Genomic DNA, 57,671 nt, shown 5'->3' with positions numbered 1-57,671 from the left:
CGACGGAGGTCTGCGGGTCGAGGTTGCCGGTCGGCTCGTCGGCGATCAGCAGCTTGGGCCGGTTCACGAAGGCCCGCGCGATGGCGACACGCTGCTGCTCACCACCCGACAGCTCGCCGGGCATCCGGTCCTCCTTGCCGCCGAGGCCGACGAGGTCGAGCACCTGGGGCACGGACTTGCGGATCTCGCCCTTCGACTTGCCGATGACCTCCTGGGCGAAGGCGACGTTCTCGGCGACCGTCTTGTTCGGCAGCAGCCGGAAGTCCTGGAACACCGTCCCCAGCTGGCGCCGCATCTGCGGCACCTTCCAGTTGGAGAGGCGCGCGAGGTCCTTGCCGAGGACGTGCACCTGCCCGTGGCTGGCGCGCTCCTCGCGGAGGATCAGTCGCAGGAAGGTGGACTTTCCGGAGCCGGAGGACCCGACGAGGAAGATGAACTCACCCTTCTCGACCTCCAGGGTGACATCCCGGAGAGCGGGGTGGTTCTGCTTGGGGTAGACCTTGGAGACGCTGTCGAATCGGATCACGGATACACCACGGACCATCGGGGGCAGATGGCGTGACCATACGCGACCCGGGCGTCCGGGCGCAGGCTCCGGTCACGGTTGCGCAAGGGTTGTGGCCTTTTGTACGGGGCCGGCCGTCGGCCCCGTAGTCGGCGGCAGAGCCCCCGAGGACACGGGGAATCGCGCAACCTCCACCGGAACCTGTCACAGTGGAGCGTGAAGCCGGGAACGGAAGCGGTCCCGAAAGCGTTGGATACGTGGAAGCGGCGCAAGGAGGGCGAGGCGCATGACGTACGACCGATTGGTGTGCGCGAACTGCGCGGCGCCCGTGAACGAGGGGCGCTGTCACGTCTGCCGGGCGAACCGCGAGCGCCTGCAGCAGGAGAGCCCGTTCGCCGGCCTCAACCCGATGACGCTGATAGCGCTGCTGGCGGTACTGATAGCGGCACTGGCCCTGGTGGCACACCAGACGGCATAAGCAGCGAAGGGCCCGGAGCGAGGATACTCCGGGCCCTTGCGCGTTCTACGTGCCACCGGCTTCCGCCAGGGCGGGCGGGCTACAGATGCCGTCAGGCAGCTGCGCCGCCGCGGCCGCCCACGAGACGGGGGAGCACGCGGAAGGCGACACCGCCGGCGATCATCGTGGCCGCACCGATGATCAGGAGGCTCGTCTCCATGGCACCGGTCTCGGCGAGCTCGGCGCCGCCGGAGCCCTGGGCCGAGGTCTCCGAGCCCGTGTCGGTGAGGGCCGAGGTGCCCTCTTCCTGGGCGGAGGTGTTCGAGCCACCGTCGGGGCTGGTGTTGTCGCCGCCGTCGGTGTCCGTACCGGAACCGTTGCCGTTCCCGTTGCTGCCGGAGCCGGCGTTGTCCGTGGGCTCGTCGTCGGTGGGCTCACTCGGCTCGGCGGAGGGCTCCGACGGTTCCGGGTCGGCCGTGGTGGGACCCGGGTCGGGCAGCGGCGGCTCCGGGTCGGGCAGCGGCGGCTCGGGGTCCGGCAGCGGAGGCTCCGGGTCCGGCACCGGCGGCTCGGGGTCCGGCAGCGGAGGCTCCGGGTCCGGCACCGGAGGCTCCGGGTCCGGCACCGGCGGCTCCGGGTCCGGGCTCGGCGTACCGGCGCAGATACCGAGCAGCTCGCAATCGTCGGCCGAGGCAATGCCCGCGGTCGTCAGCGAGGCACCGGCGGCGATCACCACGCCCGCCGCTATCCGCGCGACACGAACCCGCGTCTTCTTCGTCATATAGGTGCTACCCCCAGTAGCTGTTCGTCAGGTGGGGCGGCGTCGGGGCGGTGATCGACGGGGCAGCGGTCGAAGCTCCCCGGTTCACATGCGCCCCAGAGATACGCATGCCGCGCTTTACCTTTCCGATTTCCCAAGAGCACGTCAAGGTCGTTGCGCGCGCAATGTCCCCTTGTTCCTTCCTTGCCGCACATCGGAACCGTGAGTGTGATGTAAAACCCAGACATCTCTCCTACGCAAAGCAACCGCCGCCCGGTGGGCGGCGGTTGCTTTGTCGATAAGGAGCTCTGAAGGAGTCCTGCAGGAGTTCTACTTCTCCTGCTGCTTGCGCCAGCGAATTCCGGCTTCGAGGAATCCGTCGATCTCACCGTTGAACACGGACTCGGGGTTGCCGACCTCGAACTCCGTCCGCAGGTCCTTGACCATCTGGTACGGGTGCAGGACGTACGAACGCATCTGGTTGCCCCAGGAGTTGCCGCCGTCCCCCTTGAGGGCGTTCATCTTGGCCTGCTCCTCCTGCCGGCGCCGGTCGAGGAGCTTGGCCTGGAGCACGTTCATCGCGGAGGCCTTGTTCTGGATCTGCGACCGCTCGTTCTGGCAGGAGACGACGATGCCGGTGGGGAGGTGGGTCAACCGCACCGCGGAGTCGGTGGTGTTGACGCCCTGGCCGCCGGGCCCGGAGGACCGGTAGACGTCGACCCGCAGCTCGGACTCGTCGATCTCGATGTGATCGGTGGTCTCGACGACGGGCAGGATCTCGACCCCGGCGAAGGAGGTCTGACGCCGCCCCTGGTTGTCGAAGGGCGAGATGCGGACGAGGCGATGCGTGCCCTGCTCCACGGACAGCGTCCCGTAGGCGTACGGCACCTGGACGGCGAAGGTGGTCGACTTGATGCCGGCCTCCTCGGCGTACGACGTCTCGTAGACCTCGGTCTTGTAGCCCTTCTGCTCGGCCCACCGCAGGTACATCCGCTGCAGCTTCTCGGCGAAGTCGGCGGCGTCCACGCCACCGGCCTCGGCGCGGATGTTGACGAGGGCCTCGCGGGCGTCGTACTCACCAGAGAGGAGGGTACGGACCTCCATCTCGTCGAGGGCCTTGCGGACGGAGGCGAGCTCGGCCTCGGCCTCGGCGCGGGTGTCCGGGTCGTCCTCCTCCTCGGCCATCTCGAAGAGCACGCCCAGATCGTCGATCCGCCCGCGCAACGCCTCGGCCTTCCTCACCTCCGCCTGGAGGTGGGAGAGCTTACTGGTGATCTTCTGCGCTTCCTCCGGGTCGTCCCACAGGGACGGCGCTGCCGCCTGCTCCTCGAGCACGGCGACATCTGCCCTCAGCTTGTCGAGGTCCAGGACGGCCTCGATCGACTCCATGGTCGAGGAGAGGGACTTGAGCTCTTCGGATACATCGACGACTGCCACGACACCAGCGTAACGGCTCCGCCGGGCGGCAGGTTTTCGACGCCGTCACTTGGGCGGGGCCCGGGGTTTTCGGGCGTTTCCCACCCGCCCACCCGTTCACCGCATGCGCCCAGCACAGGCCTGGTTTCCCGCCCGCCCACCCGTTTACCGCATGTGATCAGCGCGGGCCCGGCCCCTCTCAGCCCGTCCGGCGTTTGAGGACGAGGCCGTTCAGGCCGAAGCGGGGGTCTGGGGGCGGCAGCCCCCAGGGACAGGATGGGACGGGTAGGGGCGGCGGGGGCGAGAAACCCTCACGGTGCCCCGGGCGCCGAGTTCCCCGTGTCCTGCGGCGTGGCCCCCGCATCGTCCCCCGACGTGGCCACCCACGTCCCGACCCCCAGCACCGCCACCAACACCACCCCCGCCACCCCCAACGTCACCCTCCGCCGCCGCGCCGAAGCCCGATGCCGAGCCGACCCGGGCCGCGGCGCCCCCACCGGCCGCGGCACCCGCGCCGTCCCCAGCGCCCCACCCGCCAGCTCATCGGGCCCCGGCACCCGCATCGACGTATGCGTGTCCCGGTTGGAGTCCGGCTTCGCCCCCCGCACCAGCGGCACCGCCCCCCGCCGCACCCGCTCCCCCACCGGCACGGCCACCTCGTCGTAACCCTCGTCCCGGGCCACCCCTGGCCCCGCCCCATGCCCAGGCCCGCCCCCCTGCCCGGACCCCTCCCCGTCCTCCGACTCGGGCTCGTCCACGTCCAGCGGCGGCATCCCCACCAGCAGCGGCAACTGCTCCCGCAGCCGCACCCCCAGCTCCGACGCCCGCAGCCGCGACGCCGGCGCCTTCGCGAGGCACTGCACGATCAGCTGCCACAGCTCCTCGGGGATCCCGGGGAGGGGGACCACCGTCTCGGTCACGTGCCTGCGCAGCACCGCGCCCGGGTGACCGCCGCCGAAGGGCGTGAAGCCGGCCAGCAGCTCGTACAGGACGGTCGCCAGGGCGTAGATGTCGACGGCCGCGCGCGGGGGCAGGCCCTCGACGAGTTCCGGCGCCAGATAGTCGGGCGTACCGATGATCTTCGTGGCCCGGGTCCGCCGAGGTGAGTCGATCAGTTTCGCGACGCCGAAGTCCGTCAGCAGGGCGGGGTGCGAGCCGCCGGGGCCCAGGGGGCCCTGCATGTCCAGCAGGACGTTCTCCGGCTTCACGTCCCGGTGCACGACCCCGGCGGAGTGCGCGGCGGCCAGCCCGTCCGCGATGTCGGCCACTATCGCGACGGCGGCCTCGGGGGCGAGCCTGCGTTCGCGGTCGAGCCGGGTGCGCAGGTCGGTGCCCCGCACCAGGTCCATGACGAGCGCGAGGTCGTTGCCGTCGACCACCAGGTCCCGTACGGACACGATGTTGGGGTGTTCGAGCCCGAGCAGCGCGGTCCGCTCCTGTACGAAGCGTCCGACGAGCTCCTGGTCCGACGCCAGGTCCTCGCGCAACAGCTTGACGGCGACGGGCCCGTCGGGACCCTCGCCCAGCCACACCGTGCCGGCGCTGCCCCGCCCCAGGATCTGGTTGGCGGTGTACCGGCTGCCGATCTTCCGTGCCAAGACTGCTCCTACAGACGCGTGTTGCCGACTCGGCGCCGATCCGGGGCGGGACACCAGCGGCAGCGCCGCGGGTCCCCGGACCGCCGGCCGACAAGACCTCGACCTCAGCCGATAAAACTACGCGTCCGGAGCCCCAACCTTCACCGCCGGGACGTAAATCACCCGCCAGGTGTCGACAAATCCCCAGAGTCGCACCGGAATCACAGTCGGAACACCGCCCGACTGATCCTCAAATGCCCGGCAAGCACCCTGATTGCCCCGCCGACCGGAGCAGCGGGTCGGTTCGGGTCAGCCCGTCCCCGCGGAGCCCCCGGAACCGCCAGACCCGCCGGAGCCGCCACCGAGATCCCCCACCCACCCGCTGACCGTGTCGATCCAGTCACCGAGCTGCGCGAAGAACCCCTTCGTCGAGCCGATCCACCCCTGCAGCGGGCTCAGTTCCCAGATCAGCCACGCGGCGACGAACAGGATGACGATCGTGAACAGGCATCCCTTGAGGCAGCCGAGCCCGGGGATCTTCATCGGGTTGGCGCTGCGCTGGCGGGGTTCCCTCGGCTCGTGCGGCGGCCGGGCCTCGGGCTGCTGCGGGCGCTGGGGAGCGGGGGCGGGCGCCGGCGGCGCGTACCGCTGCTGCGGCTGCTGTTGCTGAGGCTGAGGCTGGTGCCGGGGTTGCTGCTGATGCTGGGGCGGCGCGTACTGCTGGTGCTGCGGGGGCTGCCCCGGCCCCTGCGGATAGCCGTATCCGGGCTGGGGCTGCGGGCCGCGCTGCTGCTGACGCGACGGCGGCTGCTGCTGGTACGGCGGCTGCTGGGGCTGTTGCTGCGGCGGCCGGCCCGGCTGCCGCTGGGGACGGCGGCGCAGCGGGTCGTCGCCGGGGTCCAGGTACTGGACCTGGGTCTGCTCGTTGCGGTCCCGGGCTGCACGCAGCTGGTTCTGCCAGGGGTGCGGCTCCTCGGGCCCCGCGCCCTGGCCTCCGCCCTGACCACCGGGCTGGTTCTGCGGCACGGGCGGCATGACGGCCGTGGGATCCGCTGCGCCCAGGCCGCCCACGGCACCCATCCCCACGGGACCAGGGCCGCCGGTGTGCGGCAGCACGCTGGTGGCGGCGTTCGGGTCGTACGCCCCCGGCATGCCCGCGCTGTGCGGCAGCACCTGGGTCGGGTCGCCCGCCCCGGGCACCGCGGTCGGTGCCGGATCCGGTGCGAGCAGGTGGACGACCCCTTCGGCCGCCGCGATCTGCATCGAGTTGGAGTGGACGCCGATGCCCTCGGCGACGACACGCAGCCCGCGCGCGAGGTTCTCGGCGCTGGGCCTTTCGTCGGGGTTCTTGCGCAGGCAGCGCTCGATGACCGTCCACAGGGGTTCGGGCACGGTGGACGGGCGGCGCGGCTCGGAGGCGAGGTGGTGGTGCAGTACCTCAAGCGCCGACTCGCCGCTGAACGGGGGACGACCGGTGACCAGCTCGTACATGAGGATGCCGGCGCCGTAGATGTCGACGGCGGAGGTCTGCGGACGGCCTTCGGCGGACTCCGGGGCGACGTACGCGGGCGTGCCGACGAACTCATGGGTACGGGTGAGGCCCGGGGAGTCGGCGAGGCGGGCGATGCCGAAGTCGGTGAGCATCGGGTGCATCCGGCCGTTGTCCTGCATGAGCAGGACGTTGGCGGGCTTCAGGTCCCGGTGCACGACCCCGTCGGCGTGGCTGACGGCGAGCGCGTCGGCGATCTGCGCGGTCAGGAGCGCGGCGGCGACGGGTGTGAAGGGGCCGTTCTCCCGCAGGTACTTGTGCAGGTCGGGCCCGTCGATGAGGTCCATGACCAGCGCCAGCAGATCGCCCTCGACCACCAGGTCCCGTACGCGGACGATGTTCGGGTGGGTCAGCCGCAGCAGCACGGACCGCTCGCGCAGGAAGCGCATCACGATGTCCGCGTCGTTGGCGAGTTCCTCCTTGAGGACCTTGATCGCCACCGTCTCGCCGGGCTGGCCGGGCACGGCCGCCTCGGCTCCCGCGGTCTCCCTCTGGCGGGCGCGCCAGACGGTGCCTGTGGCGCCGCGTCCCAGCGGCTCCTCAAGGAGGTACTTGCTCCCTACCGGCCGCACGTCATGGCTCCCTTACATACGTACATCCCGTACACGGTCCTCCGACCCACTGTAGTGCCGCACCTGCCGGACACCCCGGGCGACGGCCGCCGCCCACAGGCGGCGTATACGGAAAGTCGAGAAGAAAGACGTCTCGACCGTCCTCCCGGTTGCCGAATCCCGAACGTGACCGATCTCAAACCGATTGCCAAACCGATCCGAATCGGACAGTCGCTCGTCACTGGTCAGGCACTTTTGCGGGCAGAGGTGACCATTCAAGATCACTTATGGGTGGGGGGCGGGCGCGTTGTCAGTGGCAGGTGCGAGGATGCCTCCAGTACTGGCCTACGTGCTCGTGTGCGGTGGGGGAAGTCCGCGGTGGTGGGACCCGTGGCGTGGCTTCGTCCTCCTTTCCGGGTGTCCGTGCAGAAGGGACCGCTGACGGCGATGCAGATCCGGTTGACCGTCGTAGACCCGCTGGGGCCGCCCTCGGAGCCGTGGGCGCGTGCCGCGAGCTGCGATGTGCTGGTCACCGCTCCCGCCGGCACGGCGCTCGCCTCGGTGGCCTCGGCCCTGGCGTCGGTGGTCGCGGGCGACGGGGGTTCGGCCCCGCCCGAGCGCGGCCCGGGCCGCGAGAGCGGCGGCGCGGTGGTGCTGTACGCGGGCGACCAGCGCCTCGACGCCCGGCGCTGCACCCTCGGTGAGCCCCCTTTGGTCGACGGCGCGGTGCTCGCCCTCGGTACGCCCGCGGAGCCCGAGCCGCACCCCGAGGCCGACGAGGTGGCGGCCCAGCTGCACGTGGTCGCGGGACCGGACGCGGGCGGGGTCCATCTGCTGCACGGCGGCCAGATCACCATCGGCCGCTCCGCCGACGCCGACGTCCCGCTCGACGACCCGGACGTCTCCCGGCTGCACTGCGCGGTCACGGTCGAGGATGACGGCCGGATAGCGGTCGCGGACCTCAACTCCACGAACGGCACGACGCTGTCCGGCACCCGCCTCGGCACCCGCCCGGTCCGTCTCGCGCCGGGCGCGCTGCTGCGCATCGGGGAGTCGGCCCTGCGGCTGACCCCGCCCGGGGACGCGGGCGCCCGCGTGGGCACGACCCCCGACGGCGAGGGCCACGTGCGCGTGAGCGTCGCCGAAGGCCACCCGGCCGGCCCGGGACACCCGGCTGATAAGCCGGACGACACCGAGGACACCGAGGACACCCACGGCAGGCGCCTCACGTCGTTCACCTCGTCGCCGCCCTCCGGGGAGACCCATCACGCCTACGGTTCGGCGAGTTGGGGAACCGCCGGGGGCGAGTCCGAGTCACGGAGTACCCGGAATCCGGCGCAGGCCGCGGCGGAGCCGCTCGTCCCGGGTCAGGGACGGGCCCCGCACATCGAGAGCCGCAAGACCCCGGGTACGGCCGGTACGAGCAGGGTCTCGGACAGGGCATCGCGCAGGGCATCGGACAGCGCAGGCGACACCCACGGCGCCGGGTTCTCCGTACCGGGACAGGTGTCCCGGACCCCCGCCGTGCCGCACGCGCGCTCGCACGACGAGGGCGGGCGACAGGCGGAGGCGGAGGCTTCCACAGGCGGCGGCCGGAAGGGAACTCCCCTCAGGGGTACGGATGTTCCGCAGGGTGCGCGCAAGCGCGGCGGGCTCTCCAAGTGGGCGCGGCGACTGACCGGCGGGCGCGCCGAGCCGGAGACGACCGAGGGCGAGGCGTACGACGACGAGGGCGCGGTGTACGAGCAGACCGCCCCGGAGTTCGCCGACGTCCCCGCGCAGGTCCCGGAGAGCTGGCCCGACCCGGCGACGCTGCTGCTCACGGCCCTGGGTCCGGGCCCCCGGCTGTGGGAGCGCGGCCCGGGTCACCCCGAAGCACTCACGGTCCGGCTGGGTACGGCGGACCGCGCGGCCCCCGACGGCTCGGGGCTGCTGCCCGCCGTACCGGTGACCGCGGGGCTGCGTGAGGTCGGGGCGCTGGGGCTGGCGGGCCCGCGCGCGCGGCTCGCGGGGCTGGCCCGTGCGGTGGTGGCCCAGCTGACGGCGCTGCACTCCCCCGAGGCGCTGGAAATCGTCCTGATCAGCACGGACCGCGCGCGTACCGCCGAGGAACGCACCGCCGAGTGGTCGTGGCTCGGCTGGCTCCCCCATCTCCGCCCCGGGCACGGCCAGGACTGCCGGCTCCTCCTCGCCTACGACCGCGAGCAGGCCACGGCCCGCACCGACGAGCTCCTGCGCCGCCTGGAGGACCACGACACGGAGACGACGGCGAGGAGGCTCGCCTCCGGCGGTGTTGCTCCGGACCTCGAGGACCGGGGTACCCCCCAGGGCGCGGCCCGACGGCCTTCCTGGGCCCGGCCCGACGACCCAGCCGCCGAAGGGGCGGACCGTTTCGCTGGGCCCTACACCGTGGTCGTCGTGGACGGCGACCCGGGCGGTGCGGCGATCCGGGAGGCCGTCGCACGGCTGGCGCAGGAGGGCCCCCGGGCGGGGATCCATGTCGTGTGCCTGGCGGAGACGGAGGCGGCGTCACCCGCGTCACCGGTGACGGAGACGTACGAGGCGGCGTGCGCGGTCTCACCGCCGTTCCGCGAGTGCGGCGCGGTGGCCCTGCTCAGCGGCGACGTGGCCACGGCTGTGCATGTGATGCGGGTGGCCAGGGCGGGGGACCACGTATCCGGCCGGGGCTCCGCCGACGTGGGGTCCGACGACTCCGGGGGTGGGCTGGAGGGCGGGGCGCGGGGCGGTTCCGGTGGTGGTGGTGATGCGCGGGGCGGTTCCGGTGCTGACTTCCGTGGCGACTCCGGCGGGTTCCGGGGTGACTCCGGCGGGTTCCGGGGTGACTCCGGTGGTGATGCGCGGGGCGGCTTCCGGGGTGACTCCGGGGACGGGTCCCGTGCCGGTTCCGGTGGTGATGCCCGGGGCAGCTTCCGGGGTGACTCCGGCGGTGGGTCCCGTGCCGGTGCCGGTGATGACTTCCGTGGCGGGTCCGGCGGCGGGTCCCGCGCCGGTGCCGGTGACGACTTCCGTGGCGGGTCCGGCGGCGGGTCCCGCGCCGGTGCCGGTGACGACTTCCGTGGCGGGTCCGGCGGCGGGTCCCGTGCTGGTTCCGGGGACGACTTCCGTGGCGACTCCGGCAACGGGTCCCGAGTCGGTTCCGGGGACGACTTCCGTGGCGACTCCGGCGGGTTCCGGGGTGACTCCGGCAGCGGCGTTCGTGCCGGTTCCGGCGGTGACTTCCGCGGCAACTCGGGCGGCAGCGCCCGTGCCGGTTCCGGCGGTGACTTCCATGGCAGCTCGGGCGGCGGCTCACGCAGCGACTCCGGCAGCGGGGCCCGCGGCGGGTCCGGCGGCGGCTACCGCAGCGACTCCGGCGGCGGCTCCCGCGCCGGTGCCGGTGACGACTTCCGTGGTGGGTCCGGCGGCGCCCATGGCGACTCCGGCAGCGGCGTTCGTGCCGGGTCCGGCGGCGGTTTCCGCGATGGCTCCGGGAGCAGTGCCCGTGGCGGGTCCGGCGGCGACCATGGCGACTCCGGTGGCGATTCCCGGGCCGGCTCCGGCGGCGGCGCCCGTGCCGCCGGGTCCGGCAGGGGTGGTCGTGGTGAGTTCGGTGGTTCGGCAGGTCGGGGGTCCAGCGGGCTGGTGGGGCAGGGGTCCGTCGCCGCTGTGGATGCCGTGTCCCTTGCCTGGGCCGAGCGGTTCGCGCGGGCGCTGGCTCCGTTGCGCACCGACGGTGCCGCCGGTGGGCGCCCGCAGCGCGTCTCCGCGCCCTTGCCGCAAGCAGCACGCCTGCTCGACGAGTTGGGGCTCGCCCGAGCCACCCCGGCGTCCCTGATGGCCCGTTGGGCCGACGCGGCCGACGACGCCGAGACGCTCGGCGGCCGGGCCTGGGCCGTACTCGGCGCCGGCCCGCGCGGCCCCGTCGGTGTGGACCTCGCGGCCGAGGGACCGCACCTGCTGATCGAGGGGCCGCCCGGCAGCGGGCGTACGGAGTTGCTGCGGGCCGTGGTCGCGTCGCTGGCCGCCGCCGAGCGGCCCGACCGGCTGGGCATCGTGCTGATGGACGGCCGGGACGGTACCGGCGGCAGCGCCGGGGGCGCCCCGCACGGGGAGGGGCTGCGCGTCTGTACCGACCTTCCTCACGTCACCACCCACCTCACCGCCAACGACCCCGTCCGGATGCGCGAGTTCGCCCAGTCGCTCAGCGCCGAACTCAAACGGCGGGCCGAGCTTCTCGGGCGCGTGGGCTTCGGCGAATGGCACAACGGGCGCGAACTGTCCGGCCGGATCGGGCCGCAGCGGTCGAAGTCCGGGTCGGGCGCCCACGCACACGGTTCGGTTGGCACGGGCACGGGCACGGCCTCGGGAGAAGGCGCCGGGGATCTCGATTCGCCGCCCAGTTCGACGATGAGGCTGCGGCCGACGGCGAGTCGGCGGCGTACGGAGACGCCTCCCCTGGCCCGTCTCGTCGTGGTCGTGGACGACCTGGACGCGTTGGTGTCACCGCCGCTGGGGTCCCCGGGGCGGCCGTCGGCGGGGTCCGTGGTGCGGGCGCTGGAGGCGGTGGCCCGGGAGGGCGAGCGGCTCGGGGTGCATCTGGTGGCCGCGGCGGGCGTCGGTGGGCGCACCGCGGAGACGGAACTCGCCCGGGGGGCCGCGCTGCGGGTCGTCCTCGACGCACCGGCGCCGGGGCCGGACGAACCCGCCGCCGGGCGGGGGCGGTTGAGCGGGGCGGACGGGAGAGGTGTGCCGTTCCAAGGGGGGCGGGTGACGGGGCGTATCCCGCGTACGGCGACGTTGCGGCCGACTGTCGCCGCGCTGGACTGGCAGCGGATGGGGGATCCGCCGGCGCGGCGGCCGGTGCGTGAGCTGGGGAACGGGCCGACTGATCTGGCGTTGCTGGCGAGTGCGTTGGAGCGGGCGGCGCGGTCGGTTTCGGCGGCGGAGGTGCCGTCACTGCTGTGACCCGGGGCGGGTTTCTCTCGCCCCCGCCGCCCCTACCCGTCCCATCCCTTCCTGGGGGCTGCCGCCCCCAGACCCCCGCTTTCGGCCCTGAAGGGGCCTCGTCCTCAAACGCCGGACGGGCTGGAGTGGCTGAGCTGGACACGAACGGTGAACGGGTGGGCGGGTGGGAAAACCAGGCCTGCGCTGCAGCAGAGCCCGCTGCAAACTGGCCGAGTCAGGCAGGCGCACTTGCCGACCCCCACGACCCGGCGTAGACCAGAGCCCACGGGACAGCGCCGAACGACGAACGGGGCCCACATGCGCAGCACGCTACGTACACGCACCCTGACCGCCCTCTCCGCCACCGCCCTCGCCCTAGCCCTCACCTCCTGCGGCTCCGACGACGACAGCCCGGGCGGCAAAGGCACCGACGCCACCACCGGCAGCGGCGGTGACACCTCCGCCTCCGTCAAGCTCCCCAAGCTGGACGGCCAGACCTTAGAGGTCGCCGCCGTCTGGACGGGCCCCGAGCAGGAAAACTTCACCAAGGTCCTCCAGGAGTTCGAGAAGCGCACCGGCGCGAAGGTCAACTTCGTGCCGACCGGCAACAACACCTCCACGTTCCTCGGTACGAAGATCCAGGGCGGCCAGCCCCCGGACGTCGCGTTCCTCCCCCAGGTGGGCGTACTGCACCAGTTCGCCGAGAAGGGCTGGCTCAAGCCGCTCGGCGCGGATGCCCAGGCGCAGCTCGACAAGAACTTCTCCGCCGGGTGGAAGGACCTCGGGGCCTTCGAGGGCAAGCAGTACGGCATCTACGTAAAGGCCGCCAACAAGTCCCTGGTCTGGTACAACACCGCCGCGTTCGAGTCCGCGGGCCTCACCGACACGCCCAAGACCTGGAAGGACTTCATCGCGGCGGCCCAGACCCTCTCCGACGCGGGCTCCCCCGCCGTCTCCGTGGGCGGCGCCGACGGCTGGACCCTCACCGACTGGTTCGAGAACGTCTATCTGTCCCAGGCCGGTCCGGAGAAGTACGACCAGCTGGCCCAGCACAAGATCAAGTGGACCGATCCCTCGGTGAAGGACGCCCTGACCACTCTCGCCGAGCTCTGGGGCAACGACGAGCTCCTGGCGGGCGGGCGTTCCGGCGCGCTGGCGACCGAGTTCCCGAAGTCGGTCATCCAGACCTTCACGGGTGACAACCCGGCGGCGATGGTCTTCGAGGGCGACTTCGTGGCCGCCAACATCAACGCGGACACCAAGGCGAAGATCGGCACGGACGCGAAGGTCTTCCCGTTCCCGGCGGTCGGCGACCAGGCACCCGTGGTCAGCGGTGGCGACGTCGCCGTGGCGCTGAAGGGCGGCGCGGGTGCCCAGGCACTCCTGACGTTCCTCGGCTCGACGGACGCGGCGGAGATCTGGGCGGCGCAGGGCGGCTTCCTCTCGCCCAACAAGTCGATGGACCAGTCGGCGTACAAGGACGATGTCACCCGGGACATCGCCAAGGCCCTCATCACGGCCGGCGACGACTTCCGCTTCGACATGTCCGACCAGGCCCCGGCCGCGTTCGGCGGTACCCAGGGCGTCGGTGAGTGGAAGGACCTCCAGGACTTCCTGAAGAACCCGAAGGACGTCGCGGGCACGCAACAGAAACTCGAGGCCGACGCCGCCAAGGCGTACAAGAACGGCTGACGGCACCGACATGGAGTCGAGGAGAGACAACAACAACACACCAGGCACACCAGGGGACGACGCGCCTAGGGGCAGCACGACACCGGTCGGTTCGACGACCACGATGCCGGTCGGTTCGACGCCGGGCAGGCCCAGGAAGGTCACGGGCACCCGTTGGTGGGTGGCAGGCCTGTTCCTGCTGCCCGCCCTGGTCCTGCTGGGCTCGCTCGTCGTCTACCCGATCGGTTACTCCGTCTGGCGCAGCCTCTACGACGCCGACGGTTCGGGTTTCGTCGGCCTGGAGAACTACGGCGACATCTTCACCAACGACGCCACGCTGACCGCCGTACGCAACACGGCGATCTGGGTGGCCGTGGCCCCCGCGCTCGTCACCGCGCTCGGACTGATCTTCGCGGTGCTGACCGAACGGGTGCGCTGGGGTACGGCGTTCAAGCTGATCGTCTTCATGCCGATGGCGATCTCGATGCTCGCGGCGGGCATCATCTTCCGCCTCGTCTACGAGCAGGACCCGGACCAGGGCGTAGCCAACGCGATTGTCACGTCGGTGCACGACGCCTTCGTGGACTCCTCGGTCTATCCGAAGGCCCGTCCGAACGCGCAGGCCAGTGACCTGAAGCCGTCCGGCGGGGGCTCCTTCACCTCCACCGGGACCGTCAGCCCGGGCACCCCGGCGCTCCTGCCACTGGTGGGCATCGCCCCGAACAAGCTCCCGGGCACGCCCGAGGACGCGAAGGCCCCCCGCGCCTCCGACGGCTCGGGGATCACCGGCACCGTCTGGCTGGACTTCAAACTCGGCGGTGGCGGTACGAAGGGGCAGGTCGACCCGGGTGAGAAGGCGCTGGAGGGGGTGAAGGTCGAGGCCGTGAAGGACGGGAAGGTCGTCGCGTCGGCGAAGAGCGGCGCCGACGGGACGTTCAGCCTGCCCGCCGATGCCGACGGGGCCCAACTGCGCCTGCCGGGCTCGAACTTCGCCGCCGCCTACAACGGCATCGACTGGCTCGGGCCCACCCTTGTCACCCCGGCCATCATCGGCAGCTACACCTGGATGTGGGCCGGGTTCGCGATGGTACTCATCGCGGCGGGGCTCGCGGGCGTGGACCGCAACCTGCTGGAGGCGGCGCGCGTGGACGGCGCCAACGAGTGGCAGGTGTTCCGGCGGATCACCGTCCCGCTGCTCGCGCCTGTGCTGGTCGTCGTCCTCGTCACGCTGATGATCAATGTGATGAAGGTGTTCGACCTCGTCTACATCATCGCCCCGCAGCCGAGTCAGGACGACGCGAACGTCCTCGCGCTCCAGTTGTTCCTGTCGTCGTTCGGCGGTGGCGGCAACTACGGCGTCGGCAGTGCGATCGGCGTGCTTCTGCTGCTGCTCGTCATGCCGGTGATGTTCGTCAATCTGCGTCGGCTCAGGAAGGAGCGTCAGCGGTGACGACTGTCGACCCGCCCGCCGAACGGACCATCGAACAACCGCCCGTGCGTGCCAGACGTTCCTTCGCCGCCCGCGTCGCCAGTGGCGCCGCCGGCGGGGTGCTGCGGCTCTTCCTCATCCTCGTCGCGCTGATCTGGATGGTGCCGACGTTAGGGCTGCTCGTGTCGTCGTTCCGCGACCCGACGGACATCTCCACCTCCGGGTGGTGGAAGGTGTTCACGGCTCCCGGGCAACTGACCGCCAAGAGTTACAGAACTCTGCTGGAGAACGACGCGATCACCAGTTCTCTCGTGAACACGGTGTGGATCACGGTCCCGGCGACGCTTCTCGTCGTCGTGATCGGCGCGATGGCCGGATACGCCTTCGCGTGGATGGACTTCAAGGGGCGCGACTGGTGGTTCCTGGTCGTGGTCGCGCTGCTTGTCGTACCCGTGCAGGTGGCGCTGATCCCGCTCTCGGATCTCTTCGGGAAGATCGGGATCTTCGGCGACATCATCGGGGTGGTGCTGTTCCATGTGGGGTTCGGGCTGCCGTTCGCGATCTTCCTGCTGCGCAACTTCTTCGCGGAGATCCCGCGTGAACTGCTGGAGGCGGCCCGGCTGGACGGCGCGGGCGAGATCAGGCTGTTCGCGACCGTCGTCCTGCCGCTCGCCGCGCCGGCGATCGCGTCCCTCGGGATCTTCCAGTTCCTGTGGGTGTGGAACGACATGCTGGTCGCGCTGGTGTTCTCCGACTCGCAGTCGCAGCCGCTGACTGTCGCTCTCCAGCAGCAGGTACGGCAGTTCGGCAGCAACATCGAGGTGCTGGCGCCGGGCGCGTTCATCTCGATGGTGATCCCGCTGGCCGTGTTCTTCGCGTTCCAGCGGCAGTTCGTGTCGGGGGTGATGGCAGGGGCGGTCAAGTAACCACATAAGAAGCTCAGTGCAACGGTCCCCCACATGCCGCAATCGTCGTAACCAAGTCACTCCATCGGCCGTTCCCGGGCAGTAGGCCCCGCGTCGACCCACCGACCCATGGATGTGCCTTGCCCAGGTTCAGTGTCATCGTCCCCGCGTACAAGGTTCAGGCGTATCTGCAGGAATGCCTGGAATCGGTTCTCGGCCAGTCGTATCCGGATCTCGAAGTGATCGCGGTCGACGACTGCTCGCCCGATGCCTGCGGTGCGCTCGTCGACGAGTTCGCGGCCCGCGACGCCCGGGTGCGCCCCGTCCACCTGCCGGAGAACGGCGGGGTGGGCGCGGCGCGCAACGCGGGGATCGAGCAGGCGACCGGGGACTACCTCGTCTTCGTCGACGGCGACGACACCCTCGCCCCGGACGCGCTGCGGGCGGTCGCCGACCGGATCAAGGAGGCGGGCGAGCCGGACGTGCTGGTCTACGACCACGCGCACGCCCTGTGGAGCGGTGAGACCGTCCGCAGCCCGTTCCTCGGGCAGCTCACCGAGCAGGGCCCCGTCCCCTTCACCCTGGACGACCGCCCGTTGCTGCTCAAGCTGCCGCCGGTGGCCTGGAACAAGGCGTACCGGCGGGAGTTCGTCGAGCGCGAGAACCTCACCTTCCCGCTGGGCACCGACGCGGACCTCGCCTGGACGGTGCCCGCGCTGCTGGCCGCCGAGTCGGTCGCGACCCTGGACCGGGTCTGCCTCCACCACCGCCGGCCGCGACAGCACGCCAACTCCCCTGTCGACCATGGACACTTCGACATCCACGAGCAGTACGACCGGGTCTTCGAGTTCGTCGAGGCGCGCCCCGAACTCACGCACTGGCGGCCGGTGTTGTTCCGGCGGATGGTCGACCAGCTGATGTCGGCGCTGGCCCTGACCGAGCGGTTGCCGAACGGTGTCCGGGCCGAGTTCCTGCGCAAGTCGCGGGCCCACTACCGCCGTTACCGCGTTCCGGGCGCCGCCGTACCGCTGTACGCCCGCCTGCGGCATCTGCTCGTACGGACGGGCAGCTACCGCACGTATCGGGCGGTGCGGCTCGCGTCCGCTCTGCGCAGGCACATCACCCGGTTCGTCAAGTCCCTTGCGCGGAGCGTCCGTTCGTCCGCCCTGCGGCTGCACTACCGGGTCCAGCGGCGGCTTCCATTGCGTGCCGACCGGGCTGTCTTCAGCAGTCACTCGGGGCGCGGCTACGGCTGCAACCCGGGCGCCCTGGAGGCCGCGTTCCGCTCGTTCGTACCGGGCATGCGCACAGCGTGGGTCGCACGCCCCGAGCACCATCACACGCTCCCGACGGCGACCGCCCGGGTACGGCCCGGCACCGCCGCCTACTGGACCGCCCTGGCTCGCGCCAAGTACCTGGTGAGCAACGGGAGTTGGGACGAGCGGTATGTGAAGCGGGCCGGGCAGGTGGTGATCCGGACCCAGGACGGGACGCCGCTGAAGCGGATGGGCCTCGACCTGCGGGACCGTCCGGCCGCCGCCCGTGAGACCGACTTCGCGGCACTTCTCGCGGACGTCGACACCTGGGACCACTGTCTGTCGGCCAACCGCCACTCCACCCTCGTATGGGAGCGCGTGTTCCCCGGCGGCTACGGCACCCTCGAGACCGGGCAGCCCCGCAACGACGTGTTCCAGCAGGCGACTTCGGCGGACGTGGCCCGGCTGCGCGAGTCGCTCGGCATCCCGGAGGGCTCGGTCGCGATCCTGTACGCGCCCACCCACCGCGACTACCGGCGCGGCCCCCGCCTCACCCTCGACCTGGAACGCGTCCTGCGCCAACTCGGGCCGCGCTACGTGCTGTTGACCCGCGCGCACCATGTCTACGACGCCCCGCTGACGCATGCCTCCGGCGGCCGGCTCATCGATGTGACCGACCATCCGAGCGTCGAGTCGCTGTGCCTGGCCTCGGACGCGCTGGTCACCGACTACTCGTCGCTGATGTTCGACTACGCCAACCTCGACCGGCCGATCGTGATCCACGCGGACGACTGGGAGGCGTACGAGGCGGCCCGTGGCACCTACTTCGACCTGCGCGCGTTCCCGCCGGGCGCGGTGTCGCGCAGCGAGGACGAGCTGATCGACATCTTCGCGACCGGCCACTGGCGCGGGTCGCGCTCGACGCAGCTGCGGACCGCGTTCCGCGAGCGGTTCTGCCCGTACGACGACGGGCGAGCCGCCGAACGGGTCGTTCGGCGGCTGGTGCTGGGCGAGACGGCCGGTCAGGTGCCGGTCATTCCGCTCGCCGAGCGTCACCCGGTGCCGTCGGCGGCGACCGCGTTCGCCGGCGCTCCGCTCACCAGCGTGCCACGTCCGCAGGCCGCCCCCGACGGCGTACGTACTACTCGACCTCGAGGTTGACCTCGATGTTGCCGCGCGTGGCGTTGGAGTACGGGCAGACCTGGTGGGCCTGCTCGACCAGCTTGCGGCCGGTCTCCGCGTCGACGGAGTCGGGCAGCTCGACGCGGAGGGTGACCTTGAGGCCGAAGCCCTCGCCCTGCTTGCCTATGCCGACCTCGGCGGTCACGGCGGCGTCGCTGACGTCGACCTTGGCGCCACGGCCGACCAGGCCCAGGGCGCTGCCGAAACAGGCGGCGTAACCGGCGGCGAAGAGCTGCTCGGGGTTGGTGCCCTCACCGTTGCCGCCCAGCTCCACCGGCATGGCGAGCGCGAGGTCCACCTTGCCGTCGGAGCTGACGGCGCGACCCTCACGGCCGTGCGTGGCGGTGGCGACTGCGGTGTAGATGGCGTCCATGGAACCCGTCCCTCTCGTCAAAGCTTCGTTGGAGCCCCTTGCGGGGTTCCTCGTGGACATCACTTAATCACACAATTCAATTGTGCACAACTGAGTGGCGGGCAAAGAGGTACTCTGGAGTCATGTCAGCAACGTCCGCCGAGGACTACCTCCGTCTCGACCACCAGATCTGCTTCTCCCTGAACGCGGCGTCCCGCGCCTTCAACGGCGTCTACCGCACGGCCCTCAAGGACCTCGGGCTCACCTACCCGCAGTACCTGGTGATGCTCGTCCTGTGGGAGCACGGACAGCTGCCCGTGAAGAAGGTCGGCGAACACCTCCGCCTCGACTCCGGGACGCTGTCACCGCTGCTCAAACGGCTGGAGACGGCCGGCCTCGTCCGGCGCGAGCGCAGCACGCGGGACGAGCGGTCGGTGGAGGTGCGGCCGACCGACAAGGGCCTCGCACTGCGCGAGCGGGCGCTCCAGGTACCGCCCAGGATTCTCTCGGCGACCAGCTTGAACGTGGACGAGATCCGGGCACTGCGGGCCCGCCTGGACGAGCTCACGGTCGCCCTGGACGCGGCAGCCCTGGAGGACTGACGCTCCGCTGTAGGCGCGGCGCGGGGTTGTCGGTTCGCGGCGGGCCGTCGCGCCCGCTCGCCACGCGGCACGGGATTGTCGGTTCGCTGCGGCCCGTCGCGCCCGGTCGCCACGCGGCACGGGATTGTCGGTTCGCTGCGGCGCCATCGGGGCCGGTCGCCGAGCCGCGCGGGGATTGTCGGTTCGCCGCGGCGCCATCGGGGCCGGTCGCCACGCGGCAGGGGGTCGTCGGTTCGGGGCGGCGCCATCAGGGCCGGTCGCCACGCGGCACGGGATTGTCGGTTCGCGGCGGGCCGTCGCGCCCGCTCGCCGCGCCGCACGGCGTTGTCGGTTCGCTGCGGGCCGTCGCGCCCGGTCGCCGTGCGGCGGAGGTGCACGCCGGTAGATCCCCGCGCTCCTAGCGTGGCACTGCTCCCGCCCTGCGTTCGTAGAGGCGCAGGGTCACCCCGCTGCCCCTGAACTCCCATCTCGGCTCGAACTCCTCCGCCACCACCGTTCGCTTGACCCGGTCCGTCGCGCTGCCCGGGGACCAGGACGGGCGCAGGGCGTACGGCTCCGCGACCAGCCACACGTGGTCGAGCCCGGCCAGTTGCCGCCGCAGCGCCGCCGGGCCCACCTCGACGCCGTACAGCGTCCCGGAGGTGCGCGCCGACTCGGCGAGCGCGATGTCGCGGGTGTCGCGGAACCCCTTCGGGTACGCCAGCGCCGAGCGCCGTCCGATGGCCGGGAGGAACAGCACCGGGTCACCGGGGCGCAGTTCGCGGGCCGCGATCGCGGAGGCGGCGGCGAGGTTGTCGCCGCCGCGCCGCACAACGGAACGGTCCTGCCGGAGCAGCGGCAGCTGGTACGCGCAGACGACGGCCACGGCGAGCAGCCCGGCCACGGTCACGGCCGCCCGGGGCAGGCGCGGCACGGCCCGCGCGAGCCGGTCGGCGCCGGCGGCGGCGAGGAGGGGTGCGCCGGCGAGCGCGTACAGGACGTACCGGTCGTCGTAGAGCGGCGACCACTGGGAGACGGTCATGAGGACCGCGGGCGGTACGAGGAGCAGCGGGAGGGCGACGGCGGCGAGGGGCGGTTCATGGCCGTCGCGGCTGGGCCAGGGGCGCCGCAGGGCCACGTACATGAGGAGGAGGCAGGGCACGAGGACCTCGTCGGTGGAGCCGGCGAACCGGTGCAGCAGCCGGTTCACGCTGCCCGGCCCGGGTGGCCGCAGCCAGCCCACCTGCGCCGACTGGGCGTGCGAGACCAGCACCAGCGGGAGCAGCACCAGCGCCACGGCGCCGGCCGCGCACAGCCACGCCGCCCACACCCGCCGGGGGACGCGGGCGAGCACGAGGGTCAGGGCGTGCGCGAGGAGCAGCAGTACGGCGAACTCGTGGAGGAGGCAGGTGACGGCGACGACCACCGCGTACGGCGTCCAGGAGCGGCCCCCGAGCGCGCGTACGAGCAGCAGGGTCGCGCCCGCCGCACCGGCCGCGACCAGGGCGTACGACCGTCCCTCCTGGGCGTAGTGGCCGGCCATCGGGTTGATGGCGTACAGGAGACCGGCCCAGAGGCCGACGCGTGGGCGGGCCAGGCGGGCGCCGAGGAGCGCGACCAGGCCGGCGGTCACGGCCGCCGCGAGGACCGACGGGAACCGGAGGAGGACCTCGCCGGGGTGGAGGGCGAGGACGGGCCGCATCAGCAGGTAGTACAGGCCGTGCACGGCGTCGACCTCGTGCAGCAGCCGCCAGATCTGCGGCACCGTGCGCCGCGCGACCTGGAAGGTGGCCGCCTCGTCGCGCCACATGCCACCCCGGTCGAGGCCCCAGCAGCCGATCACCAGCATGACGACCACCGGGATCAGGGGGACCGCGACGGCGGCCGTCTTCTTGTTCATCCCCTGATTCATCGGCCTGTTGATCACAGGCCTGATTTTGTGCGATGAGACAACATTTGATGGTTATTGACGGCGTTTGACAACTGATTGACGTGGATATGGCATTCGCTCGGCTTACGATCCGGCGGTGACGAGACCCCCCGCCCTCCTCGCCCTCGCTGTCGGCTGGGCCGCCTCCCGTGCCCTGATGCTGTGGCTGCTGATCCACGACGACCTCCCGCTGCTCGGCGGCGGCTCGGTGGCTCGTGAGGTCCAGCGGCTGTACTTCCGCTGGTACGGCGTCCTCACGCAGGGCACGTTCCCCGCCCACGACACGCTGTGGCAGTACCCGCCGGGCGCCGGTCCGGTACTGCTGTCGCCCGCGCTGCTGCCGACGTTCACCTACTTCGAGGCGTTCGTGGCGCTCACGCTCGCCGCCGACGTCCTGGTCCTGCTGGCCCTCACGCGCGCGGGACGCCGTCCCGGCCGTTCCCTGCGCGGCGCCGGGTACTGGACGGCGGGCCTGCCCCTGCTCCTCCATGTGCCGCTCGCCCGCTACGACCTGCAGGTCACGGCGTTCGCCGTCATCTCCCTGTTGACGTTGTCGCGCTCCCCGCGCGCGTGCGGCGCGTTCGCGGCGCTGGGCGCCCTGGTGAAGGTCTGGCCGGCCCTGGTGCTGCTGGGTACGCCGAAGGGCCCCGCGACCCGGTCGGCGTGGACGTCCGCGACGGCCACGGCGACGGCCGCGCTGGCACTCCTCGCGGCCGTTTTCAGCAACCCGTTCGCGTTCCTGCGCCAGCAGGGCGGGCGGGGCGTGCAGATCGAGTCGTTCGGCGGCACCGCGCTCTCCCTCGCCACGCGCGCGGGGTGGGACGGACGGGTGCGCTACCAGTACGGCGCGATGGAGTTCGTGGGCCCGTACGTCACCTCGGTGGCGGCGCTGTCCCTCGCGCTGACGGCCGGCGCGTTCGGGCTCCTGCTGCTGTGGCGGGTGCGGGCCCGGCACTGGACGGAGGCGACTCCGTTCGACGCGGCCATGAGCGCCGTACTCCTCTTCACGGTCACCAGCAGGGTGATCAGCCCGCAGTACCTGGTCTGGCTGCTGGGGCTGGCCGCCGTGTGCCTGACCTCACGGCACACCAGCCAGCGCCCGGTGGCATGGTTGCTCATCGCGGCCGCGGCGGTCAGCGGCCTCGACTATCCGGTCCTGTACGCCGAGGTCATCCACTGCACCTGGACGGGTGTGACGGTGATGGTCGTACGCAACGGTCTGCTGGCCGCGGCGGCGATCCTGTCCTTCGTACGACTGTGGCGCTCGACCCGGCCCACTGCGGTCCCGCTCCCGGTTCCTGCTTCCGCTCGTTCACTCCCCGAGCGGGAACTTAGTGCGTCTTAACGGGAGTTAACTGACAAAGTACGACCGAAACACCAGACCACACGAGGGGACGGCCGCAATGACCTGGCTGATCACCGGCGGCGCAGGCTACATCGGGGCGCACGTCGTGCGCGCGATGACCGAGGCGGGCGAACGCACCGTGGTGTACGACGACCTGTCCACCGGTGTCGCCGAGCGCGTGCCGGACGGCGTGGCACTGGTGGTCGGCTCGACCCTGGACGGGGAGCGGGTGGCGCGTGCCCTGCGGGACCACGAGGTGACGGGCGTGATCCATCTGGCGGCGAAGAAGCAGGTGGGCGAGTCGATGGACCGCCCGCTGCACTACTACCGGGAGAACGTGGAGGGGCTGCGCGTCCTGCTGGAGGCGGTCACCGCGGCCGGGGTGCCGTCCTTCGTGTTCTCGTCCTCGGCGGCGGTGTACGGCACCCCGCCCGCCGCGTGGGAGGGGGCCCTGGTGACGGAGGACACGCCGTGCGTCCCGATGAGCCCGTACGGCCAGTCGAAGCTGGCGGGCGAGTGGCTGGTCCGCGCGACGGGCCGGGCCATGGGCCTGTCGACGGCGACCCTGCGCTACTTCAACGTGGCGGGCGCGGCGACCCCGGAGCTGGCCGACGTGGGTGCCTTCAACATCATCCCGATGATCTTCGAACGTCTGACGGCCCATGAACCGCCGCGCATCTTCGGCGACGACTACCCGACCCCGGACGGCACCTGCGTACGGGACTACATCCATGTGGTGGACCTGGCCGAGGCCCATGTGGCGGCGGCCCGGGCGCTGGAGGCCACCCCGGGCTGTGAGCTCACCCTCAACATCGGCCGGGGGGAGGGCGTCTCGGTCCGCGACATGATCGACCTGGTGAACGGCGTGACGGGCCACGCCCTGCCCCCGGTCGTGGCCCCGCGCCGCCCGGGCGACCCGGCGAGGGTCGTGGCCTCGGCCGACCGCATCGCCACCGAGCTGGGCTGGAAGGCGAAGCACGACGTCCACGACATGATCACCTCGGCGTGGGCGGGCTGGGTCCGGCTGCACCCGGAGGCAGAGACAGGAACAAAGGGACCGGCAGGTTCAGGCGGCTACTGATTGTTCAGGTAGGCCAGTACCGCCAGCACCCGGCGGTGTCCGCTGTCGCTCGGGGGCAGGCCCAGCTTCAGGAACACGTTGCCGATGTGTTTGCTGACCGAGCGTTCCGTGACCACCAGGGTCCTGGCGATCGTCGTGTTGTCGTGGCCCTCCGCCATCAGCTCCAGCACCTCCCGCTCGCGCGGGGTGAGGGAGTCGAGAGGGGAGTCGCGGCGCCGGGTGAGGAGTTCGGCGACGACCTCGGGGTCCAGGGCCGTACCCCCGGCGGCGACCCGCTCCAGGGCGTCGAGGAACTCGTCGACCCTGCCCACGCGGTCCTTCAGGAGATAGCCCACGCCGCTCGCTCCGCCGCCCAGCAGCTCGGCCGCGTACGACTCCTCCACGTACTGGGACAGGACGAGCACCGGAAGGCCGGGGATCCGCTCCCGCGCCTCGAGGGCCGCGCGCAGACCCTCGTCGCGGAAGCCGGGAGGCATCCGGACGTCCAGTACGGCGGCGTCCGGACGGTGTTCGAGCAGGGCCGGCAGCACCTCGGGGCCGGTTCCCGCGACGGCCACGACATCGTGTCCGGCCGACGTCAGCAGCAGGACGAGCCCTTCTCTCAGCAGGGCGTTGTCCTCGGCGATCACCACACGCATGACGGTCCTGTTCTCCATCCGGTCGTCCGGCGATCCGGGCATCCGGTCCAGTTGCCGGTGGCCGGGGCCTCGGCGGGGGCGCTCACCATACGCACGGCAGTTCCACCTCGATCACGGTCGGCCCCCCGACAGGGCTCGACACCTCCAAGCCGCCGTCGAGCGCGGCCACCCGGCGGCGCATCCCGAGCAGTCCGGTGCCGTTTTTCTCGTCGGCGCCGCCCTGTCCGCGGTCACCCACCCGGACCTTCAACCCCCTTGGCACGCGGGCGAGTTCGACCCAGGCGGTCGGCGAACCGCTGTACTTCGCCGCGTTCGTCAGCGCCTCGGCGACCACGAAGTACGCGGCTGCCTCCACGGCCGCGGGCGCCCGTACCCCGTCCTCGACACCGTCGTCACGCACGCTCACCTCCAGACCGCTGCTCGACGCCAGCGCCCGCACGGCGCCCACGAGCCCCCGGTCCGTGAGGATCGGCGGATGGATGCCGCGCACCACGTTGCGCAGCTCGGTCAGCGCCTCCTCGGCCTGGTCCTGGGCGTCCTCCAGCAGTTTGCGGGCGGCGTCCGGGTCACGGTCGTACGCCCGTTTGGCGAGGCCGATCCGCATGGACAGGGAGACCAGGCGGGCCTGGGCACCGTCGTGCAGGTCGCGTTCGATGCGCCGGAGTTCGGCGCCGTGCGCGGCGACGGCGTCGGCCCGGGTCGCCTTCAGCTGTTCGACCCGCTCGACGAGTCGCGCCTTGGGCGAGGGCTTGAGCAGGGCGGCCGACCAGGAGGCGTCGAGGTCGGCGAGCCTGCTGATGAGCGGCAGGACGACCGCCTCGCGGCGCAGCAGCCCGCACCACACGCCGTCGACGACCAGACCGACCGGCCACAGCGGGATCATCAGCAGCGGCAGGGTGCCGTACACGTAGTGCGCGACCATCCAGGTCAGGTCGGTGCGGGTGCCGGGGTCCCGGACCGCCGTGCGCAGCTTCTCCTTCAGCTTCCCCTCGATGGGCAGATACGCCTCGGGGATCTCCACGCCCGACCACTCGGTGGCCATCCGGCGCTTGGTGCCGGCGATGCGGCGGATGAGCAGGACCGTCTCGGGCAGCAGCCCGGCGCCTACGACCGTCAGTGTGAGGGTGGCCGTGATCAGCAGGACGGTGATGAAGATGTAGTTGCCGAATGCCATGATCGCGACCGCGACCAGCTGGACCGTGGCCCGCGCTGCCTGCCGCAGTGTCTTCCACATGGCCATCAGGCTAGGTGACGGCATGCCGACCGCACGGGAGAGCCTGCTCCCCGGGCGATGGCGTAGCGGGCTGCACCATCACGCGCCGCAACGCACCGATCACACCGATCACACCGATCAGGTCCTACGGGGTCCGTGGCGTCACAGCGCCTTGAGGGCCGCCGTGGTCGCCCGGGCCAGGGATGCCAGATACCCCTTCGGCAGCTTCGGGCTGCGGATCACCACCGAGCGCCAGTAGAGGGGCCCGGAGATCAGGTCGAGGGCGAGGTCGGGGTCGATGCCGGAGCGGATCTCCCCGCGCTGCTCCGCCGCCGCGACGATCCCGCTGGCGACCCCTTCCTGCCCCTCCCGCAGCGCCTTCTGCATGGCGTCGGCGATCTCGGGGTTGCGGGCGGCCTCCGCCTGGAGGTCGGGGATGATCTGCGAGGCCACCGGGTGGCGCAGCGCGCGTGACGTCAGTTCGTACAGCATCCGCAGGTCGCCCTCGAGGGTGCCCGTGTCCGGCGCGGGGAGCCCCTGCACCGCGATCGCCGAGACCAGGTCGAGCACCAGGTGCAGTTTCGAACGCCAGCGCCGGTACACCGCCGTCTTGCCGACGCCCGCCCGGCGTGCGACGCCCTCGATGGACGTCCTGGCGTAGCCGACGGCCGCCAGCTCCTCGAACACGGCCGCCCGGATGGCCTCCGTCACGTCCTCCCGCAGTACGGCGGCTCCGGCGGGGGCCCGGCGGCGGGTCCGTGCCGGCGCGGTCCCGGACTCGTCGGTGTTCGTCGTCATGCGGACCAGCATAGGGGCGTTACGACGAAACGGTTGCGTTCCGACGCCGAATCGGAATACGCTCCCGTTGCGACGATACGGTCCCGTCCCGACGTAAGAGTTTGGAAAGAAACGCGTAAAGCACCGGCGATCACACCCGCCGGCAGGGGGCGCCGGGAAGCGGGACCGGTCGCGCACCCCTTTCCACTCCCCCCAAGTGAAAGCAGCGGATGTGAGCCAGGTCCTCCACACACCGCCCCCGTCACAGGCCGGCCCGGCCGACGACGACCTCACGGCGCTCGCCGCCCGGTACGGGCTCTCGGTCAGCGGCGCCCGCCCCAGCCTGCGCACCTACGTCCGCCAGCTGTGGGACCGGCGGCACTTCATCACCGCGTTCGCCACCGCCAAGCTCACCGCCCAGTACAGCCAGGCGAAGCTCGGCCAGATCTGGCAGGTGATGACCCCGCTGCTCAACGCGGCGGTCTACTACTTCATCTTCGGCGTCCTGCTGGGCACCAAGCACGGCGTCCCGGACTACATCCCGTTCCTGGTCACGGGCGTGTTCATCTGGACGTTCACCCAGAGCTCGATCATGGCGGGCACCCGCGCCATCGCCGGCAACCTCGGCCTGGTCCGTGCCCTGCACTTCCCGCGCGCGGCTCTGCCGATCTCGTTCTGCATCCAGCAGCTCCAGCAGTTGCTGTTCTCCATGGCCGCTCTGGTCGTGATCCTGCTCTGCTTCGGCATCCCGGTCAGCGCCTCCTGGCTGCTGGTCATCCCCGCCCTGGCACTCCAGTTCGTGTTCAACACCGGCGTGTCGATGGTCATGGCGCGGATGGGCGCGTCGACTCCGGACATCGCCCAGCTGATGCCGTTCGTGCTGCGCACCTGGATGTACGTGTCGGGTGTGATGTGGAGCCTCGACAAGCTGTCCCAGAAGGACGACCTGCCGCGCGTGGTGACGGTGATGCTGGAGACCAACCCGGCGGCGATCTACATCGACCTGATGCGCTTCGCCCTGATCGACAGCTACCACTCCAGCCAGCTGCCGGCCCACGTCTGGCCGATCGCGCTGGGCTGGGCGCTGCTGGCGGGCGTCGGCGGCTTCATCTACTTCTGGAAGGCTGAGGAGACGTACGGCCGTGGCTGAGAACCCGAACGAGCAGATCCCCACCGTCGTCGCCTCGCACGTCGACATCGTCTACCGCGTCAACGGCACGGGTGCCGGACGGGGTACCGCGACGGCCGCCCTCAACCGCATGGTGCGGCGCAAGCAGAGCGAGAAGGCGGCCGGTGTGCGCAAGGTGCACGCCGTCAAGGACGTGTCCTTCGTCGCCTACCGCGGCGAGGCCATCGGCCTGATCGGCACCAACGGCTCCGGCAAGTCCACGCTGCTCAAGGCGGTCGCCGGACTGCTCCCGGTGGAGAACGGCCACATCTACACGGACGGCCAGCCCTCCCTCCTCGGCGTCAACGCGGCCCTGATGGGCGATCTGACGGGCGAGCGGAACGTCTATCTCGGCGGTCTCGCGATGGGCATGTCCCGGGAGCAGATCAAGCAGCGCTACCAGGACATCGTCGACTTCTCGGGGATCAACGAGAAGGGCGACTTCATCACCCTGCCCATGCGGACGTACTCCTCGGGCATGGGCGCCCGGCTGCGCTTCTCCATCGCCGCCGCCAAGGACCACGACGTCCTGCTGATCGACGAGGCCCTGGCGACCGGCGACCGCTCCTTCCAGATGCGCTCCGAGGAACGCATCCGCGAGCTGCGCCAGCACGCCGGCACGGTGTTCCTCGTCAGCCACAACAACAAGTCCATCCGCGACACCTGCGACCGCGTCCTGTGGCTGGAACGCGGCGAACTGCGCATGGACGGCCCGACGGACGACGTACTGAAGGAGTACGAGGCTTTCACCAACCGCCCGACGAAGGCGGCCCAGGCCGCCTGACGAGCTCGTTGGGCCCAGGCCTAGTGGCGGAATACCCAGGTGCGGTAGACGAGGAAGCGGAACGCCGAGGCGAGCACGATCGAGACGCCCTTCACCTCGTTCGACTCGACCGGCCCGTGCAATCCCAGACCGTGATAACCGATGTAGAACAGTCCGCTTTCCATCGCGATGCCGATCGCGCTGAACACGAAGAACAGCGCGATCTGGTGCGGGGTGCGTGAGGCCCTGTCCCGGTACGTGAAATAGCGGAAACCCAGATAGTTCGAGCCCATGGCGATGAGGCTGGACAGCACCGTGGCCGTCATCGCCCGCCAACCGAGCCCGTGCAACAGCAAGTTGAAGAACAGGAAGTTCACGAGCACGCCACTGCCGCCGACGGCCCCGAATTTCACCGCTTCGAGAATCAGGCGCCGCACCGACCTGGCCGGAACGGTCAGCCGGTCCTCGGAGACATTCACACTCACGCTCGCGACTTTATCCGAGGCATCCGGTCTAGCAGGAAAGGGTAAATTCCCCGTCTGCTTTTCTCTAACAGTTGTCAAGAAAAACGGGGGCGCCCCGAGCCGTGACGACGGCCCGGGGCGCCCCTGCGCGCCTACCGGCTACGAATGACTCCGCAGCAGTGTGCGCATCGTCCGCATCGCGACCGACAGGTTCGCCAGGTCGAAGGCGTCCGAGCTCTGGATCTCGTCCAGGGTCGTGCGCGCGCGGCCCAGGAGCGCGGTGTTCTTCGCCTCCCACGCCTGGAAGCGCTGCTCGGGCGTCGACGAGCCGTTGCCGGCCGCGAGGACGTCCGCCGTGAGGGACGCGTGAGCCGCGTACAGGTCCTCGCGGATGGAAGCGCGGGCCATGGACTGCCAGCGGTCGGCGCGCGGCAGCTCGATGATGCGGTCCATGAGCTGGGTGATGTGGAGACGGTCGGCGAGATCGTAGTAGACCTCGGCGACATCCATCGGGTCGCGGCCCATCCGGTCGGCGACCGAGACGATGTCGAGCGTCGGGAACGCCGACGAGAAGCCCGCGACCCTCGTGGCGAGCTGGTCGGGGACCCCGGCGCCCGTCAGCTCGTCGTAGATCTTCCGGTACCACTCGAGATCCGCGCCGCTGAGCAGCTTGGCCAGCTGCGACCAGACCTGGCCGACCCGCTCGCCGAAGAACTCGACGGTCTCCGTGAGCTGCACCGGCTGCGGCCGGTTGTTGAGCAGCCAGCGTGTGCCGCGCTCGACAAGTCGCCGCGAGTGGAGGCGGATCCGGGTCTGGACGGCGGCCTCTACGGTGTTGTCGAGCGCCTCGACCGCGTCCCACACCGCGCTGGAGTTGAAGATCGCGCGAGCCGCGGTCTGCGCCCGCACCACCTCCTCCAGCGAGGCGCCGGTCTCCTCACGCAGCCGGTGCAGGAAGCTCGTACCGCCCGTGTTGACCGTGTCGTTGACGAGTACGGTCGTGATGATCTCGCGGCGCAGCGCGTGCCCGTCGATCTGCTCGGGGAACTTCTTGCGCAGCGCGCTCGGGAAGTAGGCGTCCAACAGGCGGCGCAGGTAGGGGTCTTCGGGCAGCGAGGTCTGCAACAGCTCGTCGGCGACCGTGATCTTCGTGTACGCGAGGAGCACGGCCGTCTCCGGACCGGTCAACCCCTGTCCGCCGCTGAGGCGTTCGCGGATCTGCCGGTCGGTCGGCAGGAACTCCAGCGCCCGGTCCAGATGGCCTTCCCGCACCAGGTACCGCATGAAGCGCTGCTGGGCGTGGAGCATGTCCTTGGACTGGGCGAGGGCGTTGGCGATGGCCGTGTTCTGCGCGTAGTTGTTGCGCAGGACCAGCGCGCCGACCTCGTCGGTCATCTGGGCCAGCAGCTTGTTGCGCTGCTTGACGGTCATGTCACCTTCGGTGACGAGGGAGTTGAGCAGAATCTTGATGTTCACCTCGTGGTCGGAGGTGTCCACGCCCGCGCTGTTGTCGATGGCGTCGGTGTTGATCTTCCCGCCGATTTGCGCGAACTCGATCCGCCCGAGCTGGGTGAGCCCGAGGTTGCCGCCCTCTCCGACGACCCTGACACGCAGGTCGCCGCCGTCGACACGGATGGCGTCGTTGGCCTTGTCGCCGACGTCCGCGTGCGACTCCGTGCTCGACTTGACGTACGTGCCGATGCCGCCGTTCCACAGCAGGTCGACCGGCGCCTGGAGGATCGCCTTCATCAGGTCGGCCGGCGTCATCTTGCTGACCGCGGCCTCGATGCCGAGCGCCTCACGGATGTGCGAGTTGACCGGAATGGCCTTGGCGGTGCGGGGGAAGATGCCACCCCCGGCGGAGATCAGCTGACTGTCGTACTCCGCCCAGCTGGACCTCGGCAGCTCGAACAGGCGCCGCCGCTCGGCGTACGAGGTGGCCGCGTCGGGCTTCGGGTCGATGAAGATGTGCCGGTGGTCGAAGGCGGCGACGAGCCGGATGTGCTCACTCAGCAGCATGCCGTTGCCGAACACGTCACCGCTCATGTCACCGACGCCCACGACCGTGAAGTCCTCGGTCTGCGTGTCGACGCCCAGCTCACGGAAGTGCCGCTTGACGGACTCCCAGGCGCCGCGCGCGGTGATGCCCATGCCCTTGTGGTCGTACCCGGCCGAGCCCCCCGACGCGAAGGCGTCCCCGAGCCAGAAGTTGTACGACTGGGCGACCTCGTTGGCGATGTCGGAGAAGGTCGCCGTGCCCTTGTCGGCGGCGACGACGAGGTAGGTGTCGTCCTCGTCGTGCCGTACGACGTCGGCGGGCGGCACGACCTCGCCGGCCACCAGGTTGTCGGTGATGTCGAGGAGCGCCGAGATGAACGTCTTGTAGCTCCTGATGCCCTCGGCGAGCCACGCGTCCCGGTCCACGCTCGGATCGGGCAGCTGCTTGGCGACGAACCCGCCCTTGGCGCCGACCGGCACGATGACGGTGTTCTTCACCATCTGCGCCTTGACCAGCCCGAGGATCTCCGTACGGAAGTCCTCCCGCCGGTCCGACCAGCGCAGCCCGCCGCGCGCGACCTTCCCGAACCGCAGATGGACGCCCTCCACCTTCGGCGAGTACACCCAGATCTCGTACGCCGGACGCGGCGCCGGCAGGTCCGGGATGGCCTGCGGGTCGAACTTCATGGAGACGTAGTCGTGCGGCTTGCCGCCCGCGCTCTCCTGGTAGAAGTTCGTCCGCAGGGTCGCCTTGATGACGGTGAGGAACGACCGCAGGATGCGGTCCTCGTCGAGGGACGCCACCTGGTCGAGGGCCGCGTCCAGCTCCTCCATGAGCGCGTCGGTCAGCTCGACGCCCGCCCGCTGCCGCTCCGGCGACATCCGCGCCTCGAACAGGGACACAAGCAGCCGGGTGGTGTGGACGTTGTTGCGGAGGGTGTCCTCCATGTAGTCCTGGCTGAACGTGGAACCGGCCTGCCGCAGGTACTTCGCGTACGCCCGCAGCACCAGCGCCTGCCGCCAGTCGAGGCCCGCGCTCAGCACCAGCGCGTTGAAGCCGTCGTTCTCGGCCTGCCCGGTCCAGGTGGCCGAGAAAGCCTCCTGGAAACGCTCGCGGCCGTCGTCCCCGAGATAATCCCCGCCGCCGCTCAGCGACTTGGGCAGCCGGAGCCCGAAGTCGTAGATCCAGGCGGTGGTCCGGTCCGAACAGCGCAGCTCGTACGGCCGCTCGTCGATCACCTCGACGCCGAGCCGGTTGAGGACGGGGAGCACGGCGGACAGCGAGACGGACTCGCCGGTGCGGTAGATCTTGAACCGGCGTTCACCGGGCGCCGCGCTCACCGGCTCGTAGAGGCTCAGCGCGAAGTTCGTGCCGACGCCCAGCTTCTCGAGATTGACCAGGTCGGCGACGGCGGCGCGCGGAGTGTGGTCGGCCTTGTAGCCCTCGGGGATGGCGTTCGCGTACCGGCGCAGCAGTTCGGCGGCGCGCTCCTCGCCGCACTCGGCGTTGAGTGCCTCGGCGAAGGCGTCGGCCCAGGACCGGGCGGCCTCGACGAGCCGCGCCTCGATGCGCTCCTTGTCCTGGTCGGACAGCTGCGGCAGCTCGGTGCCCTGCGGGACCCGGACGACGAAGTGCAGCCGCGACAGGATGGACTCGGTGTTCCAGGCGGTGAAGTCGACGCTGATACCGCCGAGTTCCTCCTTGAGGATGTCGATGATCCGCAGCCGAACGCCGGTGGTGTACCGGTCCCGGGGCAGATAGACGAGGGCGGAGTAGTAGCGCCCGTACTCGTCCTGGCGCAGGTAGAGGCGCAGCCGGCGCCGCTCCTGGAGGTACAGCACCGAGGTGACGATGGCCCGGAGTTCGTCGGGCGGGGTCTGGAAGATCTCGTCGCGCGGGTAGGTCTCCATGATCTGGAGCAGGTCGCGCCCGTCGTGGCTTTCGGGCGAGAACCCGGCGGACCGCAGCACCTCGTCGACCTTGCGCCGCACGACGGGCACCCGGCGCACGGACTCGGTGTACGCGGCCGAGGAGAACAGCCCCAGGAAGCGCCGCTCGCCGACGACGTCACCCTTCTCGTCGAACTTCTTCACCCCGACGTAGTCGAGATACGACGGCCGGTGGACGGTGGCGCGGCTGTTGGCCTTCGTCAGGACGAGCAGCTTGTGCTCGCGGGCCTTGGCCCGGGCGTCGGCGGGCAGCCGCTCGAAGGACGGGCTGACGGGGTGGCCCTCGTCCTCGGAGTGGTGCGGGTCGGCGCGCAGGATGCCGAGGCCGGTCCCCGCGACGGCGGCCAGCGAGTCGTCCTCGCGCAGCTCGTACTCGCGGTAGCCGAGGAAGGTGAAGTGGTCCTGCGCGAGCCAGCGCAGCAGTTCGCGGGCCTCCTCGACGTCCTGGTCGACCAGGTCGTCGGCGGTCGGCTCCTTGGGCAGCTCGTCGGCGATGCGCAGCGCCGCGTCGCGCATCTTGTCCCAGTCCTCGACGGCCTCACGGGTGTCGGACAGCACGCGCAGCAGGTCGCTGGTGATCTGCTTCAGGTCGGCGCGGTCGGTCTCGCGGTCGATCTCGACATGGATCCACGACTCGACGTGCGCGTCGTGCGGCAGGTCCGCGTCCCCGACGGCCGCGCTCCCGGTGGCCCGGTCGGGCAGCACCTCGATGAGCCGGCCGGTCAGGTCCCGTCGTACGACGAACTGCGGATGGACGACGAGATGGATGCCGCGCCCCTGCCGGGACAGTTCGTTGGTGACCGAGTCGACGAGGAAGGGCATGTCGTCCGTGACGACCTCGACCACGGAGTGGCTGCACGTCCACCCGTTCTCCTCGACGGTCGGGGTGTGCACCCGCACGCTCGCCGTGCCCTGCGGACGGGTCTCGCCCAGCCGGTAGTGCGAGAAGGCAGCGCCGAAGACGTCCTCCGGGTCGCGGCCGGTGAGGTCCTCCGGGGCGGTGTGCAGGTAGTAGCGCTGGAGGAACGCGAGCACGGTGTCGTGGTCCGGGGTGCCGGGGTCCCGGCCGGACTCGGTTGCACGTGTCGTCCCAGTCGGTAGGTACCCCCCGACCGGGCTGTTCTCAGCTACCCGGGCGGCCCTTTCGAGCAGGTCGGCCTTGGCTTCGTCCAGCTTGGTCTGCATTGTCCTCTGACTCCTGTCGCGCGCCGTTGCGTGACGTAGAAGGAAGTACGGCTCCTCCTGCGGTACAACGCCTCGACGCGGGGTCTCCGGTCTGTTCCGACGCTATGCCGCAGGGTGGGAAGAGCGGGGGGTTATCGGCCATTCTCGGCACCCCGGCGGAGTGTGACGCTGCTCTCGGCAGCGCCGGTCCACGGGATGCGTACGGCGTCCTGGGAACCCTCGGGGTTCCGTCCCGCCCGCGCCGACCAGCGATCACCGCCCGGGCACGGATGTGGTCCGTGCACTCCGGGCGCAAAGCAGGGACGAGGGCGCCCCCGCGACGTATCGCGCTGATCACGCCACAAGGCTATCGCTCATGACGGGGGCCACGTCATACGCCATTTGTGTACAAAAGATGGCTGACAAGTTTGCCGTTATGCACAGCGGGAGAAGAGAGGATGCCCGAATCGCCCGGAACGGGAGCCGGCCGAGAGCGCGCCGGGGCTACGCGGCCAGGCGCGAGGCCTCCGCGACGGCCTCCTCCAGGCTGTCCACCACGGGCACGCCCACCTCTTCGAGGCTGGCCCGGCCGTGGGAGCCCCCGGTGTAGAGCACGGCCCGGGCACCGACGTGCAGGGCGGCGAGCGCGTCGTCGGCGGCGTCCCCGATGACCACCGTGCGCGCGGCCTCGACACCGGTGCCGGTCAGCGCTTCGAGATGGCGCACCATGTGCTCGGTCTTGCTGCCGCCGGAGGGCCCGGTCCGCCCGTCGACCCGTACGAAGTGCGGCTCGATCCCGAATCCCCTGACCAGCGGGACGAGTTCGGCGTGCCCGTACATGCTCAGAATGGACTGGCTGTGGCCCGCCGACTGCCATCCGGCCAGCAGGTCCCGCGCACCGACGGCCAGCTCGCACGTCACCCGGTGCTCCGCGTAGTACCGGTGGAAGATGTCGTCCATGGCGGCCCACTCGGCGTCCGTGGGCAGCCGCCCGAGCAGTCGCTCGTAGAACCGCGGCACCGGGACGCAGTACAGCTCCCGGTACTGCTCGAGGGTGATCGGTGCCAGCCCCAGCTCGGCGAATGCGGCGTTCGTCGCGCCGATGACGGCCTCGGTGTCGTGGAACAGCGTTCCGTTCCAGTCCCACACGATGTGCGTCATTCCGTACTTCCCCATACCAAGAAAGTACAGCCACGCCGGTCCGTCGCTCAGTCCGGCAACCCCACCAGGTTCGGAATCTCCTGGGTGGCATACCAGAGCAGCTCGTGATCCTCGGCCCCGTCCACCGTGAACTGCGCGTCGTCGTCGCCCTGGTCGGCCGCTCCCAGCGCCGCCGCGGCGGCCGCCACGTCCTTCTCGGCGTCGTCGGCGTCGACGTGCACAGCCGCGGCCTTGCCGAGCGACACGGGCCCGCCCACCCGGACCTCGCCCAGTGCGACCGGGTCGAGGCCCCGGTCGGGGTCCGCCACCGCGACCCCGTCGGCGACATCGACGGCGACGACCACCCGTCGCCGGGCCACCCCCGGGTCCATGGCGAGCAGGCGCAGGGAGGCCAGGGCGGCCCGGTTCAGCGCCGCGTACTCCAGCTCCTCGACATCGTCGGACAGGTACCACTCACGCAACGCGGGCGTGACGGCGTACGCGACGAACGGTCCCGCCCCCAACTCGCCCGTCTTGTACGCCTCGGCAAGGCCCTGGAGGGTCAGGGGGACGTAGACGCGCATGACTGACCGCTTTCGTAGAGGCGTTTCAGACGACCCGGGAAGACCTCAGGATACGTCGCGGAGTCCCCTTTCGAGTCCCCGCTCACGCCCCTCGGAGCGTCCACCGGACGCCTCGGAATTCACCCCGGCCACAGCCCCCACCAGGCCTTTACCCCTCGCAAATCACCCTGATAAGTGAACCTCCGTCTTCACCGACCGGCACCCCATCTCTCCTTGCACCGATTCGATTACTCCCCGTACAAGATCCCCAACAGAAAGTTACCGCCCGGTATTCGTCCGGGCCTGGAGAACGGGGACATTCCATGAACAAGGTGATGACGAGGACGGTCCGCCACACCCCGTCCCGCCCGCCGGTACGCCGGGACACCCGCCGCCCCGGCAGCACCCCGCACCGCACCTCCCCGGGCGGAGGCACGCCCCGCACACCCCGCACCGAAGCCATCGCCCCCACCGGGACCCACCCGGAACCCCGAGTCCCCGCCCAAGGGCAGCCCCGCGCGCTCCCCCAGCCCCGCCCCACCGACCTCTTCGCGGACCGCCTCCTGGCCGTCCTGAGCGGCGAACGCCCCGTCCACAGCATGCTCCGCCACACCGTGGGCCGCGCCTACGACGAGCTGGCCTGGCTCGCGGCGCGCGGCCCCCTCCGCACACGCGGCACCCGCCCCGTCGTCCGCGACGTCGGCTACTACGAGCCCAGCCGAGGCGCCCTGGAGGCCTTCGCCCGCATCGGCGCCGGCGATCAGCTCAGGGCGATGGCGTTCCGCCTGGAACTCGGCCGGGACTTCCGCTGGCGCTGCACAGCCGTGGAACTGGGCGGCCCCCGCAGGCCACACACGGCGGACGACTAGCCACCGGGCACGCGAAAGGGCCGGCCACCCCGCAGGATGCCCGGCCCTTCACACCACGCAGCAACAACTACGTACTATTTCGCACTACTTCGTACTACTTCTTGCGTCGGATCCCACGGCGCTGCTGCTTGCGCCGCTCCGCGCGCGTGAGCCCGTCCGCCTCGGACCGCACCTCGTCGTCGTCACCGACGAGGTCGCCCTCGACGATGCCGCCCTCGCCGTCCACGGTCGGGGCGGAGAAGTGCAGCCGGTCCCGGCGCTGCGGAGCGTCGAGCCCCTTGGCGCGGATCTCGGGCCGGGAACCGGCACTCGCCTGCGCCGGCACCGAGTCCTCGAGGCCCTTGTCGAGCGACGGCTTGGCGTCCGCGACCGGGACCTCCTCGACCTGCTGCTCGACCTGGACCTCCAGGTTGAACAGGTAGCCGACGGACTCCTCCTTGATGCCCTCCATCATGGCGGTGAACATGTCGAAGCCCTCGCGCTGGTACTCGACCAGCGGGTCCTTCTGCGCCATGGCGCGCAGACCGATGCCCTCCTGGAGGTAGTCCATCTCGTAGAGGTGCTCGCGCCACTTGCGGTCCAGGACCGACAGCACGACCCGGCGCTCCAGCTCACGCATGATCTCGGAGCCGAGCTGCTCCTCACGCGACGCGTACTGCTCGTGGATGTCGTCCTTGATGGACTCGGAGATGAACTCGGCGGTCAGCCCGGCGCGGTCGCCGGCCGCCTCCTCCAGCTCGTCGACGGTGACCTTCACCGGGTAGAGCTGCTTGAAGGCGCCCCACAGCCGGTCCAGGTCCCACTCCTCGGCGAAGCCCTCGGCCGTCTCCGCGCTGATGTACGCGTCGATGGTGTCGTCCATGAAGTGCTGGACCTGCTCGTGCAGGTCCTCGCCCTCCAGGACGCGGCGCCGCTCGCCGTAGATGACCTCGCGCTGCCGGTTGAGGACCTCGTCGTACTTGAGGACGTTCTTGCGGGTCTCGAAGTTCTGCGTCTCGACCTGCGACTGGGCGGAGGCGATGGCACGGGTGACCATCTTGTTCTCGATCGGTACGTCGTCCGGGACGTTCGCCATCGACATGACGCGCTCGACCATCTGGGCCTTGAACAGCCGCATGAGGTCGTCGCCGAGGGAGAGGTAGAACCGGGACTCGCCGGGGTCGCCCTGCCGTCCGGAACGACCGCGCAGCTGGTTGTCGATCCGCCGGGACTCGTGCCGCTCGGTACCGAGGACGTACAGCCCGCCGAGGTCCTTGACCTCCTCGAACTCCGCCTTCACGGCCTTCTCGGCCCGCTCCAGGGCGGCCGGCAGGGCCGCGGCCCACTCCTCGATGTGCTCCTCGGGGTCGAGGCCGCGCTGGCGCAGCTCCGCCTCGGCGAGGTCGTCGGGGTTGCCGCCGAGCTTGATGTCCGTACCACGACCGGCCATGTTGGTCGCGACCGTGACGGCGCCCTTGCGGCCGGCCTGGGCGACGATGGTCGCCTCCCGGTCGTGCTGCTTGGCGTTCAGCACCTCGTGCTGGATGCCGCGCTTGGAGAGCTGCTGCGAGAGGTACTCGGACTTCTCGACCGAGGTCGTGCCGACGAGGATCGGCTGACCCTTCTCGTGCTTCTCGGCGATGTCGTCGACGACCGCCTCGAACTTCGCGACCTCGGTGCGGTAGATCAGGTCGGACTGGTCCTTGCGGACCATGTCACGGTTGGTCGGGATCGGGACGACACCGAGCTTGTAGATCTGGTGGAACTCGGCGGCCTCGGTCATGGCCGTACCGGTCATACCGGAGAGCTTGCTGTAGAGGCGGAAGAAGTTCTGGAGGGTGATGGTCGCCAGGGTCTGGTTCTCGTCCTTGATGTCCACCCCTTCCTTCGCCTCGATCGCCTGGTGCATGCCCTCGTTGTAGCGGCGGCCGGCGAGGATACGGCCGGTGTGCTCGTCGACGATCATGACTTCGCCGTCGATGACGACGTAGTCCTTGTCGTTCTTGAAGAGCTCCTTGGCCTTGATGGCGTTGTTCAGGTAGCCCACCAGCGGCGTGTTCACCGACTCGTACAGGTTGTCGATGCCCAGCCAGTCCTCGACCTTGGCGACACCCGACTCGTGGATGGCGACGGTGCGCTTCTTCTCGTCGACGTCGTAGTCGCCGGTCTCCTCGATGCCCTTGAGGGGGTTGCCGGACTCGCCGCGCTTGAGGCGGGTGACCAGCTTCGCGAAGTCGCCGTACCACTTGGTGGCCTGGTCGGCCGGGCCGGAGATGATCAGCGGCGTACGGGCCTCGTCGATGAGGATCGAGTCGACCTCGTCGACCACGGCGAAGTTGTGGCCGCGCTGGACGAGCTCGTCCTGCGACCACGCCATGTTGTCGCGCAGGTAGTCGAAGCCGAACTCGTTGTTCGTGCCGTACGTGATGTCGCAGCCGTACTGCTCGCGCCGCTGGGCCGGCGTCATGTTCGCGAGGATGCAGCCGACGCTCAGCCCCAGGAACTTGTGCACGCGCCCCATGAGCTCGGAGTCGCGCTCGGCCAGGTAGTCGTTGACCGTGATGAGGTGAACGCCGTCTCCGGACAGGGCGTTCAGATACGTCGGCAGGGTGCCGACCAGGGTCTTGCCCTCGCCGGTCTTCATCTCGGCGACATAGCCGAGGTGGAGGGCCGCGCCGCCCATGATCTGCACGTCGTAGTGGCGCTGGCCCAGTACGCGCTTGGCGGCCTCCCGCACGGTGGCGAAGGCCTCGGGCAGCAGGTCGTCCAGGCTCTCACCGTCGGCGTACCGCTGCTTGTACTCATCGGTGAGGGCCCGCAGCTCGGCGTCGGAGAGGTCGACGAAGTCCTCTTCGATGGAGTTGACCTGGTCCGCGATGCGGTGCAGCTTGCGCAGGATTTTGCCTTCGCCTGCACGCATGATCTTTGAGAGGACGGACACGGGGGTTGGTCTCCTTGCCGGTCGGGCCTGGGACGGTCGGTTTTCATTGTCTTAACTGAGCAACGGCCATCGTATGCGAGCCCCCGCCAAGCCGGGAGGTCTGCCGGTGGGACAGCCATAAGGAGAACGGCCGGGAGTCACGGATGGTGCCGGATGCCACCAACGAATTGCACGAATTGTGATCACGAACTCACGCACAGCAAAAGGGATGGCGCCCTGATCGTGCCCCGAGCAGAATCGGCCGATGGACCCCGTCACGCTCACCACGGCCCGCCTCCTCCTGCGCACGGTCGGCCCGCACGACTCGGACGCCGTGTACGCCGCGGCGCAGGACGCCGACATCCAGCGCTGGACGACGATCCCCTCGCCCTACCGCCCCGAGCACGCCCGAGGTTTCACCTCCCAGCTGGTGCCCGACGGCTGGACGGACGGCTCGATGTTCACGTTCGGCGTCTTCCTCCCCGAAGGGGAGGAACTGGTGGGCATGCTCGCACTGACCATGCGTTCCCTGGGCGTGACCGAGGTCGGCTTCTGGGCCGCGAAGGCCCACCGGGGCAACGGCTACATCACGGAGGCCACGATCGCCGCCTCCCGCTGGGCCTTCACCCACCTGTCGGTGGACCGGGTGGAGTGGAGGGCGGAGGTGGGCAACACGGCATCCCGAACAACAGCGGAACGAGCCGGCTTCACCATGGAGGGCACCCTGCGCTCGGCAATCAACAACAAGGGAGTACGCCGAGACTGCTGGGTAGCCTCCCTACTCCCCTCAGACCTGAACCTCCCATCGACGGCCCCATACATCCCCGGAAACGACGGTACTTGAGAGCCCGGCCCGCATTTCCAGCCCGTCCGGCGCTTGAGGACGAGCGCGTTCAGCGCGAAAGGGGGGTCTGGGGGCGCAGCCCCCAGTGATGGGACGGGTAGGGGCGGCGGGGGCGAGAACACCCCCCCACCTCACCCCCCACTGTCAGTCCCACCCCCTATCGTGCGGAAGCATGACGAGCACCCCGCCCCCCACCCACCTCTCCGCCCCCGAAGCCCGCCGAATCGCCCTGCACGCCCAGGGCTTCCTGGGCACCCCCAACCGCAAGGCAGGCGCCCGAGGCATCCTCCGCCACCTGGGCGCGGTCCAGCTCGACACCATCTCCGTACTCGCCCGCTCCCACGAACTCATCCCCTACGCCCGCCTGGGCGCCATACCCCGCAAAAAAATCGAAGACGCGTACTGGAACCCAGCACCACCAACCCCCCACCCCCACTCCAGCCCCCACCCCCACCCCCACGCCTTCGAATACTGGTCCCACGCAGCCTGCATCCTCCCCATCGAGGAATGGCCCCACTTCGCCTTCCGCCGCCGCGCCTACCGCTCCCGCCCCCACTGGAACCACGACCTCCCGTCCGGCGTCTACGAGCAGGTCATCAAGCAGCTCCGCGCACAGGGCCCCCTCACCGCAACCGAGTTGGGCGGCGCCAAACGCACCAGCGAGTGGTGGGACTGGTCCGGCACCAAGGTCGCCGTCGAACGCGCCCTGATGTACGGCGAGGTGGTGTGCGTGGAGCGCCGCGGCTGGAAGCGGGTGTACGACCTCGCCGAGCGCGCCATCCCGGACACGCTGCTGCACGACGACCTCGACGACAGGGAATGCCTGCGCCGCCTGGTCCGCCTCGCCGCCCAGTCCCTGGGCGTCGGAACCCGCGCGGACATCGCCGACTACCACCGCCTCAAGGCCGAGCAGTTCGACGCCGTGATCGCGGACTCGGGCCTGGTCCCCGTCACCGTCGAAGGCTGGGGCAAACCGGCCTGGGCCGACCCGGCAGCCCTGGAGACACCCCCGCGCGGCCGGCACCGCACGACCCTGCTCTCCCCCTTCGACTCCCTGATCTGGGAAAGGGCCCGCACAGAACGGATCTTCGGTTTCACCCACCGCCTGGAGGCCTACGTCCCCAAGCCGAAGCGCGTGTACGGCTACTTCGCGATGCCGGTCCTCGCCGGCGGCCACCTCGTCGGAAGAGTGGACCCCGCCCGGGAAGGCAACACCCTCGTGGCCAAGCAGGTCTCCCTGAACGGCCCGAAGGCGGTCCCGGCGGTGGCCCAGGCCCTGCTGGAGGCGGCAAGCTGGGTCAACTGCACGAACGTACGAGTGGAACGGGTAGACGCCCCGGACCTGCGCGCTCCCCTGACAAGGGAACTGGCCCAGGCGCTCGGATAACTCTGGCGGCGGGAGCCCTACCTGATCTCGAGGATCTTCTCCCGCATCGCGTAAACCACCGCTTCCATCCTGGAGTGCAGCTGCAGCTTCTCCAGGATGTTGCGCACATGGTTCTTCACGGTGTTCTCGGAGATGAACAGCTCTTTCGCGATATCGCGGTTGTTCATCCCGGTGGCGACCAGCTTGAGCACTTCCAGCTCGCGATCCGTGAGCCGGGGTGCGGGCACCAGCCGCCGCTCGTCCGTCCGCTGGATCATCGACTTGAATTCGGTGAGCAGTTTCGACGCCATGGAGGGGCTGATCTGCGACTGCCCGTCGGCCACGGCGCGAATGGCCGTGGCCACCTCGTCGGTGGAGATCTCCTTGAGGAGGTAACCGGTCGCGCCCGCCTTGATCGCCTCGTAGAGATCCGCTTCCTCGTCGCTGATCGTCAGCATGATGATCTTGGCGCTGGGCGCGACCTCCTTGATGGAGGTGCACGCCTCGATCCCCCCGCGCTTCGGCATCCGTACGTCCATCAGGACGATGTCGGGCAGCAGGTCGGCAGCTTTGTCGACGGCCTCGGCACCGTCCCCGGCCTCGCCGACGACCTGGATGTCCTCCTCGGCCGCGAGCACGATCTCCAGTCCACGGCGGAAGAGCGCATGGTCGTCCACGACAAGGACTCTGATCGGCTCCTTGCGCGAGGTGTCCGCGTCCGGGCCCGGCTCGGTCACGCCGTCGTGGGCATGCCCGACCTGCATCGGTCCGAAGCTGTCCGCCATCGTTCCTCCCCCTGAAGGCTGTGGCCTGTGGTCCTGTGCCATCGCCAACCCAAGGCAACGGCCCACCGGTTGAGCCGTTGCGGCCATGATTCCATGCCCGGGCCACGCTGCGGTGACAGTGCGGACCGCTGAGGGGTCGCACACGGGTGCCCCTGGGGGCGCACGCGCGCTCCAGGGGCACCCGCTCGGCTGTCACCGGGGGCGGTCAGCCTCCCAGCGTGCCACCCGCCGCGGGGGAGTGCGCCTGGTTGGCGACCATCGGGTCCGTGTTGAGGTGGATCACGCCGTAGTCGTAGGCGTGCCGTCGGTAGACGACACTCGGTTCCTTGGTCTCGGAGTCGACGAACAGGTAGAAGTCGTGCCCGACCAGTTCCATCTCGTAGAGGGCCTGGTCAAGCGTCATCGGGGAGGCGACGTGGGTCTTCTCGCGGACGATGAGGGGGCCTTCGCCCTTCACTTCCAGCGAGCCGATCCTCTTGACTGGCACGCCGTCCGCGTCTTCCTCGTGGACGGGGTGTCCATTGCCGTTCAGCGTTGCCGCGTCCGGGACGTGGTCGGCGACCTCGGCGGCTGTCAGCCGGCCGGCGCCTCGGCGGGTGTAACGCTTGTCGTGCTGCTTGCGCAGCCGGGCCTCGAGCTTGTCGGCCGCGAGGTCGAGTGCCGCGTACGGGTCGCTTGCCGCTGCTTCCGCCCGGATCACCGGACCGCGGGAGTGAAGCGTGATCTCCACTCGGTCTGAGCGGTCGGCCTGCCGGGGGTTGGGCTCCTTGGACACCTCGACGTCGAGGCTGATCACTTTGCCGTCGAGCTTCTGGATTCTGTCCAGCTTCAGCTTCTCGGCCACGTGCTTCCGGAACCGCTCGGGCACCTCGGTCTTGCGTCCCTTGACGACGATGTCCACGCAGAACTCCGTTCCCGGATCGCCCCGCTTCAGTGGCGGAGCGTCTCCCTTTTGCACCAGGCTCCGGCGTACCCCGGAACCTCGGACTCGGTGACTTCCACCTCCTCCTCCCCCATGGGCAAGATCCCCACTCCGTCGGCCGGGGTGATTAACGAAAACCCGCAGCACGGCATTCGGTTTTGCGAGGTGTGGCCTGCGGCTTTCCCTCACAACCGAACATATCTCGCCCGGACGTATGTCGTCACCCTCTACTGCCGCGTACCTCCGTTCCAGTGAATTGACCCTCTCACTACCTGCAACGATGCAAGTTAGGTGTCAGTTCCAGTTTATTTCGAAGGAATCAGGCGCCGCCGCGACCACAGCAGCGCAGATCATGCCTCCGAAGGCGGCTCCCGTACCTCGCTGCCCTCTGACTTCCCGCCCCACGTCCGCGTACACGGCGTTTCCCACTCTTCTCACGTCTCCCACCTCTCCCTCCCATTCCCTCCTTCCCGCCGCCGCCTCCCCGCCCCCGACCGCCTCCCGTACGGCACGCGCGGCCTCGGCGAGCGAGGCTCCGGTCGTCATGAGATCGTCGACCAGGACGATCGCGCCGGCCCCGGCCAGCAGCCGTCCGCCCCCGGGGGCGACGCTCAGCGCGCCCGCGAGATTGTCCAGCCGCTGCCGGGAGTTGAGGCCCGCCTGGTCGGCCACACCACGCCGCTGCCGCAGCACCGCCAGCACCCGCGCCGGCGTACCGGACGCGCGCAGGTCGCCCGCCGCGGCGAGCGCGATCCGCCGAGCGGGATCATGCCCTCGAGCCCGTACGGCCCGCCGTGCGGACGGCACGGGAACGAGCAGCACGCCCCGGCGACCGGGCGGCGGCTCGTCGAGCCCTGCCCGCACAGCTCCCGCCAGCGCCGTCCCGAGCGGCCCCGCGAGTGCCAGCGCACCCCTTTCCTTGTGCGCGAGGAGCACCGCGCGCACCTCGTCCGCGTACCGGGTCGCCGCGTGCACCACCGGCAGCCCGAGCGGTTCGGGCACCGGTCGCACCCGGCTCGGTACGGCCCCGGTGAGGGCGGCACGGCACGCCGGGCAGAGCACCGTGCGAGGCGTCCCACAGCCTCCGCACTCGGCCGGCAGCACCAGGTCACCGAGGTCCTGCCACCACCCCCGCATGCGGACCACTCTGCCAACACCGAGGCGACTCGGCCACCCCTGTGGATAACCCCCTGTGGACAACGCCCCCGGCCAACTCCACGCCCCGGCGGGCACCCCCGGACACGCCACCGGCAGCACCCGGAAACGCCGACGGCCCGCCGGAGTTCCGACGGGCCGCCAACACACACCGGGTCGGATCACCGCCCGGCGAGGCCACTCACCCCGGATAGACCGGAGCCGACCCGCCCTCGACCAGCTTCTGCCACTTGGCACCGGACAGCAGCCGCACGATGCCGTCCTCCTCCGAGTACGCCACCAGCGGCATCCTCTCGTCCTCGGACGCGGCGATGCCCTTCACGCCGGTCAGCGCGGCAGGCGCCGACCCCACCGGCGTCGAGCCGTCGACCTGCACATAGCCCATCTGCTGCACGCCGCCCTGCTCACGCCCCACCACCACGAGCCGGCTGTCCCCGGCCCACGACATGGCGGTGACCTCCTCCAACTGCGGTGTCACGGAATCCAGTTCGAGGACCGACACGACCGACCGCTCACCGGCCTTCTGCCCCGCCGCCCGACCCGGTTCCGCCGGCAACTTCCCCTTCGGCGCCCCGTCCGACGCCGACGCCGACGCCGCCCGCTCGTCCCGCTCGATCCGCCCGACGTACAGGGACCGCTGGCCGCCCTTCTCCACGATGAGCGCGATCCGGACCCCGTCGGCGGCCACCCGTACCGCTTCGATACGCCCGTCGAGCCCCGGCGTCCTGACCTCCAGCGGCTCACCGGCGCCCTTGGCCAGGAGCAGCAGCCGGGGCTTCTTGGGATCGCGGTCGGCCACCCACAGGTCGCCGTCGCCGTCCCAGCTGGGCGTGGTCAGCCGGTCGACCTTGGTGGCCCCCTGGCTGGTCAGCACGGGCTCCCCGAGCGATCCGCCCGACACCAGCGACCCGACGTACAGCATGCTCCCGTCCAGCGAGACCCCGGCCGCGGTCTCCTCGTCGCGCGAGACCGCCGCCGATCGCAACTGCTTGACGCCCTCGCCGAGCGCGCCCGGCACCGGGGTGACGTCGGCGGCGGGACTGTCATTGCCGGACACGCGTACGAGACGGTGCTTGGCGTCGATGAAGTACTGGAACTCGGGCCGTTGCACCACACCGCGCGCGGCGACGGTCTCGGCCCCGTTCTTGTCGAGGACGCACAGCTGGGAGCCGTTGGCGCGCTGCAGGGCGACCTCGTCGACACCCGTGGGCGTCAGGTCCTGCAGGGTGTAGAGGAGCTGGGCGGCCATCTCGGTGCACTTGGCCGACCCGACCCGGTTCGCCTTGTCGTTGAGCGGCACCGTCAGCCGGTTCTGGTCGTCGGGTGCCAGCGAGGTGACGCCCTTCTTCAGCGCCGTGCCGGTCGGGAAACTCGACCTGACGACCGGTCCCAGCCAGCGCGAGGGGCCCTCGATCAGCGAACTCACCGTCTGCGTCATCGGGTCGACCTTCTTGCGGACGTAGACCGGATCGGCGACCGACACGAGTTGCGCGTCCACCTGCGACGGCGTGTTCGAAGCGAAGTAGTACTTGTTGACGGACGTGTAGTTGCGCAGGAAGTCCGACTTGCCCATGACGACGCCCTGCGGCAGATCGTCGATCCGCCACTGCCCGCTCTTCTTCTCCCGCGTCAGATGCAGCGTCGCCCGGTACTGCCCGTCGGCCGGTTCGTACGACTGCTGGGAGTCGAGCGTGGCGAACCTGCCGCCGGTCAGTGTGGACGCGTAGTCGTCGGTGTCGTCGCGGCCGCCCGCGTGGACGGCGTCGGCGGTGGGCCCGCCGTCCAGGACCGTGGTCGACGCGTCGGGGCGCCAGCTCTTCGCGGCCTGCGCCGTCAGGTACTTGCGCGCCGTCTCGTAGTGCGGATCGTCGCTGGTCAGCGCCTCCAGGAAGCCCTGGACGATCTGCCCGGGCGGGGCGTTCTCGTGGGGCGGCAGGGCGAAGACCCGTACCTGCGCGTCCTGCCGGGGCGTGGACTCGACTCCGCGCAGATCCCCGCTGTCGGGCATCGAGGCGCATCCGGCCAGCAGTACGGCGCCACAGGCTGCGTACACCACCGCGCGAACCGTTTCCCGCCGCCGACCGTCCCGCTCGCGGTCAGGGCCCACGACATGCCTCCCCTTACTCATCCACACGCTCGGTCCCGGCGTCCGAGGACGCTCTGTCCGAGGACTGCGACTCCGTACCGGCCACACCGTCGCGGCGCGCCCCGCCGCCCGTGCGCGGCACCACACGGGCGCCGCTGCCGGGCAGCGCCGTCGGATCGGCCGACGGGGCCACGGCGGCGAGCCGCGGCGCTATCGGCCGCTGTTCGACGGCCGCCGTCCCCACCGGGACCGTGGCGAGCTTGTCACCGCCGCCGTAGGGCAGACCGGCGTCGCCGAGCTCCCGATGGCGCCGTGAGTCCTTGGGCTCCAGCGGTATCGGTGAACCCCGCAGGGGCTCGTCGGCGGTGCGCGGCAGCGTCAGCCGGAACTGCGAACCACCGCCCGGCTCGCCCCACGCCTGCAGCCAGCCGCCGTGCAGCCGGGCGTCCTCCAGCGCGATGGACAGGCCGAGGCCCGTACCGCCGGTGGTACGCGCGCGTGCCGGGTCGGCCCGCCAGAAGCGGCTGAAGACCCGGGTCGCCTCACCGGGCTTCAGCCCGACCCCGTAGTCCCGCACGGCCACCGCGACAGCGCCGCCCGCGGCGGCCAGCTTCACGACGACGTCCTTGCCCTCGCCGTGCTCCACGGCGTTGACGACGAGGTTGCGCAGCACCCGCTCCACGCGGCGCGCGTCGGCCTCCGCCACGACGGGCTGCTGGTCGCCCACCACCCGTACGGTCGTCCCCTTGCGCTCGGCCAGCGGCTCGGCACCGCTCACCACCCGCCGTACGACCTGCCTGAGGTCTATCGGCTCGGCCTCCAGCGCCGCCGCGCCCGCGTCGAACCGGCTGATCTCCAGCAGGTCCGCGAGGAGCGTCTCGAAGCGGTCCAGCTGATCGGCGAGCAGTTCGGCCGACCGGGCGGTCACCGGATCGAAGTCCACGCGCGCGTCATGGATGACATCGGCGGCCATCCGTACGGTCGTCAGCGGCGTCCGCAGTTCGTGCGACACGTCGGACACGAACCGGCGCTGCATCCGCGACAGCTCCTCCAGCTGCTGGATCTTCAGCTGCAGATTCTGCGCCATCTTGTTGAAGGCCTCGCCGAGCCGCGCGATGTCGTCCTCACCGGTGACCTTCATCCGTTCCTGCAGCCGCCCGGCGGACAGCCGTTCGGCGATCCCCGCCGCCATCCGCACCGGCGTGACGACCTGCCGCACCACGAGCCAGGCGATGGCCCCCAGAAGGACGACGACGAACAGCCCGGCCGTCGCCAGCGTCCCCTTGACCAGGCTCAGCGACTTCTCCTCCTGCGTCAGCGGGAAGAGGTAGTACAGCTGGTACGGGTCGCCGTTCGGGTCGTCGACCTGCTTGCCGATGATCAGCGCAGGCTGCGACGCGCTGCCGTTGGTGTAGGTGATACGGGTGTAGCTCTGGGCCATCAGCGGGCTGCTGTCGGCCCGCGCGCGCAGCGCCTCGGGCACGCTCGCCGTCGGGTCCACCCCGCCGGAGGCACGCGGCCCGCGACCGCTGCCGCTGTCGTCGCCCGCCGGACCGACCGGGAGCGTCACGACGTCGAAGGCGCCCTGGCCGCCGCTGGAGAGGGACTCCACCAGGTCGCTCATCCACTGGATGGGGCTCTGCGCGGGGCGGCCTCCCGTACCGGAACCGTCGTCCCCGCCGGCGCTGGCCGCCGCGTCCGCCCGCAGCTTGGCCGCCGTGAACCCACCCGCGGCCTGGCTCTGCGAGGCCTTCACCTTGGCGTCCAGAAGCCCGTTGCGCACCTGCCCGATGACCACGAAGCCGAGCAGCAGCACGACTCCGAGCGACATCAGCAGCGTCGTGACGACGACCTTGAGCTGGATGTTGCGCCGCCACAACCGCATGACGGGCAGCAGCGGCCGCCGCACCCAGCGCATGAACAGCCGAAGGACCGGGCTGCCCTGGACACCGCCCTGAAGCAGCCCGCCCTCGAAGAACTGCCGCCAGCCGGAGCCGGCCCTGCTCACCTTCTGCCGCCCGACAGGCCGCCCCGCACGGCCCCCGGAACGCCCGGGGGGCGAAGCGGCACTGTCCCCGGACATGTCAGCTCGGTCCTGCCTTGTACCCGACGCCACGGACGGTCACCACGATCTCCGGCCGCTCCGGGTCCTTCTCGACCTTGGAACGCAGCCGCTGCACATGGACGTTGACCAGCCGGGTGTCCGCCGCGTGGCGGTACCCCCAGACCTGCTCGAGAAGCACTTCACGCGTGAACACCTGCCACGGCTTGCGCGCGAGCGCCACCAGCAGATCGAACTCCAGAGGCGTCAGCGCGATCGACTGCCCGTCCCGCTTCACGGAGTGACCGGCGACATCGATCAGCAGGTCGCCTATGGCCAGCTGCTCCGGCGCAGGCTCCTCCGACCGCCGCAGCCGCGCCCGGATCCGGGCGACCAGCTCCTTCGGCTTGAACGGCTTCACGATGTAGTCATCGGCACCCGACTCCAGGCCCACCACGACATCGACGGTGTCGCTCTTGGCCGTGAGCATCACGATCGGCACCCCGGACTCCGCCCTGATCAGGCGGCACACCTCGATACCGTCCCGGCCGGGAAGCATCAGGTCCAGGAGCACCAGATCGGGCTTGGACTCACGGAAAGCGGCCAGCGCCTTGTCGCCGTCAGCTACGAAAGACGGCTCAAAACCTTCACCACGCAACACAATGCCGAGCATCTCGGCCAGTGCGGTGTCGTCATCGACGACAAGGACTCGTCCCTTCATAAACGACATCATCCCATTAACTAAATCGTTACCTGTCGTGACCTGTCACACAGCTCTGCCAGCGCCTCAGCCGTCACGGGCGAAACAACACCCGCTTCGGTGACGATCGCCGTCACCAACTCGGGAGGCGTCACATCGAACGCCGGGTTGTACGCCTGGGTCCCCAGGGGTGCCACCGGTATCCCGCCTCCCGCTTCCACTCCCGCCACCGGCACCTGCGGCGCCGCGATCTCCGTCACCTCGTGCCCGGCACGCTGTTCCACCTCGATGGACGCCCCGTCGGGGGTGTCCGGATCCACCGTCGTCACCGGCGCCACCACGATGAACGGCACGTGGTGGTACCGGGCCAGCACGGCGAGCGGATAGCTCCCCACCTTGTTCGCCACCGAACCGTCGGCCGCGATCCGATCGGCCCCGATCAGCACCGCGTCCACCTGACCCGCGGCGAACAAGGAACCCGCGGCGTTGTCCGTGAGCAAGGTGTACGCCATTCCGCTGCGCGCCGCCTCATACGCCGTCAGGCGAGCACCTTGCAGCAACGGACGCGTTTCGTCCACCCAGAGCCTGCGCAGCCGCCCTGCCCGATGCGCTGCCAGCGCCACCGCGAACGCCGTCCCCTCACCACCCGACACCAGCGAACCGGTGTTGCAGTGCGTGAGCAGCCGGTGCCCGCCGCCGGGCAGCAACTCGTCCAGCAGCGCCAGCCCGTGCACCGCCATCCGCGCACTGGCCTCGGCGTCCTCCCGGTGCAGCGCCCGCGCGGCGTCCAGCGCGGCCCCGGCCGCCTGCTCCCGGTCACCGCCCCCGGCAAGCTCGGCCCGGTACGCGCCCAGAGCCCTGCGGACCCCGACAGCGAGGTTCACCGCGGTGGGCCTGGCCTGCGCCAACGCCTCGGCCGCCTCGTCCACGTCGAAGCCGCGCACGGCGGCGAGCGCGACCCCGTACGCCCCCGCGATTCCGAGCAGCGGCGCCCCGCGCACGGCCAGCGAACGGATCGCCGCCACCAGCGCGGGCGCGTCCGTACAGACCAGCTCGACCTCCTCGGCCGGCAGTCTCGTCTGGTCGAGAAGCACCAGCACAGGACCCTCGGGAGGTTCCTCCCAGCGGATCGCCGGTATCCCGGTGGGCCGGTTGTCCTCGCGGATTTGCGCGTACTGATCAGCCATCCACCCAGTCTGCCCCCTCCGCGTCGCACTATTGAAGGAGCCAAGCCCCTACGGGGGCCGATCCCCCGCAACTCTCCCCATGGCACGATGGCTGCCAACCTGCCGCGAACGCGGACGGGCACCGTGAAGGAGCGACGATGAACGACACTCCGGGCTGGGCCTCGCCCGGATCTGCCCCCTCCGAAGGGCAGCAGCCCGACGCGTCCGCCCCCGCAGACCGCCCTGATCCCACGAAGCCCGCGGAATCCGCGAACCAGCCACGCCCCGACGCCCCCGCCTCCGGCCCGAACTGGTCCAAGGAGCAGCCGCCGCCCGCCCAGTGGTCCGCCCCCACCGGCCCCCAGGGCCCCGGCCCCGGTCAGGCACCACCACCGCCCCCGGGCCCCGGCTGGGGCGGCACACCCCCCGGCGCCCCCGGAGGGTACGGCGGCCCCGCAGGCCCGGGAGGCTACGGCGGATACGGCCCGCCCGGCGGCTACCCCGGCTGGGGAGGCAACTGGGGCGGCCCCCCGCCCGCGGCCAAGCCCGGCGTGATCCCGCTGCGCCCCCTCGGCGTCGGCGAGATCCTCGACGGCGCCGTCTCCACCATGCGCGCCCACTGGCGCACCGTGCTGGGCATCTCCCTCACCGTCGCGGTCGTCACGGAGATCGTCGCGGTCCTCCTCCAGGGCTTCTTCCTGGACGACACCACGAGCGTCGACTCCCTCAACGACCCGAGCGCGAGCCTCGACGAACTGAGCCGCGCCATGGGCGACGCCCTGCTCAGCTCCGGTGCCCTCTTCGTGATCTCCGTGATCGGCACCGTCATCGCGACGGCACTGCTCACCACCGTGACCAGCCGCGCCGTACTCGGCAAATCCGTCACCCTCGGCGAGGCCTGGCGGGACGCCCGCCCGCAGATCCCGAAGCTCTTCGGCCTCATCTTCCTGCTGATGCTCACCGTCATAGCGGTCATCGCCGTAGGCACCGCCCCCGGCCTCCTCGTGGCCTTCTCGGCCTCGAAGGGCGGCGGCGCCGCCCTCGCCGTCTTCGGTGGCTTCTGCGCATCCCTCGTCGCGCTGTGGCTGATGATCCGCTTCTCCCTCGCCTCGCCGGCCCTGATGCTGGAGAAGCAGAGCATCACGAAGTCGATCGGCCGATCCGCGAAACTCGTCCGCGGCTCCTGGTGGCGCGTCCTCGGCATCCAACTCCTCGCCGGGATCATCGCGATGATCGTCTCGTCCCTCGTCGTCCTCCCGTTCACGTTCATCGCCGCGGCCCTCACCGGGGACGGCGTCAGCGACTTCCTCAACGGCACGGGCGGCTACGGCTGGACCTTCCTGATCGTCAGCGGCATCGGCTCGGTGATCGGCTCCACGCTCACCCTCCCCATCACCGCGGGCGTGACCGTGCTCCTCTACATCGACCAGCGCATCCGCCGCGAGGCCCTCGACCTCGACCTGGCTCGCGCCGCAGGCGTCCAGGACACCGGCTCCGGCGCGCCGGGCGCCACCCCGGGGAGCTGATGCGGTGAGCCCGACGGGGGGATTCCTCACCGCGGTGCCGGCCCTGCCGCACACCGCCGAAGCAGCCGTACGAGCCCTGCTGCGGGCCGGCGACACCGCCGTACTGGCGTTGTCCGCCGACGACCCGCCGCTGACGATCCCGCGTGATCCCGCGCGGGAGGCGGCCCGGCGCGAGCTGTCCAAGCGCATGTACCACGAGAACGACCCCGGCCTGCTCCAACGGGCCATGGACGCCTTCTGGGACTGGCTCGGCCGGCTCTTCACCGCGACCTCCACCGCGACCCCCGGAGGAACCGTCGGGCTGGTGGTGATCCTCCTCGCCGTCGCCGCCGTGATCGGCGCCCTGTGGTGGCGCCTGGGCAGCCCCCGCCCCGGCCCCACCTCCTCCGCCGTGCTCTTCGACGACCGCCCCCGCAGCGCCGCCGAACACCGCGCCGCCGCCGAGGCACACGCCGCCCAGGGCCACTGGAACCAGGCCGTCCAGGAACGCATGCGCGCCGTCGTCCGCGCCCTGGAGGAACGCGCCCTGCTCGACATCCGGCCCGGCCGCACCGCCGACGAGGCAGCGGCGGAAGCCGGCCGCGCCCTCCCGGCCCACACCGACCGCCTCCGCACCGCCGCCCGCGACTTCGACGACGTGACATACGGCGGACGCAGCGCCTCCCCCCAGATGTACCGCCGGCTCACAGAACTCGACAGCGACCTCGAACGCGCGAAACCGGCCCTCGCGACCAGCAGCAGCACCCCCAGCAAGGCCCCCAACGCCCACCAGGGAGCCCCCGAATGAGCACCGAGGCCACGCTGCTCCCCGCCTCCACCTCGGCCTCGCCCACCGCCCGCCAGGTCTGGACCCGCACGCGAGGCGTCATCCTCGCCGTCGTCCTCCTCCTGGTGGCCGCCGTCACCATCGCGGTGATCAACTCCGGCGCCGAGCGCGGCGGCCTCGACCCGCGTTCCGCCGACCCCCACGGCAGCCGCGCCGTCGCCACCCTGCTCGCCGACCGGGGCGTGTCCACGCGCGTGGTCACCACCCTCGCCCAGGCGACCGCCGCAGCCGACGCCGACACCACCCTCCTGATCGCCGTCCCCGACCTGCTGACCGACCCCCAACAGCGGCGACTGCACACGGCGACGGCGAACTCCGGCGGACGCACCGTCCTGATCGCCCCCGACAGCCCCTCCGTCGGAACACTCGCCCCCGGCGTCACCGCCGACCTCGCGATCAGCCTCGACTCGAAGCTCTCCCCCGACTGCGACCTGCCCGCCGCCCGCCGCGCGGGCAACGCGGACACCGGAGGCTTCCGCTACGACACGACCGCCCCCGGCGCCGACGCCTGCTACCCGAGCGACGGCCTGCCCACCCTCGTACGCCTCCCCGCGGCCGACGGAAACGGCGACACCGTCGTGCTCGGCGCCCCCGACATCCTCTACAACGACCGTCTCGACGAGCACGGCAACGCCTCGCTCGCCCTGCAACTGCTCGGTTCCCGCCCCCACCTGGTCTGGTACCTCCCCTCGCTCTCCGACGACTCGCTCACCGACTCGGGCCAACGCGACTTCCTCGACCTGCTCCCCTCGGGCTGGCTCTGGGGCACCCTGCAACTCTTCTTCGCCGCAGCCCTCGCCGCCCTCTGGCGGGCACGCCGACTCGGCCCCCTCGTACCCGAACGTCTCCCCGTGGCGATCCGCGCCTCCGAAACCGTCGAAGGCCGCGCCCGCCTCTACCGCAAGACCAACGCCCGCGACCGCGCGGCAGCCGCTCTTCGCTCCACCACCCGCACCCGCCTCGCCCCCCTCGTAGGCGTCCCCGCGACCCAGGCGCACGCACCCGAGTCCCTGCTCCCCGCCCTGTCCGCCCAGCTCCAGAACCCCAGCGACGGACAGGCCCTGCACACCCTCCTCTTCGGCCCGCCGCCCAGCGACGACGCCGCCCTCATCTCCCTCGCCGACCAGCTCGACGCCCTCGAAAGAGAGGTACGCCGTCCATGATGGACCCGACCACTGACAACGCCGGGATCACCGGGGATCCGGGCGCCGCCCGGGCCTCCCTGGAAGCCCTGCGCGCCGAGATCGCGAAAGCCGTGGTCGGCCAGGACCCCGCCGTGACCGGCCTCGTCGTCGCCCTCCTCTGCCGCGGACACGTCCTCCTCGAAGGAGTCCCCGGAGTAGCCAAGACGCTGCTCGTACGGGCACTCGCCTCCGCACTCGAACTCGACACCAAGCGCGTCCAGTTCACCCCGGACCTGATGCCCAGCGACATCACCGGCTCCCTCGTCTACGACACGCGCACGGCGGAGTTCTCCTTCCAGCCGGGCCCGGTCTTCACCAACCTCCTCCTCGCGGACGAGATCAACCGCACGCCCCCGAAGACCCAGTCGTCCCTCCTGGAAGCCATGGAGGAACGCCAGGTCACAGTCGACGGCACCCCGCGCCCCCTCCCCGACCCCTTCCTGGTCGCGGCGACCCAGAACCCGGTCGAGTACGAGGGCACGTACCCCCTCCCCGAGGCCCAGCTGGACCGTTTCCTCCTCAAGCTCACGATCCCCCTCCCCACCCGCCAGGACGAGATCGACGTCCTGACCCGCCACGCCGAGGGCTTCAACCCGCGCGACCTGCGCGCCGCCGGCATACGCCCCGTGGCCGGCCCGGCAGACCTGGAAGCGGCCCGCGCCGCCGTCGCCAAGACGACGGTCTCCCCCGAGATCACCGCCTACGTGGTGGACATCTGCCGCGCCACCCGCGAATCCCCGTCCTTCACCCTGGGCGTCTCCCCCCGAGGCGCCACAGCCCTCCTGGCGACGTCCAGGGCCTGGGCCTGGCTGACAGGCCGCGACTACGTCATCCCCGACGACGTCAAGGCACTCGCCCTGCCCACCCTCCGCCACCGCGTGCAACTCCGCCCGGAGGCCGAGATGGAGGGCGTGACGGCCGACTCGGTCATCAACGCCATCCTCGCCCACGTCCCCGTCCCCCGCTGATGCCCCTCACCGGCCGCGCCGCCCTCTTGGCGGCCCTGGGCTCGCTCCCCATCGGCCTCCTCGAGCCCAGCTGGACGGGTCTCCTCGCCGTCAACGGCCCCCTGGCGATCGCCTGCGCCTGCGACTACGCCCTGGCAGCCCCCGTTCGCCGCCTCGGCCTCACCCGCTCCGGCGACACATCCGCACGCCTGGGCGAATCAGCGGACGTCACGCTCACCGTCACCAACCCGTCCGGCCGCCTGCTCCGCGCACGCCTCCGCGACGCCTGGCCCCCCAGCAGCTGGGAGTCCGGCACCGAGATCGAGGCCTCCCGCCACCGATTGACGGTCCCGGCCGGCGAACGCCGCCGCGCCACCACCCGCCTACGCCCCACCCGCAGAGGCGACCGCCAGGCCGACCGCGTAACAGTCCGCTCGTACGGCCCACTGGGCCTCTTCGCCCGCCAGGGCAGCCACAACGTCCCCTGGACGGTACGCGTGCTGCCCCCGTTCACCAGCCGCAAGCACCTTCCCTCGAAACTCGCCCGCCTGCGCGAACTCGACGGCCGCACCAGCGTCCTGACCCGCGGCGAAGGCACGGAATTCGACAGCCTGCGCGAGTACGTCCCCGGTGACGACACCCGTTCCATCGACTGGCGTGCCACCGCCCGCCAGTCCACGGTCGCGGTACGCACCTGGCGTCCCGAACGCGACCGTCACATCCTCCTGGTCCTCGACACCGGCCGTACGTCGGCGGGCCGCGTGGGCGACGTCCCCCGCCTGGACGCCTCCATGGACGCGGCCCTCCTCCTGGCAGCCCTGGCCTCCCGAGCCGGCGACCGCGTGGACCTCCTCGCGTACGACCGCCGAGTACGGGCCCTGGTCCAGGGCCGCGCCGCAGCCGACGTCCTCCCCTCCCTGGTCAACGCGATGGCCACCCTGGAGCCCGAACTCATCGAAACGGACGCCCGCAGCCTCGCGGCCACCACTCTCCGCACGGCCCCCCGACGCTCCCTGATCGTCCTCCTGACGAGCCTCGACACGGCTCCCATCGAAGAGGGCCTCCTCCCGGTCCTCCCGCAACTGACCCAACGCCACACAGTCCTCGTCGCCTCGGTGGCCGACCCGCACATCGCAAAAATGGCAGCGTCCCGAGGAAACACAGAAGCGGTGTACGAGGCCGCAGCTGCCGCCCAGGCACAGACGGAACGTCAGCGAACCGCCGAACAACTCCGCCGCCATGGCGTCACGATTGTCGACGCCACCCCGAATGACCTGGCACCGGCACTGGCGGACGCATATCTGGCCCTGAAAGCAGCAGGCCGCCTCTGAATGGTGCCTCTCTCAAGGGAGGCACCATTATCCAAACTCCCCTGAAACACAGAAAAGCCCCGTACCGGTAACCCGGTGCGGGGCTTTTCCCAATATTTGTTCGGCGGTGTCCTACTCTCCCACAGGGTCCCCCCTGCAGTACCATCGGCGCTGTGAGGCTTAGCTTCCGGGTTCGGAATGTAACCGGGCGTTTCCCTCACGCTATGACCACCGAAACACTATGAAACACTTCAACCGCACCACGCTCTGTGAAACGTGGGGTTGTTCGTGGTTTCAGAACCAACACAGTGGACGCGAGCAACTGAGGACAAGCCCTCGGCCTATTAGTACCAGTCACCTCCACCCGTTACCGGGCTTCCAGATCTGGCCTATCAACCCAGTCGTCTACTGGGAGCCTTACCCTCTCAAGGAGGTGGGAACACTCATCTCGAAGCAGGCTTCCCGCTTAGATGCTTTCAGCGGTTATCCCTCCCGAACGTAGCCAACCAGCCATGCCCTTGGCAGAACAACTGGCACACCAGAGGTTCGTCCGTCCCGGTCCTCTCGTACTAGGGACAGCCCTTCTCAATGTTCCTGCGCGCGCAGCGGATAGGGACCGAACTGTCTCACGACGTTCTAAACCCAGCTCGCGTACCGCTTTAATGGGCGAACAGCCCAACCCTTGGGACCGACTCCAGCCCCAGGATGCGACGAGCCGACATCGAGGTGCCAAACCATCCCGTCGATATGGACTCTTGGGGAAGATCAGCCTGTTATCCCCGGGGTACCTTTTATCCGTTGAGCGACGGCGCTTCCACAAGCCACCGCCGGATCACTAGTCCCGACTTTCGTCCCTGCTCGACCCGTCGGTCTCACAGTCAAGCTCCCTTGTGCACTTACACTCAACACCTGATTGCCAACCAGGCTGAGGGAACCTTTGGGCGCCTCCGTTACTCTTTAGGAGGCAACCGCCCCAGTTAAACTACCCATCAGACACTGTCCCTGATCCGGATCACGGACCCAGGTTAGACATCCAGCACGACCAGACTGGTATTTCAACGACGACTCCACAAGCACTGGCGTGCCCGCTTCACAGTCTCCCAGCTATCCTACACAAGCCGAACCGAACACCAATATCAAACTGTAGTAAAGGTCCCGGGGTCTTTCCGTCCTGCTGCGCGAAACGAGCATCTTTACTCGTAGTGCAATTTCACCGGGCCTATGGTTGAGACAGTCGAGAAGTCGTTACGCCATTCGTGCAGGTCGGAACTTACCCGACAAGGAATTTCGCTACCTTAGGATGGTTATAGTTACCACCGCCGTTTACTGGCGCTTAAGTTCTCAGCTTCGCCACACCGAAATGTGACTAACCGGTCCCCTTAACGTTCCAGCACCGGGCAGGCGTCAGTCCGTATACATCGCCTTACGGCTTCGCACGGACCTGTGTTTTTAGTAAACAGTCGCTTCTCGCTGGTCTCTGCGGCCACCCCCAGCTCGGAGAGCAAGTCTCCTCACCAAGCGTGGCCCCCCTTCTCCCGAAGTTACGGGGGCATTTTGCCGAGTTCCTTAACCATAGTTCACCCGAACGCCTCGGTATTCTCTACCTGACCACCTGAGTCGGTTTAGGGTACGGGCCGCCATGAAACTCGCTAGAGGCTTTTCTCGACAGCATAGGATCATCCACTTCACCACAATCGGCTCGGCATCAGGTCTCAG

At 70.4% G+C, this 57,671-nt stretch carries 41 protein-coding genes and 2 rRNA genes (1 of these 43 running past the window's edge); 19 read left to right on the top strand and 24 right to left on the bottom strand.

What is annotated here, in order from left to right; all coding sequences use genetic code 11:
* Positions 1-526, bottom strand: the 5' portion of a protein-coding gene (gene ftsE / locus ABZ855_RS09450) for a cell division ATP-binding protein FtsE (RefSeq protein ID WP_319213457.1). 164 nt of this gene lie to the left of the window's left edge; only the first 526 of its 690 coding nucleotides appear in the window; it begins with the start codon at positions 524-526; its stop codon lies off the left edge, out of view.
* A gap of 265 nt (positions 527-791) precedes the next feature.
* Between ftsE and ABZ855_RS09445 the strand changes: the two genes are divergently transcribed.
* Positions 792-983, top strand: a complete 192-nt coding sequence (locus tag ABZ855_RS09445) for a hypothetical protein (protein WP_319213456.1) — start codon at positions 792-794, stop codon at positions 981-983.
* A 91-nt stretch (positions 984-1,074) separates the two neighbouring features.
* Here the strand turns inward: ABZ855_RS09445 and ABZ855_RS09440 are convergent, their stop codons facing one another.
* The 4 genes from ABZ855_RS09440 to ABZ855_RS09425 form a co-directional block, all read right to left on the bottom strand.
* Complete coding sequence (locus ABZ855_RS09440; protein WP_360803558.1) at positions 1,075-1,743, bottom strand: hypothetical protein; 669 nt, start codon at positions 1,741-1,743, stop codon at positions 1,075-1,077.
* 309 nt (positions 1,744-2,052) lie between these two features.
* Positions 2,053-3,159, bottom strand: coding sequence for a peptide chain release factor 2 (gene prfB, locus ABZ855_RS09435; RefSeq protein WP_360803555.1), 1,107 nt, complete (start codon positions 3,157-3,159; stop codon positions 2,053-2,055).
* A gap of 290 nt (positions 3,160-3,449) precedes the next feature.
* Complete coding sequence (locus ABZ855_RS09430) at positions 3,450-4,736, bottom strand: serine/threonine-protein kinase (protein ID WP_360803552.1); 1,287 nt, start codon at positions 4,734-4,736, stop codon at positions 3,450-3,452.
* Positions 4,737-5,024: 288 nt separating this feature from the next.
* Positions 5,025-6,836 carry a serine/threonine-protein kinase gene (locus tag ABZ855_RS09425; protein WP_360803548.1) on the bottom strand — a complete coding sequence of 604 codons (1,812 nt, stop codon included), beginning with the start codon at positions 6,834-6,836 and terminating at the stop codon, positions 5,025-5,027.
* A gap of 426 nt (positions 6,837-7,262) precedes the next feature.
* Here ABZ855_RS09425 and ABZ855_RS09420 point away from each other — a divergent pair, with 426 nt between their 5' ends.
* The 5 genes from ABZ855_RS09420 to ABZ855_RS09400 all read left to right on the top strand — a co-directional run bounded on the left by ABZ855_RS09420 (position 7,263) and on the right by ABZ855_RS09400 (position 18,181).
* A complete protein-coding gene (locus ABZ855_RS09420) occupies positions 7,263-11,780 on the top strand; it encodes an FHA domain-containing protein (RefSeq protein ID WP_360804162.1) in 4,518 nt (1,505 codons plus the stop codon).
* 297 nt (positions 11,781-12,077) lie between these two features.
* Entirely contained in the window at positions 12,078-13,451 is a 1,374-nt protein-coding gene (locus ABZ855_RS09415; RefSeq protein WP_360803545.1) for an ABC transporter substrate-binding protein, read from the top strand.
* Positions 13,452-13,554: 103 nt separating this feature from the next.
* Positions 13,555-14,880 carry a sugar ABC transporter permease gene (locus ABZ855_RS09410; protein WP_360804159.1) on the top strand — a complete coding sequence of 442 codons (1,326 nt, stop codon included), beginning with the start codon at positions 13,555-13,557 and terminating at the stop codon, positions 14,878-14,880.
* Positions 14,877-15,785, top strand: coding sequence for a carbohydrate ABC transporter permease (locus ABZ855_RS09405; protein ID WP_360803542.1), 909 nt, complete (start codon positions 14,877-14,879; stop codon positions 15,783-15,785). The genes ABZ855_RS09410 and ABZ855_RS09405 overlap by 4 nt, the downstream gene beginning before the upstream one ends.
* A 119-nt stretch (positions 15,786-15,904) precedes the next feature.
* The gene (locus ABZ855_RS09400; protein WP_360803539.1) at positions 15,905-18,181 is read left to right on the top strand and encodes a bifunctional glycosyltransferase family 2 protein/CDP-glycerol:glycerophosphate glycerophosphotransferase; all 2,277 of its coding nucleotides are present in this window, start codon (positions 15,905-15,907) and stop codon (positions 18,179-18,181) included.
* Here ABZ855_RS09400 and ABZ855_RS09395 read toward each other — a convergent pair.
* Complete coding sequence (locus tag ABZ855_RS09395) at positions 18,162-18,575, bottom strand: organic hydroperoxide resistance protein (RefSeq protein WP_360803536.1); 414 nt, start codon at positions 18,573-18,575, stop codon at positions 18,162-18,164. The two genes, ABZ855_RS09400 and ABZ855_RS09395, sit on opposite strands and share 20 nt — an antisense overlap.
* A 122-nt stretch (positions 18,576-18,697) precedes the next feature.
* Here ABZ855_RS09395 and ABZ855_RS09390 point away from each other — a divergent pair, with 122 nt between their 5' ends.
* On the top strand, positions 18,698-19,156 hold the full coding sequence (locus ABZ855_RS09390) for a MarR family transcriptional regulator (protein ID WP_360803533.1): 459 nt from the start codon (positions 18,698-18,700) through the stop codon (positions 19,154-19,156).
* Positions 19,157-19,553: 397 nt separating this feature from the next.
* On the opposite strand, the gene ABZ855_RS09385 is transcribed toward ABZ855_RS09390, so the two are convergent.
* Entirely contained in the window at positions 19,554-21,035 is a 1,482-nt protein-coding gene (locus ABZ855_RS09385) for a glycosyltransferase family 39 protein (protein ID WP_360803530.1), read from the bottom strand.
* Between the two features lie 187 nt (positions 21,036-21,222).
* Here ABZ855_RS09385 and ABZ855_RS09380 point away from each other — a divergent pair, with 187 nt between their 5' ends.
* The gene (locus tag ABZ855_RS09380) at positions 21,223-22,410 is read left to right on the top strand and encodes a glycosyltransferase family 87 protein (protein WP_360804156.1); all 1,188 of its coding nucleotides are present in this window, start codon (positions 21,223-21,225) and stop codon (positions 22,408-22,410) included.
* A 58-nt stretch (positions 22,411-22,468) separates the two neighbouring features.
* Entirely contained in the window at positions 22,469-23,491 is a 1,023-nt protein-coding gene (gene galE, locus ABZ855_RS09375) for a UDP-glucose 4-epimerase GalE (RefSeq protein ID WP_360803527.1), read from the top strand.
* Here the strand turns inward: galE and ABZ855_RS09370 are convergent.
* From ABZ855_RS09370 to ABZ855_RS09360, 3 genes are all read right to left on the bottom strand, one after another.
* On the bottom strand, positions 23,485-24,129 hold the full coding sequence (locus ABZ855_RS09370) for a response regulator transcription factor (protein ID WP_360804153.1): 645 nt from the start codon (positions 24,127-24,129) through the stop codon (positions 23,485-23,487). The two genes, galE and ABZ855_RS09370, sit on opposite strands and share 7 nt — an antisense overlap.
* A gap of 82 nt (positions 24,130-24,211) precedes the next feature.
* Positions 24,212-25,363, bottom strand: a complete 1,152-nt coding sequence (locus ABZ855_RS09365) for a histidine kinase (protein ID WP_360803524.1) — start codon at positions 25,361-25,363, stop codon at positions 24,212-24,214.
* Between the two features lie 141 nt (positions 25,364-25,504).
* Positions 25,505-26,152 carry a TetR/AcrR family transcriptional regulator gene (locus ABZ855_RS09360; protein WP_360803521.1) on the bottom strand — a complete coding sequence of 216 codons (648 nt, stop codon included), beginning with the start codon at positions 26,150-26,152 and terminating at the stop codon, positions 25,505-25,507.
* A gap of 199 nt (positions 26,153-26,351) precedes the next feature.
* Here ABZ855_RS09360 and ABZ855_RS09355 point away from each other — a divergent pair, with 199 nt between their 5' ends.
* Together ABZ855_RS09355 and ABZ855_RS09350 are read left to right on the top strand one after the other, a co-directional pair.
* Positions 26,352-27,269, top strand: coding sequence for an ABC transporter permease (locus tag ABZ855_RS09355; protein ID WP_360803518.1), 918 nt, complete (start codon positions 26,352-26,354; stop codon positions 27,267-27,269).
* The gene (locus tag ABZ855_RS09350; RefSeq protein WP_360803515.1) at positions 27,262-28,071 is read left to right on the top strand and encodes an ABC transporter ATP-binding protein; all 810 of its coding nucleotides are present in this window, start codon (positions 27,262-27,264) and stop codon (positions 28,069-28,071) included. The genes ABZ855_RS09355 and ABZ855_RS09350 overlap by 8 nt, the downstream gene beginning before the upstream one ends.
* 20 nt (positions 28,072-28,091) lie before the next feature.
* Here ABZ855_RS09350 and ABZ855_RS09345 read toward each other — a convergent pair whose 3' ends face one another.
* The 4 genes from ABZ855_RS09345 to ABZ855_RS09330 all read right to left on the bottom strand — a co-directional run bounded on the left by ABZ855_RS09345 (position 28,092) and on the right by ABZ855_RS09330 (position 35,350).
* Positions 28,092-28,535 (bottom strand): GtrA family protein, encoded by a 444-nt coding sequence (locus tag ABZ855_RS09345; RefSeq protein ID WP_360803512.1) that lies wholly within the window; start codon positions 28,533-28,535, stop codon positions 28,092-28,094.
* 138 nt (positions 28,536-28,673) lie between these two features.
* Positions 28,674-33,647 carry an NAD-glutamate dehydrogenase gene (locus tag ABZ855_RS09340; RefSeq protein ID WP_360803509.1) on the bottom strand — a complete coding sequence of 1,658 codons (4,974 nt, stop codon included), beginning with the start codon at positions 33,645-33,647 and terminating at the stop codon, positions 28,674-28,676.
* A gap of 483 nt (positions 33,648-34,130) precedes the next feature.
* Positions 34,131-34,802: an HAD family hydrolase gene (locus ABZ855_RS09335; RefSeq protein WP_360803506.1), complete on the bottom strand. Its 672-nt coding sequence runs from the start codon at positions 34,800-34,802 to the stop codon at positions 34,131-34,133.
* Positions 34,803-34,834: 32 nt separating this feature from the next.
* The gene (locus tag ABZ855_RS09330) at positions 34,835-35,350 is read right to left on the bottom strand and encodes a hypothetical protein (protein ID WP_360803503.1); all 516 of its coding nucleotides are present in this window, start codon (positions 35,348-35,350) and stop codon (positions 34,835-34,837) included.
* A gap of 302 nt (positions 35,351-35,652) precedes the next feature.
* On the opposite strand from ABZ855_RS09330, the gene ABZ855_RS09325 reads away from it, so the two are divergent.
* Positions 35,653-36,198 carry an Rv3235 family protein gene (locus tag ABZ855_RS09325; protein WP_360803500.1) on the top strand — a complete coding sequence of 182 codons (546 nt, stop codon included), beginning with the start codon at positions 35,653-35,655 and terminating at the stop codon, positions 36,196-36,198.
* A gap of 94 nt (positions 36,199-36,292) precedes the next feature.
* Here ABZ855_RS09325 and secA read toward each other — a convergent pair whose 3' ends face one another.
* Positions 36,293-39,118, bottom strand: coding sequence for a preprotein translocase subunit SecA (gene secA, locus ABZ855_RS09320; protein WP_360803497.1), 2,826 nt, complete (start codon positions 39,116-39,118; stop codon positions 36,293-36,295).
* A 244-nt stretch (positions 39,119-39,362) separates the two neighbouring features.
* Between secA and ABZ855_RS09315 the strand changes: the two genes are divergently transcribed.
* On the top strand, positions 39,363-39,941 hold the full coding sequence (locus ABZ855_RS09315; protein WP_360803494.1) for a GNAT family N-acetyltransferase: 579 nt from the start codon (positions 39,363-39,365) through the stop codon (positions 39,939-39,941).
* Positions 39,942-40,113: 172 nt separating this feature from the next.
* Positions 40,114-41,328, top strand: coding sequence for a crosslink repair DNA glycosylase YcaQ family protein (locus tag ABZ855_RS09310; protein ID WP_360803491.1), 1,215 nt, complete (start codon positions 40,114-40,116; stop codon positions 41,326-41,328).
* A gap of 17 nt (positions 41,329-41,345) precedes the next feature.
* On the opposite strand, the gene ABZ855_RS09305 is transcribed toward ABZ855_RS09310, so the two are convergent.
* The 7 genes from ABZ855_RS09305 to mtnA all read right to left on the bottom strand — a co-directional run bounded on the left by ABZ855_RS09305 (position 41,346) and on the right by mtnA (position 50,183).
* Positions 41,346-42,092: a response regulator transcription factor gene (locus tag ABZ855_RS09305; RefSeq protein WP_360803488.1), complete on the bottom strand. Its 747-nt coding sequence runs from the start codon at positions 42,090-42,092 to the stop codon at positions 41,346-41,348.
* A gap of 205 nt (positions 42,093-42,297) precedes the next feature.
* Positions 42,298-43,026 (bottom strand): ribosome-associated translation inhibitor RaiA, encoded by a 729-nt coding sequence (raiA, locus tag ABZ855_RS09300; protein WP_319213489.1) that lies wholly within the window; start codon positions 43,024-43,026, stop codon positions 42,298-42,300.
* 282 nt (positions 43,027-43,308) lie between these two features.
* Positions 43,309-44,151, bottom strand: coding sequence for a ComF family protein (locus ABZ855_RS09295; RefSeq protein WP_360803485.1), 843 nt, complete (start codon positions 44,149-44,151; stop codon positions 43,309-43,311).
* Between the two features lie 199 nt (positions 44,152-44,350).
* Positions 44,351-46,276, bottom strand: coding sequence for an LpqB family beta-propeller domain-containing protein (locus ABZ855_RS09290; protein ID WP_360803482.1), 1,926 nt, complete (start codon positions 46,274-46,276; stop codon positions 44,351-44,353).
* Positions 46,277-46,289: 13 nt separating this feature from the next.
* Positions 46,290-48,338 (bottom strand): MtrAB system histidine kinase MtrB, encoded by a 2,049-nt coding sequence (gene mtrB, locus ABZ855_RS09285; protein WP_360803479.1) that lies wholly within the window; start codon positions 48,336-48,338, stop codon positions 46,290-46,292.
* 1 nt (position 48,339) lies between these two features.
* Positions 48,340-49,029 (bottom strand): two-component system response regulator MtrA, encoded by a 690-nt coding sequence (gene mtrA / locus ABZ855_RS09280; protein ID WP_189148219.1) that lies wholly within the window; start codon positions 49,027-49,029, stop codon positions 48,340-48,342.
* 8 nt (positions 49,030-49,037) lie between these two features.
* Positions 49,038-50,183 carry an S-methyl-5-thioribose-1-phosphate isomerase gene (gene mtnA / locus ABZ855_RS09275; RefSeq protein ID WP_360803475.1) on the bottom strand — a complete coding sequence of 382 codons (1,146 nt, stop codon included), beginning with the start codon at positions 50,181-50,183 and terminating at the stop codon, positions 49,038-49,040.
* Positions 50,184-50,320: 137 nt separating this feature from the next.
* Here mtnA and ABZ855_RS09270 point away from each other — a divergent pair, with 137 nt between their 5' ends.
* From ABZ855_RS09270 to ABZ855_RS09250, 5 genes are read left to right on the top strand one after another with little or no spacing between them, the layout of a single operon-like run.
* Complete coding sequence (locus tag ABZ855_RS09270; protein WP_360803472.1) at positions 50,321-51,688, top strand: glycerophosphoryl diester phosphodiesterase membrane domain-containing protein; 1,368 nt, start codon at positions 50,321-50,323, stop codon at positions 51,686-51,688.
* A 4-nt stretch (positions 51,689-51,692) separates the two neighbouring features.
* On the top strand, positions 51,693-52,475 hold the full coding sequence (locus tag ABZ855_RS09265; protein ID WP_360803469.1) for a DUF4129 domain-containing protein: 783 nt from the start codon (positions 51,693-51,695) through the stop codon (positions 52,473-52,475).
* Positions 52,472-53,677: a DUF4350 domain-containing protein gene (locus ABZ855_RS09260; protein WP_360803466.1), complete on the top strand. Its 1,206-nt coding sequence runs from the start codon at positions 52,472-52,474 to the stop codon at positions 53,675-53,677. The genes ABZ855_RS09265 and ABZ855_RS09260 overlap by 4 nt, the downstream gene beginning before the upstream one ends.
* Positions 53,677-54,666 carry a MoxR family ATPase gene (locus ABZ855_RS09255; RefSeq protein WP_360804148.1) on the top strand — a complete coding sequence of 330 codons (990 nt, stop codon included), beginning with the start codon at positions 53,677-53,679 and terminating at the stop codon, positions 54,664-54,666. Before ABZ855_RS09260 ends, ABZ855_RS09255 begins: the two co-directional genes overlap by 1 nt.
* On the top strand, positions 54,666-55,976 hold the full coding sequence (locus tag ABZ855_RS09250) for a DUF58 domain-containing protein (RefSeq protein ID WP_360803463.1): 1,311 nt from the start codon (positions 54,666-54,668) through the stop codon (positions 55,974-55,976). The genes ABZ855_RS09255 and ABZ855_RS09250 overlap by 1 nt, the downstream gene beginning before the upstream one ends.
* Before the next feature lie 98 nt (positions 55,977-56,074).
* On the opposite strand, the gene rrf is transcribed toward ABZ855_RS09250, so the two are convergent.
* Positions 56,075-56,191, bottom strand: a 5S ribosomal RNA gene (rrf, locus tag ABZ855_RS09245).
* 88 nt (positions 56,192-56,279) lie between these two features.
* Positions 56,280-57,671 (bottom strand): 23S ribosomal RNA (locus ABZ855_RS09240); the annotation flags it as partial.

Source organism: Streptomyces sp. NPDC047042 (assembly GCF_040644035.1).
Taxonomy (GTDB): Bacteria; Actinomycetota; Actinomycetes; order Streptomycetales; family Streptomycetaceae; genus Streptomyces.
Note: the sequence above shows the minus strand (reverse complement) of the source record. Positions and strands in the feature narration are given on the sequence as shown.

Bases quoted from the DNA above. Each gene is read 5' to 3' on its own strand.
- ABZ855_RS09445 (WP_319213456.1), top strand. From the start codon at position 792: ATGACGTACGACCGATTGGTGTGCGCGAACTGCGCGGCGCCCGTGAAC.
- ABZ855_RS09440 (WP_360803558.1), bottom strand. From the start codon at position 1,743: ATGACGAAGAAGACGCGGGTTCGTGTCGCGCGGATAGCGGCGGGCGTG.
- ABZ855_RS09420 (WP_360804162.1), top strand. From the start codon at position 7,263: ATGCAGATCCGGTTGACCGTCGTAGACCCGCTGGGGCCGCCCTCGGAG.
- ABZ855_RS09415 (WP_360803545.1), top strand. From the start codon at position 12,078: ATGCGCAGCACGCTACGTACACGCACCCTGACCGCCCTCTCCGCCACC.
- ABZ855_RS09410 (WP_360804159.1), top strand. From the start codon at position 13,555: ATGCCGGTCGGTTCGACGCCGGGCAGGCCCAGGAAGGTCACGGGCACC.
- ABZ855_RS09395 (WP_360803536.1), bottom strand. From the start codon at position 18,575: ATGGACGCCATCTACACCGCAGTCGCCACCGCCACGCACGGCCGTGAG.
- ABZ855_RS09390 (WP_360803533.1), top strand. From the start codon at position 18,698: ATGTCAGCAACGTCCGCCGAGGACTACCTCCGTCTCGACCACCAGATC.
- ABZ855_RS09385 (WP_360803530.1), bottom strand. From the start codon at position 21,035: ATGAACAAGAAGACGGCCGCCGTCGCGGTCCCCCTGATCCCGGTGGTC.
- ABZ855_RS09380 (WP_360804156.1), top strand. From the start codon at position 21,223: ATGCTGTGGCTGCTGATCCACGACGACCTCCCGCTGCTCGGCGGCGGC.
- galE (WP_360803527.1), top strand. From the start codon at position 22,469: ATGACCTGGCTGATCACCGGCGGCGCAGGCTACATCGGGGCGCACGTC.
- ABZ855_RS09370 (WP_360804153.1), bottom strand. From the start codon at position 24,129: ATGCGTGTGGTGATCGCCGAGGACAACGCCCTGCTGAGAGAAGGGCTC.
- ABZ855_RS09365 (WP_360803524.1), bottom strand. From the start codon at position 25,363: ATGTGGAAGACACTGCGGCAGGCAGCGCGGGCCACGGTCCAGCTGGTC.
- ABZ855_RS09360 (WP_360803521.1), bottom strand. From the start codon at position 26,152: ATGCTGGTCCGCATGACGACGAACACCGACGAGTCCGGGACCGCGCCG.
- ABZ855_RS09340 (WP_360803509.1), bottom strand. From the start codon at position 33,647: ATGCAGACCAAGCTGGACGAAGCCAAGGCCGACCTGCTCGAAAGGGCC.
- ABZ855_RS09335 (WP_360803506.1), bottom strand. From the start codon at position 34,802: ATGGGGAAGTACGGAATGACGCACATCGTGTGGGACTGGAACGGAACG.
- ABZ855_RS09330 (WP_360803503.1), bottom strand. From the start codon at position 35,350: ATGCGCGTCTACGTCCCCCTGACCCTCCAGGGCCTTGCCGAGGCGTAC.
- ABZ855_RS09325 (WP_360803500.1), top strand. From the start codon at position 35,653: ATGAACAAGGTGATGACGAGGACGGTCCGCCACACCCCGTCCCGCCCG.
- ABZ855_RS09315 (WP_360803494.1), top strand. From the start codon at position 39,363: ATGGACCCCGTCACGCTCACCACGGCCCGCCTCCTCCTGCGCACGGTC.
- ABZ855_RS09310 (WP_360803491.1), top strand. From the start codon at position 40,114: ATGACGAGCACCCCGCCCCCCACCCACCTCTCCGCCCCCGAAGCCCGC.
- ABZ855_RS09305 (WP_360803488.1), bottom strand. From the start codon at position 42,092: ATGGCGGACAGCTTCGGACCGATGCAGGTCGGGCATGCCCACGACGGC.
- ABZ855_RS09295 (WP_360803485.1), bottom strand. From the start codon at position 44,151: ATGCGGGGGTGGTGGCAGGACCTCGGTGACCTGGTGCTGCCGGCCGAG.
- mtrB (WP_360803479.1), bottom strand. From the start codon at position 48,338: ATGTCCGGGGACAGTGCCGCTTCGCCCCCCGGGCGTTCCGGGGGCCGT.
- mtrA (WP_189148219.1), bottom strand. From the start codon at position 49,029: ATGATGTCGTTTATGAAGGGACGAGTCCTTGTCGTCGATGACGACACC.
- mtnA (WP_360803475.1), bottom strand. From the start codon at position 50,183: ATGGCTGATCAGTACGCGCAAATCCGCGAGGACAACCGGCCCACCGGG.
- ABZ855_RS09270 (WP_360803472.1), top strand. From the start codon at position 50,321: ATGAACGACACTCCGGGCTGGGCCTCGCCCGGATCTGCCCCCTCCGAA.
- ABZ855_RS09260 (WP_360803466.1), top strand. From the start codon at position 52,472: ATGAGCACCGAGGCCACGCTGCTCCCCGCCTCCACCTCGGCCTCGCCC.
- ABZ855_RS09255 (WP_360804148.1), top strand. From the start codon at position 53,677: ATGGACCCGACCACTGACAACGCCGGGATCACCGGGGATCCGGGCGCC.
- ABZ855_RS09250 (WP_360803463.1), top strand. From the start codon at position 54,666: ATGCCCCTCACCGGCCGCGCCGCCCTCTTGGCGGCCCTGGGCTCGCTC.